Here is a 57671-nt window from a genome sequence, read left to right on the forward strand (position 1 = left end):
AGATAGACCTCTTTTCTTAAGGGCTATTCTATCTTATTTGCTGCAATTTTTTGGTCTAGTTTTCGGGGAGTATTATACATTGCCATTGAAACAGTTACCACAAGGTTTAAGATATTTTGTTGTTCACGGGTTAACAGATGCTGGGCGGTCGCCACGCTAAACAGTACAAACGCAAATTCCCCGCCTTGCGCTAGCGTCACCCCAAGACGGATACTGCTTTCGTTTTTGTTGCCCATGAGCCGCGCAATGATTGTCAGCACCACAAACTTAATGAGCATCAGCAATACTGCCAAACCAATGATGAGAAAGGGCTTGGCGACAATTAATTTTACGTTGGTGAGCATGCCAACTGACATAAAAAACAGCCCAAGCAGCAACCCCTTAAATGGCTCAATACTTGCCTCTAACTCGTGGCGGTATTCGGAGTCAGCCAGTAGCACCCCGGTTAAAAATGCCCCAAGTGCCATTGACAAGCCTATATAATTCATCAATAGCGACACACCCAGTACGATAAACAACGCCGTGGCGGTGAGCAGCTCGGTGGCGTTACTAGAGGCCACGAACTTAAAGAAAGGACGTACCACAAACCGACTGACAAATATCATGCCAGCAAAAATACTGATGACTTTGGCAAAATAAATCCAATCGTAATTTTGCTCTTGCGCGCCCGACAAAAATGGCAATGCGGCAAGTAAAGGAATAACCGCGATATCTTGAAACAATAAAATAGTAAAGGCTTGTTGACCATGCGTGGTGGCAAGCTGCTTCTTTTCACCCAATAACTGCAACACAAACGCCGTTGATGACAGCGCCAAGCCAAAACCGATGACAAAGCTATTTGATAGCCGAATATCTAAAAAATACCACGATAGCAGCATCAGCACCACGCCCGTGACAATCACCTGCAGCCCGCCTAACACAAAAATCTGTTGCCTAAGTGCCCAAAGCCGAGAGGGCTGTAGCTCTAAGCCAATAATAAATAATAGCAGCACGACCCCAAATTCAGAAAAATGCAGCAAGTCATCGGGGTTACCCGCAACTTTTAAAAAACTTGGACCCAGTAGCAAACCGGTAAACAAATAACCCAATACCGTGGCGATACCAAAACGCTTTGCAAGCGGTATCAAAATCACTGCCGCACCCAAAAAGATAGTTGCGTCAAGCATCATAGAACTATCAGCACTGGCGGCAAGCACAAACATACAAAACCTCAATATTTTTAATTTTTGACAAAAATTTTCCAAATCCCGTTATCGGCAATCGCATTTTTATAGGCGTCATTGCGTTTCTTACGGGGAGTTTGCCGACTGTCCACCACTTTAAAGTCTGCTAACGTTTGAATCACCAAACCTGTGCGATAAAAACGAATCCGTTCAGGCTCTAGCAATTCACCTTTGGGATTGCGACAAAACACATAAGCACGTAAATCAATAAATTCACGATGCGCCACCAGCCGCACGTCTTCGCCTTTGGCTAAGGCATTTTCCATCGCCATCAACTGGGCATCCTCATACGGACCGCATTTTTCAACCAGTGCACCCACCGAGCCAAAATTTTTGGACTCTTTGGCTTTGGTACGGGTCAAATGTAGTTTTTGCACATGATAAATAAACTGCGGTATCTCAAGGCTTGCGGGTAATGGCAGATAATCAGGCGGCAATCCTGCCGAAGGATAAAACCCTTTGGCGCGGTCAATCAAAGCTTGCCAGGTTTGCTCATAGCTTTGCACCTCTGCCAAATTGCCTGCATAAATAGGCAAATCTTGAATTTGGGTGAGATAGGGCGGCGGAAAAAAATTGTCCCGAAACTGGGCAATATCGGCTTGCAAGGTGGAGAGCAATAACTTGACCTGTTTTTTATGCGCCTTTTCATCAACCAGCAATGCTGAGGGATTGCTATTATCTGAGTTGTCTGAGCCATCAGATTGGGTGAGATGCAAGTTGGGTGCCACAAAAGGTGCAGAACGGTGTGTCATACGCGTTTACCTCCAGTAAGCTAATGATTTTTATATAGATTTAATAGAAACTTAAATAGATATTAAATACAGATGTTTAATTGTTTGGCAAACGTTTAGCAAGCGTTTAGCAAACAACGCTTGCCACAGCATGGTGCTGATTCATCCTAACATATTTAGCCTAAGTAATGCGCACTATTACGCAATTAATCGTAAGAAAAGTTAAGCAAGCAAATAGCAAACCCCACAAAATAAAAACTAAAAACGCTCAGCGGCAACATCCATTTTTTGGCACCTTGGGTCAAAAAGTCGGTTAGTGCGCGTGCGCATGGACAGGAGGTGCGCTAGTAATATCACAATTAAACTGCGCGGAGTGCGCATGCAAATCACTTTCAAATTGAATGGTACTGTGCCCAATGCCTAAATGCTGTAACTCATGCTGTAAGTCTGATAATAGTGCATCAGTCTGCTGCAGGGTAAGCGAGCTTGGGACGATGATATGACAAGATAAGCTATGTAAGCCGCTGGTAATCGTCCAAACATGTAAATCATGAACCGATAAGACGTTTGGGTGGGCAGAGAGGGTTTTGATAATAACGCTTTGGTCAATATGATTGGGCGCGCCTTCCATCAAGATATGGGCGGCGTTTTTGACAACAGCATAACCACTACGAACAATCAGTAGCGCCACCAAAATACTTACTGCCGCATCTGCCCACACCCAGCCAAACAGCATAATCATAATAGCAGCAATAATTGCAGCCACCGAGCCTAGCAAGTCACTTAATACATGTAAATAAGCGCTTTTCATATTGAGATTATCAGTATCACCACCGTGCATCAGCTTCGCCACCACCAAATTGACGATAAGCCCAATAGTACTGATAATTAGCATACCCGTAGTGGCGATTTGTGGCGGCTGCTGAAAACGCAGTACGGCTTCATAGATAATACCTGCACTGATAATCAGTAGCGTCAGACCATTGATGAGTGCAATCAAAATCTCAAAACGGCGATAACCAAAAGTTTTATGGGAGGTAGCAGATTTTTTACCGATGATAAACGCAAACAAAGTCATGGCAAGTGACACCGCATCACTAAACATATGACCTGCATCTGATAACAACGCCAAACTGCCAGTAATATAACCGCCGATGACTTCAACAATCATATAGCTTGCAATGATAGCAAACGCTATCGTGATGATACGCTGATTATCCGTATGACTATGACTATGAATGTGGTCAGCGTCATCATGGCGGTGATTGTCGCCATGACAATGCGCATTAGGCTGCTCATGATGTGGCACATGAGGGTCGTCAAGGTGCGCGTCAGTAGGCGGCTTTGAATCTTGAAGCGGTTTTGGGGTCATTGTTATTTACTTACCCTAATTAATGGCAAAAATTAGCTAAATTGTAGCCCAATCAGCGACTTGAAAAAAGCCCATTTAAACATCAGCATGAAATAAGCGCTTTAGCAAAAGCAATGGTTTTACAAGTCAGGTTAAGACCAACTCATCGGATCAATGTCAATCGATAGTCTGGCATACTTTGCCGATGGCAAGGCAATTGTCTGTCGCCACCAGTCCGACAACAGCTGCTGGCGAACGTGGCGTGTTTTGGTCAAAATCAATAAATGCGAGTGATAGCGACTGTTTTTCTTTGCCATCGGCGCATCCATCGGGCCATTAATCGCAATACCCAAGGCTGTCATCTGTTGGCGTGATGGCAATAGCGCAATCGCTTGATGCAAAATTTGCTGATTGTTTTCTAACGATTTGCTTTCCACCCGTACCAAACAAGCGTAAGTAAATGGCGGCAATCCCAACATGCGCCGCTCAACCAATAATTGCTGGGCAAAACTCAGATATCCTTCACGTACCAAAGTCAGTAACGCAGGATTTTCAGGTTGTAGGGTTTGTATCAGTACCAGACCTGCTTTATCGGCACGACCTGCACGACCTGCCACTTGGATAATCAGCTGGGCGGTATGCTCAGGAGAGCGAAAATCTGACGATAAAAAACCACGGTCAGCATTGGGAATTGCCACCAACGTCACATTGGGGAAATGATGCCCTTTTGCCACCATTTGCGTGCCTACCAAAATGGCTTTGGGGTTATCAGCAATACGCTGATACACTTGCTCCCAACTGTTTTTTTTACGCGTGGTATCGCGGTCAATCTGAATCACAGGCACATCGGGGAAAAGCTCAGTTAACCCTTCAACCATCCGCGCCGTACCCATGCCCACAGGGTCAAGATTGCTACTACCACAGCTGGGGCAATGGTTCGGGATGGCTTGCTGCCAATCGCAGTGGTGGCATTTTAGCATTGCCACTGGCTGAAAATGCACTGTCAAATGCGCATCACAGCGCGGGCAGTCTGCTTGCCAGCCACAAGCATCACACAATAAGATGGGCGCGTAGCCACGACGGTTTAAAAATACCAATACTTGCTCATCTTTATCCAACGTTTGCCGAATGGCTTGAATTAAACTTTGCGCCAAACCGTTTTGCCATGCCTGTTGGCGCGCATCAATCAGCTGCATGATGGCAGGTTTGGCATCGCCTGCACGCTGGGTCAAAGTAAGCTCGGTAAGTTTACCTTGTTGTACCAGATACAGGCTTTCAAGTGATGGCGTCGCGGTGCCCAAAATTACCGGACAATTAAGCTGAAACCCCCGATAGAGCGCCACGTCACTGGCGTGATAGCGCAGTGAGTCTTGCTGTTTGTAAGATTGGTCATGCGACTCATCGACAATAATCAGCCCTAAATTGGCAAATGGGTATAACACTGACGAACGCGTACCGATAATAATTTGCGCATAGCCCAGTCGGCATTGTTGCCAGCCATCAAGCCGCACGGTGTCATTAAGTCCTGAATGTAGCATCAATACTTGGGCTTCAAATCGTTCGGCAAATCGCTGTCTGGTCTGTGGGGTCAGCCCAATTTCTGGCACTAAGATAAGCACTTGTTTGCCTTGTGCCAGTACCGTTTGCATCACCTGCAAATACACTTCGGTCTTGCCACTTCCCGTAATGCCATTGAGCAAAAAACCTTCATAGTGTGGCTGCTGGCAGGCATGGGTGATTTTTTGCACCGCTTGTTGTTGCTGTACATTTAAGGTGAGCGGCATGGTGGCAAGCTTAGCAAGCTTGGGTAAAGATGGCATTTGATAAACAGGCGCAATCAGACCTTTTTGCTCAAATTTTTTTAAATAAGCGGGTTCAACGCCATTGTCTATCAGCTCAAACTCAGTTACAAGCTTTGTGTCATTGCGATTCGAATTACCATGCGAGTTGATAACCAATTCACATAAAGCAAATTGTTGGCGTTGTTTTTTTGCACTGGCGGAAAAATCCGCGTCAGTGGCATCGCGTAATTGTCGCCAGCATAATTGTCGGTAGTCGAGCGTCATTCCTTGGCGAATTAACGTCGGCAGCATGACAGCGAACACATCGCCAAGCGGATAGCAGTAATAAGCAGATAGCCAATAAGCGAGTTTTAGCAAAGCCTTATCGACAATCGGCACTTCATCAAGTATGTCCAATACAGGTTTAATCGCATTTTGCGTAAGCTGACTGTGCTCAATATGCGCCACCACAATGCCGACCAATTTGCGCGCACCAAACGGTACTCGGACGCGGCAGCCAATCGCGGGCAACGCATCGCCCACAACGCGATAATCGAACACCGAATCAATGGGCACAGGTAAAGCAACTTGGATTAGCAAAACACACCTTTAAAAATTGTTGTAGGGATGAATTATAGCCCAATTCTAGGCATTAAACTGTGGTCAGATGGGCAAAAATTTGACATAAAAAAAGGCAAGTCTTGTAACTCACCTTCCATTTGAGCGGGTTAACATTATAAAACCAAAATCGCTTCAATTTCGACCACCGCACCTTTTGGCAAGGCAGCCACTTGCACCGCGGCACGGGCAGGGTAGGGGGCAGTTAGGCGCGTCGCAAAAATCTCATTTAAGGCCGTAAAATCTGCCAAATCGGTGAGCGAAACATTAAACTTCACCACATTGGCTAACGAACCACCTGCGGCTTGGCAGATAGCCTCGATGTTTGACATCACTTGGTTGGCCTGCGCCACAAAACCCTCGGCTAGGGTCATGGTGTTTGGGTCGAGTCCGATTTGACCTGAAATATAGACAGTCTTATCAACTTTCACGGCTTGTGAATAAGTGCCTACCGCAGCAGGCGCATTGTCAGTATGAATGATGTCACGGCTCATATTATTTCCTATTACAGTATGATGGGTTTATAAAATATCTTTATTTTTTGGCGCAGACGTGTTCTGGCTCTGAGAAAGTAGCACTTCGTCATTCCATTGATACAGTCTTACAATATTGGGGTAGCCCAAGAAGGTACGGAGGCGCTGAATTAAGCTTGCAATCTGGTCACGGCTTTGCACCACCACAAACAGTAAAGTATAGCCATTACGCTGTTCGATATATTCAAAACCTGCTTGAGTGTCACGCACAATAAAGATTAAATCACTGATTTGCTCATCGGTTAAGTTTTGATTAATTTTTAGCGCAGCATCAAAATAAATACGCTTGGATATCTCATCCTCACTGTTAGATACCCGCCAATGTAGGGGAATCACTTGGTATTCATTGACACGGCGAATTTCATCAATTGAAAAACATTTGTGTCGATGCACCACCAAGCCATTTTTCGAAATATGCCCGACAATCGGGTCGCCATACACAGGATGACAACAGCTTGAAAACGTCATTTCCATATTGGCGGCATCCGCAATCAAGCTTTGCGGTTGGTTAGCGGCATGGGCACTGGCTTGGTTTTTGGCAAGCTGCTCTTGGGTCAATAAGCGCGAAACGGCAATCTGCGGCAGCAATTTACCTGTGGTAAACTCCGTAAAGAACGCACTTTTATCCTGTAAGCCACGCCAATCAAGTAGCAATTGCCATTGTTCATCACTCACATCAGCGAGTGAAAGATTTTGCGTTTTAAGCGCGCGCTCAAAGGCGGTTTTACCTTCGTGCTCTTTTTGCTCAGGATTTAAACCTTTTAACCATTCAAACAACGCACGGCGCGCTTTATTGGTTGCCACAAAACCCAGCCACTCCGCTTTTGGAATCGCATTGGGGTCTGTATGAATTTTGACCCTATTGCCAGTTTTCAAAATCGTACCCAGTTTGGCTTCTACGCCATTTATTTCAGCGCCGGTTGCACGGTTACCGATATGAGTACTGATAGTATAGGCAAAATCAAGCGCTGTGGAGCCGCGCGGCAACTCATAGGCATCACCGTTTGGGGTATAGCAAATAATTTTACGTTCGTGAAGATAGTCAATCAGTTTATCGACCACCGTCACCGCATCGGATGGCTGCTCTTCGATATCGCTTTCATTGTCAGCAATCAAGTTTTGCAGATTGCGTAGAGACGCCTGAATCACTGACTGGCTAAGTGGCGATGCTGCTTCACCCATCAAAATCCCTAAACGGGTGGTTTTGAGCATGGTTTTAGTCAAAATGACGACTTTGATGGTGTCATGATCGTTTTTATAGGTAATGGTCAGTGATTGGTTGCCCCCCGCACGCGGATGGCGGATATTGTCTTCGATACACTCAGGCGCAATTTGGTATTTATTGATAAAATACTTGGCGATTTGGTCGCAGTCTTCCACTTTATCCATGACCAGCATAAATTCATAATGCCACAGCAAATCGGTGATTTCGCCGCGATTTTTAAAAAACTGGCGAAACAAGGTCACACGGTTATCGACATCTTTGACATAACCTTTAACATCCAGTCGGCTCAAAACGATATTTAAATAATTATGAATAGCTTCTTGTTGAAAGGTGCGCCCCAAGCCATGCTGCATAAGCTTATCGGATAACTTGTTATACATAGGCGCATTTAGGCTGCGATAACATAAAATCTCGATATAGTCGGCTAAATCATTAAGCCCCAGGGTACGAGCAAACGGCACATAAAAATCCAACGTTTCTTGTGCGGTTGCCTGTTGTTTTTTCTCAGGCACCGCTTCGATGGTGGTCATATTGTGCAAGCGGTCAGCCAATTTGACAATCAACACGCGCGGATCTTCTAGCGTTGCGGTAATAATGCGATAAAAAGTCGCGGCTTTATTGATGTGTTTTTCATTGGAGGATTTTAATTTGGTGACACCATTGACGATTTGGGCAACTGCCTTGCCAAACTCTCGGGTCAAATCTTCTTCAGTGGTAGGTGTATCTTCAACGGTATCATGCAAAATTGCCGCCACAATGGTATCGACATCCATGCGAAAACTACCCAAAATCTCCGCTACCGCCATAGGGTGGGTGATATAAGGCTCACCTGATTTGCGTTTGTCTTTGATATGGGCTTGGTCGCCAAAGGCACAGGCTTTGAGAACAATTTGCTGTTCGGCATCATCCAAATAATCCAATACACGCATTAGGTCAAACTGTGCAATATCCACATCAGGATGGCTTAATTTTGGTAAAGTTGATATATTCAAAAAATGTGCCCTCAACGTACGATCGATAGGTTTAACCTGCTAAAAAATTCATATTGTCCTGGTCAGCAGTTAACTCTATCATAAAAAACGGTTGGATAAAAATAGCTGGTATCAAACCAGCTAAAGTTAGTAAAAACGTATTATAAAGATATCTTAATTATTCGCAAAATTACCGCGAATTGTCAAGCTAAGTTACATATAATTCCACGTTTCATTCAATTAAAAAGTCACCTAAAAAAGGTGACTCTTTATAAAATAATAGTCGCTAATTATTAACAGTGGCTTAAGCTAGCGTTAGAATCCATGACCACTTGAAATACTTAAATCAACATGGTGAAATTTGTTAGGCAATTCGCGCTCAGGTTGGTTTAAGATTTCTTTAGTCACCAGTCCATCAGCGATTTCGCGCAGGGCAAGTACGGTTGGTTTATCATTTTCACGCTCAACCATAGGTTCTGATACACCGCGTGCGATTTGGCGCGCACGTTTACTGGCAACAAGAATTAAATCAAAACGGTTGTGGATATTTTCTAGACAATCTTCTACAGTGACACGTGCCATGACTATGGTTATCCTATTCAAAACTAAAAAAGTAATTGATTATTTTAACAAAATTAAACCCATATTGCCAGTAACAATGCACTAATCCAAGATTTTTAACCCTGCTTTGTTTTCACGTTTTGGACGTTGTGTATCGGTGGACTTGGCTGGTTGACTGGCGTTGATTTCAGATTGCGGGGCATTATCGTATTCCGTTGGGTCAAAGAACATGCCTTGTGAATTTTCTCTGGCATAAATCCCCATCACCGCTTGCATCGGTACCCATAATTCTTGCGAAACACCGCCAAATCGCGCATGAAAATTAATAAAATCATTATTAATGACCAAATTACCTGTGGCACGGCTGGCGATATTAAGTACGATACGACCATCTTGCACATATTCGACAGGCACGGTGACATTGGGCTGCGTCGTATCGACCATAATATGTGGAGTTAGGTTATTGTCTTCAAGCCATTCAAAAATAGCGCGTACCATATAAGGGCGAGTCGGGGTGAGTTGAAAGTCGTTTTCCATGATGATTCTCTTATTTTAATGATTACTATTTTAAACTAGTTTTAAAGGTTGGGCGATTAAACATCCGATCCATATATTGATACAACGGACGGCACAGATGCAGCGGCAATTCAATACCCATGGGTTTTAAGCGATATAAAATCGATGACAAAATGCAATCACATACACCCATAGTATCTGAAAGAAAAAAAGCTTTATGGGCAAACAGCGGCGCTATGGTAACAAGAGATTCAGTCAGTTGCTTTCTTGCAATCTTTGCTTGGTTGACATCTAAGGTATCCTTATGGGTCAATAGCGTATCTGCCAGTTTAATCCAGTCTTTCTCAATGCGCCACCATAATTGACGGTATTGTGCCTTTTCAATCGGATTTTCAGGTAGCAGTTTGTTCTGATGATAGCGCTCTTCAAGGTATTCAAAAATAATGCGATTGTTATATAAAATCAATTCACGATGAATAAATACCGGTAGCGTGTTGTAAGGATTGATATCAGGTAAATCTTCGGCAAAATCCTCATCATCACGAATGTTCGTCTCACTAAATTCTATTTTTTTCTCAAGTAAAACCAGTCTTAATTGGTGACTCAGGTAGCCATCATCGGCATAAATCAACGGGGTGTTCGAAGTAGGGGTCAACATAGTTAAAAATAATAAGCTGTATCAGCGTAAAGGATAAGCCTAGCTTAAAATGACTGAATTAGCAATAACTGTGAAAGTTATCGTATCAACCAAGCAATAAATGCGCATAAAAAAAGGCAGCCTAAGCTACCTTTTCTTATATGAACCCTTATTTAACGTCTTTCCAAAATTCTTTATTGAGTAAGTATACTGGAATTAATAACGCAAGTAAGAATAAGATGACCCAAAAACCATATACTTTACGTTGGTGCGCTTGCGGCTCTGCCATCCACGCCATAAAGTTGACGATATCACCAATATTACGACGATATTCTTCTTTTGAGGTGTTCATTTGCATATCATGAAGGACGAACGGCATGGCAACATTCGGCAGTACGATATTGTTGGCACCCCAAGGACGACTTGGATCTTCATAGAAGGCTAACAAGTACGTATAAACCCAATCATTACCACGTAGACGGGTTTCAAGTGACAAGTCAGGTGGCTGTGCACCAAACCAAGCCTTTTGAAGCTCTGGGTCTACGCCTGCATTGATATGGTCACCGACTTGGTCAGTGGTCAGCATCAAGTATTTTTCCACCAACTCTTTTGGAATGTCCAAGTCTTTATACATTTTTGAGTAGCGAACATACTGTGCTGAGTGACAGCCTGCACAGTAACTCATGAATAATGAGGCACCACGTTGAATAGACGCTTTATTAGTCAAATCCACAGGGGCGGTTTCACACGCCAAATGCGCTTCTTTACCATCAACTGTTTTATAAGTGCCACAGCCGCCTTCGCTAGCTTGTGCGGCTGTCGCGCCCAAACCTAATGCAACTGTCAAACCCAATCCAGCAACTAATTTTTTAACCGCTTTCATTAGTGACCTCCAGTTACACGTTCAGGTGGCTGTTTGCAAGTTTCAATCGATGTATAGATTGGCATTAGCAAGAAAAACAAGAAATACAAAATAGTACAAATACGTGCCACAATCGTTGCGGTATCACTTGATGGAATTACCCCTAAGTAGCCTAAGATCAAGAAACTAACAACAAAGATAGCAAGCGCAATTTTTGACAAAATACCTTTATAACGCATTGAACGCACAGGCGATTTGTCTAACCAAGGCAATACAAATAAAATAGCAATTGATGCTGCCATCACAATAACACCCGGCAGGGCTGAACCAAACATAGATGGGGTTGCACGTAACATCGCATAAAAAGGCGTATAGTACCAAACAGGGGCAATGTGAGCAGGTGTTTTAAGTGGGTTTGCTGCTTCAAAGTTTGGTGGCTCAAGGAAGAAACCGCCGCCTTCTGGGAAGAAGAATACCACGGTAAAGAAAACGATAAAGAATACCACGATACCAATCATATCATGTACGGTGTAGTATGGGTGGAAAGCCACACCATCAAGAGGTACACCATTTTTATCTTTAAGTTTTTTGATATCGATACCATCTGGGTTATTAGAACCAACATGGTGCAATGCTACCAAGTGAACAAATACCAGACCCACTAAAATCAAAGGAATCGCAACAACGTGCAAGGCGAAGAAACGGTTTAAGGTAATACCCGAGATGATATAGTCACCTTTTACCCATTCTCCCAATGCATCACCAATAAATGGAATCGCGGCTGGTAAATTTAAAATAACCTGCGCACCCCAGAAAGACATATTACCCCAAGGTAATAAGTAACCGAAGAAACCTTCTGCCATTAAGCACAGATAGATACCCATACCGATGAGCCAAACCAGTTCACGGGGTTTTTGGTATGAACCATACAACAAGCCACGGAACATATGCAGATACACGACCACGAAGAATGCCGAGGCACCAGTGGAGTGCATATAACGGATTAACCAACCACCTTGTACATCACGCATAATGTATTCTACAGAAGCAAATGCGCCTTCTGCACTTGGGTTAAACATCATGGTTAGCCAAATACCCGTCACTAACTGATTGACCAATACCACCATTGATAATACGCCAAAGAAGTACCAAAAGTTGAAATTCTTTGGTGCGTAATACTTTGACATATGGTATTCATAAGTTTCTGTCGCTGGAAAGCGCGCATCCACCCAATGCATAAATTTCTTTGCACTCATATTATGCCCCCACCGTTAAGATAGTACCGCTGATGCTATACTCAGGAACTGGCAAATTACGAGGCGCAGGTTGACCCTTAAAAACACGTCCAGCTAAGTCATACTTTGAGCCGTGACAGGGGCATAAAAATCCGCCAACCCAGCTGCTGCCACCCAAATCTGCTGCGCCGACATCAGGACGATAACCTGGTGCACAACCTAAGTGAGTACAAACCCCTTCACACACTAGAACTTCACTATTGTCTTTTGAGCGGCTATTATTTTTGCAGTAGTCAGGTTGTAATGAACCTTCTGATTTTGGATCGGCAAGTGATGATTCTACTTTTGATAAATTATCCATCATCTCTTTGGTACGTTTGACAAGAAAAATCGGTTTACCACGATATTTGATAACAATCATTTGTCCTGCTTCGAGTTTGCTTAGGTCTTGGCTAACAGGTGCGCCCGCAGCTTCTGCTTTTGCACTTGGATACCATGAACGCACAAACGGCGTAGCAATAGCAGCGACACCGACTGCGCCCATAGCGGCAGTGGATGCGATTAAAACTCTTCGACGCTTAACGTCGACGCCTTCGGCATGGCTCATTAAGAACTCCTCCAGATTAATGAAGTGGGTAACCATATTCCCACACTGGGTTTGTGGCTATTGTAAATCAGTTGTTACAGAATTGCCACCTTAGCTGTGCCTAAATTACGCTAATTTTGCTATTTTATGCTATTTTTGCAATAAAATAAATTACCTAAGGTAAATAAAAAAGACCCTTGCAGTAAACAAGAGTCTTTTTTGTAAACGCCAAAAAACGCGGTCGATACGAGAATTTCGACCACGAAAAATATTAACGTTTTGAGAATTGGGGACGTTTACGTGCTTTACGTAAGCCCAATTTTTTACGTTCAACTTCACGCGCGTCACGAGTCACAAAGCCCGCTTCTTTAAGCGCTGGTTTTAAGGTTTCGTCTGACTCGATCAATGCACGGGTAATACCGTGGCGAATCGCGCCCGCTTGACCATTGATACCGCCACCTTTTACAGTCACATAGATATCATATTTGCTAGCAGCATCTAGTAATTCTAAAGGTTGACGAACAACCATTACTGATGTTTCACGACCAAAGTATTGATCAAGTGGTTTACCGTTGACGACGATGTTACCTGTACCCGCAGATAAGAACACACGAGCTGTTGAAGTTTTACGACGACCTGTACCGTAATTGCGTTCCATGTGTTACTCCTTAGATATCTAATACTTGAGGTTGTTGAGCAGTATGAGGATGCTCAGTACCTGAGTAAACTTTTAACTTTTTAATCATCGCATAGCCCAATGGACCTTTTGGCAACATACCTTTAACCGCTTTGTTAAGTACATCAGCGGGTTTGTGTGCGATAAGTTTAGTAAAGTTAGTCTCTCTGATACCACCTGGGTAACCGGTGTGACGGTAGTATTTTTTGTCTTGCGCTTTTTTACCAGTCACGGCAACTTTCTCAGCATTAATCACAACGATATAATCGCCTGTGTCAACGTGAGGGGTGTAAGAAGGCTTATGCTTGCCACGTAAGCGTGATGCGATTTCGCTCGCCAAGCGACCTAATGTTTTACCTTCAGCGTCGACGATGTACCAATCGTGTGTCACTTCATGTGGTTTAGCACTGATAGTTTTCATGTTTAAAAACCTTTTTGAGTTAATAGTTGAGAGTGAGTGTCTGGGAAACGAGGGCTCTCAAAATTACGAACGCATATTATAGGGATTAAGATAGTGACTTGCAATACAAGTCAAGCATTTTTAAAAAATAAACTTGCAAAAAATAGGCAACTAAAATTGCCTATTTATATCAATCGGCGTATGCGTGCACAATCAGACATTAAATCTAAAGTGCATGACATCGCCATCTTGCACGATGTAGGTTTTACCTTCAAGGCGAGATTTACCGGCCGCTGCCGCGCCTTTTTCACCGTTATATTCAATAAAATCATCAAACGCAATCACTTCGGCACGGATAAAACCACGCTCAAAGTCGGTATGAATCACGCCTGCTGCTTCTGGTGCGGTGGCACCGACTTTGACCGTCCAAGCGCGCACTTCTTTAACCCCTGCGGTAAAATACGTTTGCATATTAAGCAGCTCATAACCTGCGCGAATCACACGGTCAAGCCCTGCCTCAGTCATACCCATACTTTCTAAAAACTCTTGTTTTTCATCGTCATCCAGCTGGGCGATTTCAGATTCGATTTGGTTGCATAGCGCGACCACCAACGCATCATCTTTTGCCGCAAATTCCCGTACTTGGTCAAGATAAGGATTGTTGTCAAAGCCATCCTCGCTCACGTTGGCAATATACATGGTCGGTTTTAGGGTGATTAAACCATAACTGCGGATGATTTTTTTCTCATCCTCGTCCAGATTTGCCATGCGCGCAGGCTTACCATCGGCTAAAAATGGCTCAATTTTGTTAAACACATCGAGCATAGCTTTGGCGTCTTTATCACCGCCTTTGGCTTTTTTACCGACATTGATAAGCGCACGGCTCACTGCTTCAAGGTCAGCTAGCGCAAGTTCGGTATTGATAGTTTCGATATCGGATAATGGGTTGACGCGTCCATCGACGTGAATCACGTTGTCATCATCAAAGCAGCGTACCACATGGGCAATCGCATCGGTTTCACGGATATTGGCTAAGAACTGATTACCCATGCCTTCGCCTTTGGATGCGCCTGCCACTAGACCGGCAATATCCACAAATTCCATTGAGGTGGGCACAACGCGCTCAGGTTTGACGATATCGGCAAGTTGTTTGAGACGTGGGTCGGGTACAGGTACAATCCCAGTATTGGGATCTTTGGTACAAAACGGGAAGTTTTCTGCCGCAATTCCAGCTTTGGTCAATGCGTTAAACAGGGTTGATTTACCAACATTTGGCAGTCCGACGATACCACAATTAAAGCCCATACAATGCTCACTAAATAAAGGGTTAGTTAAATTTGTTGCATTATAACAACTTAGTCATCAGAATTCGACAGGCGATTGACGCATCAAAAAATTGAACCATCAAAAATTTAACCCATCAAAAATTTGTAGCATGATATAAACTACAAAAATTTAAATTGAGCGATGGCGCAAATTGCTGTCATACTCTTGCCATGCTATTGCGATAGTCTCCAGTTGTCATGAAATTGTCATAATGGCGCGTCAAGCTATGCTATAATTATCAGCTTGATAGTGATTTGTGTCTGATTGCGGTGAGGGTTATCGTAGACTGCACAACATTGATAATTATTTCATTTTTATAGGAATGTTTTGAGTGACAGTCTCTGCTTTTTTATCACATCAGCCTAGAAAACGTTTTGGGCAAAATTTTTTACATGATCAGGTGATTATTGGGAGAATTATTGACAGTATTCATGCAGGTCGCGATGATTTGATGGTTGAAATTGGTCCAGGCATGGGCGCGATTACTGAGCCGCTACTCAAGGAAGTCAATCGCTTGACCGTTATCGAGCTTGATACCGATTTGGCAGACAGCTTGCGCATTCGTATTGGCGCCAATAGCAATGATGGCTTAACCATTGTCAAAGCCAACGCCATGGAAGTGGATTACCGTGCGCTGTACCAGCAAATCATTGGCGATAACCCTAATGCTGCGCCTGACAAAAAAATGCGCATTGTCGGTAATTTGCCATACAATATTTCTACGCCGTTATTGTTTCATTTATTAAGTTTTGCCGATGTCATTGAAGACATGCATTTTATGCTACAAAAGGAAGTGGTTGATCGCATCACCGCAGCGGTAGATAGCCGAGAATACGGTCGTTTATCCGTCATGATACAGTATTATTGTGAAACTGATTATTTACTGACGGTGCCAAATGGGGCATTTAATCCCCCACCCAAAGTGACGAGTGCGGTATTTCGACTCAGACCTTATCAACAAAAACCGATTGTAGCTGACGATGAAAAGCTGTTTGCCCTTGTGGTGCGTGAGGCATTTAATCATCGCCGTAAGACACTGCGCGCGATTTTTAAAAAATCGCCGATTTTGCCTGCGGTCACAGAACACCAGCTTGTGGCGTGGGGACTTAATCCCCTGGCGCGTCCCGAAACGTTATCAGTGCAGGATTTTGTGACTTTAGCAAACGGTATCGCGGCAAACGGCATCGCGGCAAACGGTATCGCAGCAAATGGTTAATTTTTTTGTAGCTGTTTAAAATTTTACTTTCAAGATGTTATGAGGTGTTATGGGTTTTCGACATCAATTTGTCATTGGCGATATTCAAGGCTGTTATGCCGATTTGCAGGCACTGCTCAAGCAGATTGGGTTCGATGAAAAGCAAGATAAATTATGGTTTGTCGGCGATATCGTGGCACGCGGTGAAGACTCGCTGAGCGCGCTGCGTCTGGTAAAACGTCTTTGTGAAGCCGGTGCTGCCGAAATGGTGTTGGGTAATCATGATATTAACTTAATCGCGGTTTGGCGTGGTGTCATAAAGATCAAAAAAAAGGATAGAACCCAAGCGATTTTTGACGCCCCAGATTGTGATGAACTACTCAACTGGCTTCGTCGCCAGCCGCTGCTTGTTTATCCCAATGATAAAACCGTGATGGTGCATGCAGGCATCCCGCCAAACTGGAGTATTACCCAAGCAGCCATGCATGCGTCAGAATTGCAAACTCAGCTGCAAAGTAGCTTATGGCAACTCGATAGACTGCTGCCAAACCTGTATAGCGATACCGCTGTTCCTTGGTCAAATATGCTGACAGGCTACGCACGCATGCGGGCGATTTGCAATTATTTTACCCGTATGCGCCTGTGTCAAAGGGACGGCACGCTAGAGTTTAGCTTTAAATCCAGTCTAGATGATAAAATGCCAGAGGGTTTTCGTCCGTGGTTTGAATGGCAAGTGCCGCGCGAACGTAAAATCTTATTTGGTCACTGGGCGGCGCTAAAAGCCAAAGTGGATTTGGCAAATGCCAGAGCCACGGATGCAGGCTGTGTTTGGGGCGGCAGTATGATGGCATACCGCCTAGAAGATGAGCAGGTTATCTGTCAAACTTGTAAAGCAAAATAACCTTTGTAAAGCAAAACGACGCTAGAGTTACTGAGCGAGCTGCAGCAGCTGTACAAATGCTTCGGGCAAACGGGTAGGGCGAACTTGGGTTTGCCCTTTTTCATCTTTGCTAGTAGCCACGCATACAATACTTATCTGGGCTTGGCTTAACAGCTGCTGATGGCTATCATAAATCCGCTGTTCAAGCTGTAATGACGCAGATTTGCAGTCTGCCGCCTCAATCACAACAGTGACTTCGCTATCAAGCAGAATCGGACGCAAATAGCGGATGTTGGCTTGGCTCACGACAAATTGGATATCAGCTTTGCCACTATCGCTATGGTGAGTAACGTGACTTGCAGCCTCGGCTGAATGCGCTTGATAAAAATAACTGGTCATCCCCAATGCACGTAACCAATCACGGCGACAACGCTCAAACAGCTTTAAATGATTGGCGTGATACACAATCCCGCCTGCATCGGTATCTTCCAAATAAATACGGTATTGGTTGGCATAAACAGGCTGATTGCTTGACTGAGTGTGGGGCTGATTCTGGAGCTGGGTCACGTACTATCCTTAGGTTAATAATGTTAACAATAAGTCAGTAATTTTTAAAAACCACAAAGTGATAGCATAAAAAAAAGAATGGCGTTAAACCATTCTTTTTTGAAAATGTGCCGTTTTTTATATCCATACTCGTCAAGTCAATTGACGATGATTGACTTTGTCTAATTTTAACGCTTCCAAATAACTGCGGATATGGGTGACGTAATCTAAGCACTGCAGGTAACGGCTATTGCTTTGACTATTGACTTTTAAATACTGATACACGGCTGCCCAATTATTGCCATCAATACCGCGCTTTTGCAAAATCTGCTGGATATCTTTAATCGCTTGTGGACCCATATTGTAAGCCGCTAGGGTAAACCATACCCGATCCGATGCTGGCACTTGGGCAAATTCATGTTGCAGCTGACTTAGATACTTAGCGCCCCCTTGGATGCTCTGCGTCGGGTCAGTCCGATTATCAACGCCCATCGCATTAGCAGTGGCATTGGTCAACATCATGATACCGCGCACACCCGTTGGCGAAATGGCTTCTGCATCTAGATGCGATTCTTGGTACCCCATTGCCACAAGCAGTTCCCAATCAAGCTGGTATTTGTTTGCGGTCTGCTTAAAAGATGGCTCATAGGTGGGCAACACGCGTGTCATGGTATCGGCAAAATGTTGTTGATTAAACGGCTCTGCCAATGGTGTTTGACTATAAAACGCGGCTAAATGTTGGTTACGGGTGAGCGATTGACCGCCACACAGGAAGTTTTTTACATCGTCGTTGAGTTTGATATCATTGGGGTTTAGCTGTATGGCAACATGTTCGTTGAGACCCTGCTTTGATAAATAATCTTTGTCACAGCTTAGACTCAGCGATGATAACGCAGTCGCGTTTTGATAATCTGACACATTGGTTAAGGCGATATCGGCTTTGCCCGTTTTGACAGCCGCCATTGCGTCCGCATCCGTGGCAAACACTTGTGTGCTCATGGTAACATCCAATCGCTTGGCATAATGGCGCATGACATCATAGCCAAAGCCGTGCTCAAAACCATCTTGAGCAAAATAGGTGGTATTACCATTGACGATGGCAATACGTAGCTGCTTTTGAGATAGGATACTATCAAAGGTCGCCATTTTCGGTGCTGCAACCACGCTAGTAGGTGAGGCAAGGGTATTAGGATTGCCGACTTTGTCAGTAATACCCACCTGGGTGGCAACATAAGCTAAGGGCAAACCAATCCCCATCACAGCTGCCAGCTTTTTACTGGCGCCCAACCATTTTAACGGCTTGATAAAGCGATTAATAAGACTAGCAGACGGATTAGCCAGTTGCGCCAAATCTTGCACATGGCTAGGCACCGCTGGCACACGAGACTGGGCAATTTTTGGCGACATCTCCCCACCCAAACAAGGTTTGAATTGAATAGGGAAGAATTGCAAGCGTTTAAATTGGGTCGCGTATTTACTAAAGCGTAATAAAGGATGTTGAAACGGGTATAAAGTTAAAGGGCTTAAAAATGCTTTGACCGACATCGAAATCGACGCAGGATAGGTCAAAGCCAAATCATCACAATACTCAAATGATGAGTTTAGCGGCATGTGTCACTCCACGGTGCACATACGTTAGATACGTTAAATTAATAAAAAACAACTATGCCAAATGAAAACATTTTATGAAACTAAGAACCGAATCGATAGTTAAACCTAGTACCCGTTAAACCAAGCACCAGTTAACTAAGTACTAATTCACTAAGTACTAATCAGCCAAGCCAAATAAGTACATGGCTTCCAATTATCTAACTCTATCCTAAATCTCACCAAAAAAGCTTCCATCCAAAATAGGTCGTTATTAACTTAACGCTAAAAAAAGAGCCAAACAGGTTGGCTCCCCTTATACCTAGGACGGTGATAACTCCCTATCCATTGTAGAGAACTATCGAAATAAATAATAATCAAGTACAACCCGTAAAAGGGTTAAAATTTTTGTAAGTACTGGCAAATTAAAAATTGTTTAATAAGCCCAAGCACTTATAGACAGAATTTAACGTAGGGTAACGTATGGCACGCATAAAATAAATAAACAATAACAATATTTACTGCATGGCAATACAGTTAGTTATATGAAACAATGGGGGTATTGTAGTGAAATTAAAGTTACGCGTCATGTTTTTGAACGTAACGAATGGCAAATTTATGATAAAAAGCGTAAAAAACCCGCTAAAATGCAACTAACGGGTAATAATTAGTCAATAAACTGCCCAATTTTAGGCGGGATTATCGATATCGACAAAATCAACGGTCAAAGCAAGATTTTCTTTGACATAATTCCCCAATGCAAGCACACCACCTCGCTCAGTGGCATGATGTCCACAGGCAAAATAATCAATACCCAGCTCACGGGCTATGTGAGTGGTTCGCTCTGATACTTCACCGGAGATATAGGCTTGACAACCCATTTGTGCCGCTTGCTCAATCATATCCTGTGCGCCACCCGTACACAGACCAATGCGCGAAATTGTTTGATTACCCCCGGATAAATGTAGGGGCGGACGGGTTAAGGTAGTCGATAGTTTGTTGGTGAGAGCTGCAATCGACAACGGCGCTGCTAAATCCACGATATTACCAATCGGATGTTTTTCATTAGGGTATAGCGGCGACAAATCACTCCAGCCCAGCGCTCGCGCTAATTGGGCGTTATTGCCCAATTGGGGATGAGCGTCTAACGGTAAATGATAAGCCAGTAAGGAAATGCCGTGTTGCATCAACAAACGAATACGCTTGCCTTTCATGCCAATTAAAGGCGCAGGTTCCCCTTTCCAAAAATAGCCATGATGCACCAAAATCGCTTGGGCATTGTGCGCAATCGCTTGTTCAATCAATGCCTCAGAGGCTGTGACACCGGTGAGGATGTGCTGTATCGGCTGCCCACCATCCACTTGCAGACCATTGGGACAATAATCTTGGAATTCATTAATTTTTAATAGCTCATTTAACCGATGCGCCAATTGAGTCGGACTCATTGATGTCGGGGGTTGGTTCATTGTATTTTTCAAACTTGTATCTTTCAAAATTCTGTCTTCCAAACTTGTATCTCTTAAAAAATGCATCATGTTTTTACAGTGGTGCGTATTTTTACAGTCGTTCTGTGTTTCTAACGTCTGGAGTGTTTAACATACAGTATTTAATCGGTTATTTGGGTAGCTTGCTTGCCGTGTCATTTGGGGTGATATTGTTGACCGCCTTTTGCACCACTTTTTCTTTAATTGCCTGTTTTTTCTCTGCAATTTCTTCATCAGTCAATTTTTCCGTATGACTGATATTGTCGATATGGGGCGTAGTAGCATGCGGATGTTCTTCTGGCTGTGATGTCAGGGCAGTTTTATGTCCCTTGTTATTTTTACCATCGTTTGCAATCGGTTTATCATCATAGATAATATTACCATCGCTATCGATGAGTGCATACTTCATCGGCTGTTTACGCGGGATGAAAAAGTCAGAGGGTTGGGTCATCAAATGCGAGGCGACCAATTCAAATAAGAATTTCCACTCAAAGACTTTCACATCACGCGCGCGTAGGGCGGTTATTAACGCGAGTGAAAAACTCACCAACAAGTTAATCATACCGATGACCATCACCCCAAATAGACTGACCAAAATAATACCGATTTCTGGAAACTCGCCCGTGTTGGCATAAATGTTAAAAATCCCATGAATAAAGTTGGCAGATGCAAAGGCAATGTGGCGAATATCGAGCGGTAAGCCAAAAATATAGCCAATTGTCGCCGTACTACCCAAAAAGCAACCGAATAAAAAGTTACTCATAATCGCACCCAGATTGCGCTCAATAAAATCGCTAAAACGCAATAACGTTATAGGTGTCATCATCTGTTTGAGGGTAGGCTGGTTGCGGATACGCTCGCCAATTTTGTTGTGTACCGCAAGATTATCATAATAGCCTGCAATCAACCCTGAAATATACAAATACACCCCAGCAATCGCGGCATGAAAGATAGCCAGCGAGGTAAACGGGTTGAGATCATGCAGCAAGTGCTCGGCGGTAGCTGTCGATGTTAACGGATGACCCAACCCATACAACCACAGGGATGAAATCAGTAGCGCAATGGGCATTGCAATTGAAATATTACCCATAATGGCAATAAACTGGGTGCGCATGATATCAACGACCAATTCTGTCAATTTGGTAAATCGTGCCGCTTTGCGTCCTTTTACCTCTGAGATGGTTGAAGCAATCGCGGCAGCCGTCATGGCAGGCTGTTTGGTCGCCACTGTGCCGCCAATGATATGAATCGCCACAAAGCCAAGACCGTAAATCATACTGTTTAAAAAAGCCACGCCAAAGGGTGCCAGCGGTAAGGATTTCCCTAGGATTTTAAGGGTTGCCATAAAGCCGATGAGTAGACCACCCAATGCTGCTTTTTTATACATACGGCGATAGCCCGCTTTATCGGTACTGATATAATGCTCGCCGACCTTACTGGCAGTCTCAGTCACACGGCGCGACAAGAGCGCGGTATTGATGCCAAATAAATATCTAAAACTACTGCGGTGGTATGAATCTTCATACAACGTGTTAATGAGCTCTATGATGGTTTTTTTCTTGATATGATCGTTGTCAGATAGCAGTGACACCAACAATTCAAGACGCTGCAGGCTCTGCTCAAGGCGCACCAACATATTGGTGGTACGCACAGTAATACCCGTTCGATGTATACGGCGACGGATGTTTTGCATCATAGTGCGGGCCTGGTCGGTCAACACTAAAATTTGACTGCTATCCACCTCAGGCTGTGGCATCGCTTGCTCATCCCCTGGCTGCATGCTGAGCTGGTATTGACTGACAAATTCAGCGACTTCGCGGTTCAGTGCAATGAAAGTATCTTGATTGTCAATCGGATTGGGAAACGCCTTTATTAAATCGGCATTGAGCCCGATGCCGTTGATACGCGCCGTTAAAATAGTAATGGCTTTGAGCACATTGGCTTCAAGCGCTTGCACCAATGCTTCTTTGCCTGGGGGTACTTTAAGAATAAGTATCAGTTCAATCCACCAGCGCTCATGGATTAAGCGCACCCAGTAGCGGGTTTTTGGAGTGGCAAAAAACGCATTAAATAACCCAATCAAATCGCGGTCATCGGGTACAGAGGGTAATAGCTTTTCACCGACCAAGTCAAAAAATTGCGAAGTAAAGCCAGCGTCTGACAAGATACCCAAATCCGTGTATAGCGACACCTGACGATAACGACTAATCAAGGTAAGCATAAACACACAAAACCCTTCTGCCCACACACGATTGCCGCGCAATAGTCGAACGAATAGTGCCATCTGTTCATTGGCGGTCGTAGCATCATTTGCACGGTTACGCAGGGTATCTAGCAGTTGTTTAAATAGCGCAACTTGCGGAAAATCACGCAGCGCATTAATTTCGTTTAAAATAGTAGTTAAACGCGCTTCTAAGGTTGGCATCACCTTTAATTGGTCTGCCATATCCGCCGCATCATAATGATGTTGGGCATTGGGTAACGTATCTTGATTATTAGGTTGCGATAAATTCGTCAAACTAACCTCGAAGTAAACAGAAAATTGAATCGTTTTTTTAAATAGGGTGAATCACAACTATAAGAAAAAATACGAAAATAGATATCTTAAGATGAAAATTTAATCGACTCATCAGAAAAAATCCATCATTTATTTGCAACAAAAATCTTATGGGCCAAGGTTTAAAGACAGTAAGAGATAAAATAACGCTACGTGTTACCGCATTTATGTATTCAAGAAAACAACCTAACGGATTATCCTAATTGATTATCTAGCCGCAGCGATTATACTATGGTTACTCTGTTGACTGATTTTTTTCTATGGCATCGACTATAACCACCCAATCAAAAAGCCCCAAACAATCCAATATCGAATCAACACACAATGAGGTAACCCAATACTACTATCCAGATCCCGTTAACCATCAGGTGATACAGCAGTGGCTATTTATGGATTTACTGCCGTGGCAACAGGCAACTTGGCAGTATTTGACCACCCATCTAGATGCCTTGCCGCATGCGATGTTGTTTGCAGGCAATGCAGGGACTGGTAAACGTGCTTTCGTGTATCGATTTGTCGCATGGGCATTGTGTGAGAATCAGCGGGTCAATGCACAAGGTGTCACAACTGCCTGTGGGCAATGCCAAAGTTGCCAATGGCTGATTGCCAATACCCACCCCGATCTTTATCAAATTCCCACACCCACCGTGGCGCGTGACGCGTCGCCTAAATCTAAAGCAAATAATACCCTGATGGCGCAAGCTCCAACCCATCAGTCAAGTTATAGCATCAAGATTGACGAAATTCGGGAATTACAGCCGTTTGTCACCCAGTCGAGTGGCGGATTAAGAATCGTGGTTATTCACCAAGCTGATGCGATGACCCTAGCAGCCAGTAACGCGCTTCTTAAGACATTAGAAGAGCCTGCCGAAAATGTGTTGATGCTGTTAATTAGCGATAGCCCTTCGCAGCTACTGCCAACGATTCGCTCTCGGCTACAGTCATTTTCGGTGAGCCATAGCACCCCCGCTCAATCAATGCAAGTGATGCAGCAATTAATGCCCAATACCGATGCCGTGACTTTACAACAAGTCAATGGATGGTCTGGTTATGCGCCCTTTTTGGCATTGCAAATGTTAAACAGCGAATGGTATCAACACCGCCAGACTTGGATAAACAGCTTTCAAGCTGTTCGTAGTGGGCAACGTACGCCTGTACAAGCCAGCAATTATTGGCAAAAAACGCTGACACTGACGGACTTTTTATACCTGTCGCAAGCCTTGTTAGTGCCATTGGGGCAATTTGCCTTTGGTATCTCAGCGTCCTCCAATGACTTGGATTTTGGCAAGCTGCAGCCAGCACCGACATTAAAGCAAATTAGCCATTTACAGTGGGTTATCGATCAAATCTGGCAAGATAGACAGCAACATATCCAAGATAAGTTATGCTATGATAAAATTTTTAGCACCATGCTTGATTGCTAATTTACTCAATTATCTATATTACTCAATTATCTATATTACTTATCATTCATCATGCGTTGGTAACCCCATGCGTTAGTAAAAGGAATAGTGATTATGGCAATGCCATCTCGTGGCGGTATCACCACCATTAACTATGATACGATCGAAAAATTGTATGCTAGCTATCTGCCTTTTATTGAAAACGGTGCGTTATTTATTCCTACAAACCAGCAGCAACAACTAGGCAGTCAAACCTTTGTGGCAATTACTTTGCCAAATTCGAGTGAGAGAATGCCGCTACATGGTAAAGTGGTGTGGGTCAACCACCGCGCACAAGCCCAGCGCCCCGCAGGCTATGCGTTACAGCTTGGCAAAGATGAAGCAGGTTTACGCATCAAAAACGAAGTCGACCGCCTGTTAGCAGGTCATATCAGCTCAGATAAACCCACCTTCACGCTATAAATTATTGAAACTCCGGAAGCTCTGGCAGTTTTAGCCGGTGATTGTTAAAAGCCAGCGATTGCTAAAGGTGAGCGGATGCTTAATCCGGTAAGTCGCTAGCTTTTTTTCTTCTATCGCGCAATGGTTAATCATCACTCTGCGTATCGGTGCATTGTGTATTTTTTGCGTATTTTTTCATGGGCAAAAATAATACGCAATGTAGTCAATCCTTGTGTCAAATTACTTGTATAAAATAGCTTTCAGGCGTAAAATATACGACTATTTTTGCTTTGTTCCTAAGAATGGCATGTCACAAACGTTAACGCAACCGTCTTTTGATCTAACCGCAAGCCTGCCCGTCATCACCATTGATGGCTCAAGTGGTGCAGGTAAAGGTACATTGACGGCAAGACTGGCAAAGCTGCTGGATTATCAAATTTTGGATTCAGGAGCGCTGTATCGGATTGTGGGGCTTGCAGCCCACCAAGCGGGTTTGTTAACGAACAGCATTGACGAAACTGCGCTAGCTGATTTAACCCAATCGTTAAAAATTGAGTTTGCAGCCGCAAAAGCGGGTTCTGAGCATGTGACAGTGTTGGTGAATACCAACGATGTGAGCGAAGTGATTCGCACCGAAGAAGTGGGTAACTTTGCATCAAAAGTCGCGGTATTCCCGAAGGTGCGTCAAGCGCTATTAGAGTTACAAAAAAATATGGCAACGTCGCAAGGCAACCCAAAAAAGGGTTTGATTGCAGACGGGCGTGATATGGGAACAGTAGTATTTCCCGATGCAACGCTGAAAGTTTATCTGGTCGCATCCTCTGAGGCACGAGCCGAGCGCCGTGTCAATCAGTTAACCAACGCTGGCAAACAGGCAGATTTTGACGAAATTTTGGCACAAATTATTGCCCGTGATGAGCGTGATAGTACACGCAGTGCCTCACCGGCTAAGCCTGCCGATGATGCGATAGTGATTGATAGCTCAGCCATCGATGCTGAGCAAGTGTTTAACCAAGTTTGGCAGCTATGTGTTGAGCGTGGGTTGACAATTAACTAACTGTTTTTAAAAGTTTTATCGATTTTTTATAGGCACTAAAACCAGCCTTATGTTTATAAAAAATCTTAATTTGAACCGTACTGTGCTGGACAGGCTACGGCTATACAAAGGTAAATTTTATGATGGAATCATTTGCTGAACTGTTTGAAGCAAGCCAAGCACTTGACGTAGAGCGCGGTGCAGTTATCGCAGGTACCGTAGTTGCGATTGATAGCGACTGGATTACCGTAGATACGGGTCTAAAATCAGAGGGTATTGTTGCGCGTTCAGAATTTTTGAATGAACAAGGCGAGCTTGAAGTAGCAGTTGGCGACCAAGTTCAAGTCGTTGTAGATACGGTTGACAATGGCATGGGTCAAACCCAATTGTCACGTGAAAAAGCAAAACGTGCTGAAACTTGGAACGTACTTGAAAAACTTTATGAGAACAATGAGATCGTAACCGGTCTTATCTCTGGTAAAGTTAAAGGTGGTTTCACGGTTGATATCGGTTCAGTACGTGCGTTCTTACCAGGTTCATTGGTGGACACTCGCCCAGTACGCGACACGGCGCACTTAGAAGGCAAAGAGCTAGAATTTAAAGTCATCAAACTGGATCAAAAACGCAACAACGTCGTTGTTAGCCGCCGCGCTGTGATGGAATCTGAAAACTCAGCAGAGCGCGAAGCACTACTATCTAACCTTGAAGAAGGTCAAGAAGTGGTCGGCGTGGTGAAAAACTTAACGGATTACGGTGCATTCGTAGACCTAGGTGGTATCGATGGTCTATTACACATCACAGATATGGCATGGCGCCGTATCAAGCACCCATCAGAAGTGGTTGAAGTGGGTCAAGAATTAAAGGTTAAAGTATTAAAATTTGACCGTGAACGTAACCGTGTCAGCTTAGGTCTAAAACAACTAGGCACTGACCCATGGCAAGACGTTCTTAACAACTATCCAAAAGGTACTAACGTTAAAGCACGTGTAACTAACCTGACTGATTATGGCTGTTTTGCTGAAATCGCTGATGGTATCGAAGGCTTGGTACACGTTTCTGAAATGGATCATACCAACAAAAACATCCATCCTTCAAAAGTGGTACAAATCGGTGACGAAATCATGGTTCAAATCCTTGATATCGATGAAGACCGTCGTCGTATCAGCCTAGGTATCAAACAAACCATGCCAAACCCATGGGAAGAGTTTGATAAGAACCACCAAAAAGGCGACAAAGTATCTGGTACTATCAAATCAATCACTGACTTCGGTATCTTTATCGGCCTAGAAGGTGGTATTGATGGTCTAGTTCACTTATCAGACCTTTCTTGGACTGAAAGTGGTGAAGAAGCGATTCGTAACTACAATAAAGGTGACACTGTTGAAGCGGTCATCTTGTCTGTAGATGCAGAAGCTAACCGTATCAGCTTGGGTATCAAACAACTTAACAGCGACCCATTCAACGAATACCTAGTATCAAATGATCGTGGTGCGGTAGTAAAAGGGGTGGTAACTGACGTTGATGCCAAAGGCGCTAAAGTAAAACTAGCTGATGATGTAGAAGGCTACTTACGTGCTTCAGAAATCCAACAAGATAAAGTAGATGATGCGACCACTGTACTTAATGTCGGTGATGAAGTTGAAGCGAAAATTGTCAGCGTGGATCGCAAAACTCGCGGTATCAATCTATCAGTTCGTGCAAAAGACGAAGCAGAGCAACGTGATGCTATCAAAGCATTAAGTTCAAATGCAGCAGCTGATACACAACCAAAAACCATTGGTGACTTAATCAAAGAGCAACAACAAAACCAATAATCGGTTTTGTGAGCAATAAAAAAAGCGACTAATTTAGTCGCTTTTTTTATTTTCACCTTTTAGGTAACAAAATGAAAGATTTAGTCTAAAAAAAGACGACGAATTTAAGGTGGGTTTGTTATAATATGCGAAGAAAAGTAATGAAATGTAATTTTTCATTATTAAAATTGTTGATAGATTGCTTGATGAAATTGGACTGTAACGAAGTTTTTAAAACAATCATTCTGTAATTTAGACTATGACAGTTACGTTTAGCGTGTTAGGGGTAGTATGGAAAAAGTGTTAAACAAATCTGATTTGATCACTAGATTATCAAGTGAATGTGAGAATATACCAGAAAAAACCATTGAGGATGCCACCAAGCAAATCATTGATTTGATGGTCGATACCTTATCTCAAAACGGACGTGTCGAAGTACGCGGTTTTGGTAGTTTTAGTTTGCATCATCGTGAGCCACGTGTGGCGCGCAACCCTAAAACAGGCGAGAAAGTTACCGTAAAAGCAACGGCGATACCCCATTTTAAACCTGGCAAAGCATTGCGAGAGGCGGTTAATCATCATCGTTAGTTGCGGTTTTGAGTCATTTAACGTTGTTGAACTTACGCTATGGTTTAATATATGATTGATCAAAAAAGAGTGGACAAAAAATCCACTCTTTTTTTTGAATTATCTGTAATAATAGTGGCATTCAAAAATTTAGATTGATTAAAATAACCAAGGAGAAAAATATGCGTTATCTGTTAGCGATTTTGTTGTTCGTGGTCGTTGGTTATTCATTGATGTTGGTATTGGTGAATAACAACCAAGTCGAAGTAAATTTACTGTTTAGCCAAGTACCACAAATGAGTTTGGGACTACTGTTGATTATTAGCATTGTTTTAGGGGTCATCGCGGGATTATTGATGGGGTTGATTTTATTTCGCGTGTTACAGATGAAACTGGAAAATCAGCGCTTATCTAAAGAGTTAAAGCAAACCCAAGAAAAATTGATGCAAACGCAGCATAATTATGAACAGCATTTAGCGCAAACTAGCAATGCAACGATTGCACCTACCGTAGCCAACCCTAATTTACCACCCGTACGATAAGCGATCCATACTATCAAGTTAAAAAAAAGAGTCAGTTTGTTATGAATCAAGTGGCAGTACCGCAAGCAACATCACGCATCAAATCAGCTATCAAATCACCCATTATTGTGGCATTGGATAACATGAATGACCGTCAAGCACTAAGCTTGGCAGATAAATTGGATCCTACATTGTGCCGATTAAAAGTTGGCAAAGAGCTGTTTACCAAATATGGTAATAGCTTGGTGACATCCTTACATCAGCGTGATTTTGAAGTGTTTTTGGATTTAAAATTTCATGATATCCCCAACACCACCGCACAAGCAGTATTAGCGGCGGCTGATTTGGGGGTGTGGATGGTCAATGTCCATGCCAGTGCGGGGCGTACCGCCATGCAAACGGTGAAAGCGCGTTTATCAGCGCAACACTACCAAACCTTAGTGATTGCGGTGACGGTGCTAACTTCTATGTCACAGCAAGATTTGGCTGAAGTGGGCATCACCGACTCGGTAGAAAATCATGTCAAGCGACTAGCATTATTGACTCAGCAATCTGGGCTTGATGGGGTGGTTTGCTCTGCACAAGAAGCCAATATGCTTAAACAGCTTTGCGGCAAGGATTTTCTTTTAGTCACCCCAGGTATCAGACTACCAGAAGACGCCAGTAATGACCAAACCCGCATTTGCACGCCCAAAGATGCTATAGCAAATGGGTCTGATTATTTAGTGATTGGGCGGTCAATCACGGCGGCAGCGGATCCCACCGCCAAACTGCAATATATCTTGGATACGTTAAAATAACCCATTTCGAGTCATGTATGCCAGTACGTTTTCAAGTGTTAAGTGATTTACATATTGATAGCTATGCAAGAAGGGATTTGCCCATTGGTGAAATCCCTTACACAAATGCCGATGCTATTTTAGTAGCGGGCGACACGTCCAATGGGCTTTTGGGCATCGAATGGCTCATCGGCGAATCAAAGCGACTTGAGAAACCAATTTTTGTGATTGTGGGCAATCATGAGTATTTTGGTCATAATATTCTTGAGTTAGATGCCCAAATAAAGGCATTGACGCAAGATACGCAAGTGCATTTTTTACAATGCGCGAGCTTTGAATTTATGGGTGTCAGAATTATTGGTACAACGCTTTGGACGGATTATCAATATCAACCACAAGATAATACGTTGGAGATTGCTCAGCAGTTTATGCGCGATTATCGCGAGATTTATTATGATAACCGACTGTTAACGCCCCAAGATACCGTAGCTATTCATCAGCGGCAGAGGGCATGGTTGCAAAACGCCTTAAAACAAAGCCAAAAAGATGCTATGCCCACTGTGGTCATGACACATCACAGCATTAGCCCATTATCTATCGCGCCAAAATATGCCAATTTTCCCAGTAATGCGGGATTTGTCGTTGATTTGAGTGAATGGTTACAGCGCGATTTTGCGCCTGATATTTGGCTGCATGGACATACCCATGAAGCGTTTGATTATCAGCAAGGTCATACACGGGTTATTGTCAATCCCAGAGCCTACCCCAATGAAATCAGTAGTACGGGGGTAGTTTTTGACTGGCATAAAGTCATTGAAGTCATGGTATGATTGGCGCGTTTGCCGCAGTAACATCCCATTTAATCGCTTAAATTTTTGACCTCATCAATTTATAGTATCAATTTGTGGTGCAAAGATAAAAAGATATAAGGAATGCGTATTTAAATGTCTAGTTCAATCAACACCATGCCTGCTCATTTACCGCCCAGTATGATTGACTCGGTCAAGCTACTGCCGAAACATGAGCGATTAATCCTATTTACTCGCCATTCATTACGCGAGATGTCAGATAAGAATGGCTTTGCCAGTTATGCTCTGCCACTAACACCAAAAGGCAGAGTGTTGGCGGAGTCTTGGGGACGTTGGTTGGCTGCTAACTTAGATTACTCAATGGATGTAGACAGCATCAGTAGTCCGATACAGCGCTGCATTGATACCGCGATTTTAATGCAAGCAGGTGCTGGCATCTCTAGAAATGTGTCGCACCAATCGCTGCTAGTAGAGCCAGGTAGTTTGGTGGTTGACCATGAAGAAGTGAGTAAGGTATTCAAACAAATTGGTGCGCTAAACTTTATCAATCGTTTTTTGGCGGGCGACATGGCAGGGATTAAAGCACCACATAAAGGCGGTTTGGATTTATTAGCGCTTTTTTTTCAGCACCAGCCAAAGCACGGACATTTATTACTGGCGGTTAGTCATGATACGCTGTTGTCAGCATTTTTAGCGGTGATGATGGGCGTGGGTGAAATTAGCTGGGATGACTGGCCAAAAATGATGGAAGGGGTGTTTTTGTGGTTTGATGATAAACCCTTTAGTGATGCAAAAGTACATTTTATTTGGCGCGGGCAGTGCTATGAACGCCGGTTGATTGAATTGTTAGACCCATTTTCACCCTCTTATCCGTTAAAAGACTAATCGATACCCAACAAAACCACAAAAATAAAGGTAGGACTTTATCCTACCTTTTTTTACACAGTCAACCTTTAAACATGTTTATGGTTTAATCAAACATGTTTGCCTTTTAAATGATTAACCAAATTTTCAATTTGCTGCGCATGATTGCGAAGTTTATCCTCAATGCCACTAAACTGGTCTTTTAGCTTATCATCGACTTCATGAATACGCTGGGCAAACTCATTTTTTTTCATCTCAATGGCTTGCGTTTTTAACGCTTGCCATTCTGCAATCGTTTGTTTGAAGGCTTGTTGTTCACTGTTTAAACGATCTTTTATCACTTGGAAATCGCTGGTTAAATTCCCTGAAAAAGTCGCAACTTTTTTCTCAGCACGTTTGAATGCCATTTCTGTTTGCGCATGCTGAATGGTGACGTCTGGGACACGTTTTAAATCCCAAGTCAAACCGATTTTTGACAACCCATAAATAATCCATTTGCTAGGATCATATTGCCACCATTTTACCCCATTGCGATAGTCGTATTGGAAAAAGTGATGGTAGTTATGATAGCCTTCGCCCCAAGTGAAAATGGCCAGAATCGGATTATCACGCGCGGTGTTGGTATCGGTATAAGGACGGGTACCAAACATATGGCAAAGCGAGTTGATAAAGAAAGTAAAATGATGGCTTAACACCAAACGCAGTAGGCCTGCGAGTACTAAGGTACCTGCAATATCACCCACCATCCAACCAAACAGCGCTGGCAGCCCAATATTGGCCAATAAAATCCACAGGGCATAATATTTATCTTGCGCCACTAACACAGGATCAGCTTTTAAATCTGGGATGTTTTTGTAATCATAGTGGCCGCTTGGGTAGTTTTTGAGCATCCACCCGATATGTGAGAACCAAAAGCCACGCTTGGCAGAGTAGGGGTCTTGATAGATATCATCGACGTGGCGGTGGTGTAAACGGTGTCCTGCACACCAGTCAAATACTGAGCCCTGAACAGCTAACGTGCCGCCAATCAGAAAGAACCATTTGACAATCGGATGCGCTTGGTAAGTACGATGTGACCATAAACGGTGATAACCGACGGTAATACTTAACCCATTCCAAGCCATAAAGAATGCGAAAATTGCCCAAACTTGCCAACTGACGCTATGTGTCCACAAGTAATAAGGTACAATCAATAAAGCCGCCAAAGGCGTGCTAATTAAGACAAACGCAGGAATCCAATTGATGGGTGCGTTTTCAAAAGATTGAGGTTGTGCCATAGAGATAAATGTCCTGAGGATGATCAAAATACGACATGTATTTTTTTAATCATTGACGCTATATTGTACCGAAAAAATGGAAAAAAGTGAACACATATACACTCAAATTCCCGACAATTTTGCTAAATTGATATCGATAAACTTACTGTAATATGAATGCTTTAGCCAAAAAATTCAATTAAAAATTTTAGCTACAAAGATATTTTAGACGGACGGTAAAGTTTTGGTTTGACAAATCATCCGAAAGCAAGTTTGCCCCTCACTTCGTACATATTCTAGATTGGCATAGTTTGCCTGACAAAAGGCCTGCGACAAATAAAGCCCCAGACCCGTGCCCTGACTATCGGTGGTAAAAAACGGATTAAATAAATACTGAATATTTTCTTTGGCAACGCCGTGACCGGTATCTATCACATCAATATGAATAGATTTGCCAGATTCATACACTTCAAGGGTGACAAAGCCGTGGGGCTCGGTTTTGCTACTAAAACGCAGCCCGTTATTGATGAGGTTGACCAAAATCTGTGCTAGCTGATAGTTATCAAACATAAAGCCTTTATCAGTATGGCAGTGCAGAAAAATATCATGGCCGCTAAAGTTTTCTTGTATAAAATCGTTTAGCCAAGTTTTGGGTTCAATATAAACAAAATTAGGGCGCTGCTGACGAGATAATTTAAGCACATCTTCGATGATTTTATTGACCCGAATGGTTTGGTGATAAATCATCTCATATAGCAGGATATTATCATCGGATAAACCGCTGTCAGCCTCATTAACTTCCTCCATTAATAATTGACTGGCTTGGCTAATGGTTGCCAGCGGGTTACGAATCTCATGGGCAATACTGGCGGATAATTGCCCCAGCGACGCAAGTTTTAACTGCTGCGCGCGGCTAAACTCATCACGTAAATCTTCAATAAAAATAATGGCATATTGCTGTCTTAATTGGGTGATACGAAGTCGCAAGTCATTAAAGCTTTGGTGATTGGGCTCAATGCCAACGGCCAAAGGTGTGCTAGCAGTCGCTGCGCCGAGCCGCACTATTAAAGTTTCTTCAGGCTCTTGGATGATGGGTGCAAGTCTTGCGGCTAATAGGGGAGAGATATCTAGCAAATTAAAATTATCAAGGGCCTTGGGCAGATGTAGTTGTTCGAGTGCGGTATCATTGGCGATAAAAATTTCTAAATCGTGGGATAATACCACCACCCCTTGGTCAATGATTTGCACGATTTTATTGTTGATGGCATTTAGCGCATTGACTTCATTGACTTGGCGCTCAGAGAGCAGCTCAATTTGTTTAAGCCGTTTGGATAGCGTATAACTTAAATAAGCAACCCCGATAAAGCTAATCGCCATCGAAGCCACGTTGTTAACCAGCGCGTAGTTCACATCGTTTTTTAGGGTCTGATAAAACTGCTGATAAATAACCAACGTGATGGCAAAAATAGTCAGCAAAATAGCTTGGTTGGAGCGCACCAACATAAAGGCCGCCGCAACTTGCACCAAAAACAGCAAAATCACTTGTAAATCATTACCACCGCTAAAATACAACATGGTAGTGAGTACCAGCGCATCGACAGTTAGCCCGACCATCAACAGCGGATTTTTGGGATAAAAATAATACAAAATAAATAAAGCAATACTAAACAAAAAATAGAAAAAAGTGGGAAAAAGATTAATCAATACCCAATAGTCATGCTGGGCATTTTTTAATGCCAACATAAAACTAAAGGAAAAAAAGATAGCAATAATAATACGGTAACCATTGTAGACGTTACCGATTTTTTTGGTTTTATCGTGGGTGTTTGGCTTGTCAAATAGCGATGAAAACGCAGGATTGGTAATCATGGTTTAGGGTTGAACTAAACCATGACGCATAGCCAAATGGGTAAGTTTGACATCACTGTCGATATTAAGCTTTTCAAAAATACGATAGCGGTAGGTATTGACTGTTTTGACACTCACAAACAACTGATCGGCGATTTGCTGTGGACTTTTGCAATTGACCACCATCATCGCCACCTGCATTTCTCGCTCACTTAGCGCATCAAATGGCGACTCTGAATTGTCAGTGAATAAAATATCAGCAAGCTGCTCGGCAACATCGGCACTAAAATAACGCCCGCCTTGGTGGACTTTTTTGATGCCTTTAATCATCTCATCAAGCGGTGTCCCTTTGGTGATATAGCCACTCACTCCTGCTTTGATGAGCATGGATGGGTAGGGCTGCTGAACCAAAGAGCTGACCGCCAAAATTTTGGTGTTTTTATCGGTTTGCAGCAAGCGCTTGGTGACTTCTAACCCGCCAATGGTAGGCATATTGACATCAAGTAATACCACATCGGGTTTTAATTGTTTGGTTTTGATAATCGCGGTTTCACCATCGGCAGCTTCACCAATCACATCAATATCAGGGCTATCTGACAGCATCCGTACGATGCCCATCCGGACTAAATCATGATCGTCAACGACCAATACTCTAATCATCATTTTTTATCTCCACCGCGCTTATCTTTGCTTATCTTTATGCCAACAAAGTTTTGTATCAACAAGACTTTATATAAAAAAGAGTCAGCTAAAAAAACTCATTTTTTAACAATGACTGTCTATCCCCAAGTTTTTATATTAGCACAGTTAGCGATTTAAGACGTGAGTTACTGTCCTAAATGTGACGAGATTTTTTGTTGATGTTATGGGTAAATTTAGGTAGGCAAATTTGGGCACATGACTAAAATTCGCTTAACTTGCCCAATAGCTTTATAATAGTCAGCATTCAAACCTTTATTACTGCTAAAAAAATGCGAATCCCATTATGAGAATTAGAAAGCTGTTTAAATTTGAAAATGCCCATATCGTGCGCAATTGTAGCTCCGATCGCTGCAAGTACTCGATTCATGGGCATAGTTACCAAATCGAGCTGATTTTAGAAGCGCACCGCCTAGATCACGGGCAAATGGTGTACGATTTTGGGCTGTTAAAATCATCGATCAAAGACATCATTGATAGTTTTGATCATGCTATTTGTTTTTGGGATAAAGATGACCCCGACTATATTGACGCCTGTAAAAAATTTAGCGCGCGCTGGATTAGTTTGCCTGTTTCGCCCTCGGCAGAGCAGTTTAGCCGCGTGGTGTTTTTTTGGGCAAGAGAAATCTTAAAACAAACCCAAATGCAAAACGGCGAAACCGATGTCAAAGTGTATTCCGTCATCGCCCACGAAACAGCGACAGGCTATGCCCAATGCTTTGAAGACGATGTCGATAATGCCCAAATGGGCGCGTTGACGCTGGGTGATTTTGAATTTAGCGAGCAAGTAAAAGCCGAATGGCATGACCCAAACATGTATGACAAATTAAAAAAAGGCGAGAAATTTGTCAATCCGACAGTGGTTTTACAAGTTGACTAAGCTGTTGGTATCTGACGGGGTTGTTGTAACGATTTTTGATTCAGGACAAACATGGGGCAAGCTGGAAAAATCGACATGAATAAAACTATCCTCCTAAAATCCGAAACCGCCACCCAAGCCTTCGCCAAAGAGCTTGCCGAGATGAATTTAACCGGTAGCGTGTGGCTGTCGGGTGATTTGGGTGCGGGCAAGACCACGCTTACCCGCTATTGGCTACAGGCAATGGGGCATACAGGCGCGGTAAAAAGTCCGACTTTTACCCTGGTTGAACCTTATCGTATTACGCAGGACGATGGTACAATTAAGCCGGTTTACCATGCCGATTTATACCGTCTCAATGATCCTGAAGAATTGGAATTTATCGGTTTTTATGAATATCAAGATGAGCAAAATAGTTTGGTGATTATTGAGTGGGCGAGTCGTGCAGCAGGCTATTTGACGCCGCCCAATGCCACCCTTGATATCAAACGCCTGGATGACCAACAACGAGAAGTGACGATTAGTTTTGCCTGACAACCGTATTCATAAATTATCCCCACTGCTTATCAACCAAATCGCCGCTGGCGAGGTAGTGACGCGCCCTGCTTCTGTGGTCAAAGAACTGATTGAAAATGCTATCGATGCCAACGCTACGCATATTCGAATCGATATTGAGCAAGGCGGGCTTGGGTTGATTCAAATTAGTGACAACGGCATGGGAATTCATCCTGATGACATGACGCTTGCAGTCACTCGCCATGCCACCAGTAAACTTGCTAATGTCAACGAGTTGGTTGGTATTCAGAGTTTAGGTTTTCGCGGCGAGGCACTAGCGAGCATTGCGGCGATATCGCATCTGACATTAACCAGTAGTCACAATGACAGCGGTGTAGGGCAGCAGCTGAGCGTGAGCGGTAGCGAGGTAAGCCAAGCTACTATTCGTCCTATCGTAAAACATCGCGGCACGTGTGTCAGCGTTCGCGATTTGTACTTCAATGTGCCAGGCAGACGCTCGCACCTAAAAAGTATTGCCACAGAATTTGCCCATATAGAACAAGTCGTGCAGCGATTAGCGATTAGTTTTGCCGATGTGCAGATTGAATTATATCATCAAGACAAATTGCGTTTTAGCTTAACGCAGTCAGCCCAAGCCCCTCACCAAAATTTAGAGGGTGCTGCATTGCCTTTTTTGCCGGCGTTTAGTTTGGCGCGGCTTGAACAAGCGTTAAATTTGCCCTTGACTGAGATTGCACAGCCATTTTATTTATCGCTGCAAGGTTTACAAGCACAGACAGAGGATTTAAGTGCCCAAGTCACCGGCTGGTTTTTTATCGCCCATAAAAATAATCTGCCAAAACTGATTTATATCAATCATCGTTTGGTCAGTGATTTGGCGATTAGTCAAGCCATACAAAAAGTGGGTCGCAAGCTGGGTATTGGCATCGACAATTCGCTACAAATGGGCTATGCGTTGTCTTTTGAGCTGCCTGCCGAGTGGATAAATGTCAATATTCACCCAAGTAAACAACAAGTCAAAATCCAGCCATTGACCAATATATTAGCTTGGTTGTCTCAGCATATGCTAGAGCAATTGCAGCCTAAAATGATGGAGCTAAACACCCTGCAACGAAAAGCTTGCATGACAAATACTGATAACAGTAACGTCGATAAATTTCAAAACTTGCCTGCGGGTAAAGCTACGCCCATTCACTATATAAAGCCTAATGATAAACCCACTAATCACATAACTCACGTTGCCGAAAATCAGTCGATTTATCAGGGGGCGACCCAGATGGGAAATCAGATGGCGACAAAGGGTGCGGTTGATAGGTTAACGGATAGCGACTCGATACAGCTAGTAACCTTATTTGAAAACAAGCATGAATTTAAAAACCAGCATCAAACTTTTGCTTTAATTTTTTGGCAGCGATATTTTTATCTGATTGATTTACAATACCATCATATAGACAGTGATGATAAAGCGTATGTTCAATCTTATTTGAATCAAGCTGATTTTACCCAAATTGCTGACAATGCCATACAAGTCAGTGAAACTGACATGCTACAATGGCTGCTGTCGCATTTACCTAATCCCCAGTCATCCCAACAATCCCCAGAATAAGCTATGATAACAGCCGATAAACAAGACGTGATTTGCCTTATAGCACCTACTGCCAGCGGTAAAACAGCGTTGGCGTACGAACTCTACGAAACAGGCAAATACCATCTTATTTCGGTAGATTCTGCCTTGATTTATCGGGATATGAATATTGGGACTGCCAAACCGACGCGTGAAGAATTGGCAAACTATCCGCATGCGCTTGTTGACATCATTAGTCCTGAGCAAAGCTACAGCGTTGCCCAGTTTGTAAGCGATGTGGACTATCATATCAATCTTGCGCATCAGCAAAATAAAACCCCTGTGCTGGTGGGTGGAACGATGATGTACTATATGGCACTGATTCAAGGTATCAATGATATCCCAGCCACCTTGCCAGAGACTCGCCAACAAGTCACCCAACTGATTGCCGAGCAGGGGATTGAACAGCTGCATGCTTATTTAACCCAAGTAGATCCCATCCTTGGTAAGCAACTCAAAACCACAGACACACAAAGAATTGGCAGAGCGGTGGAAATCTATCTACAAACAGGCAAGCCATTAAGCGCTTGGCAGAATCAGCCCGCTAGGGCGTTAGCCGACAATCCACATCAGCGTTGGCAAATTTTAGCCGTGATGCCAGATCGTGATTGGTTACACAAGCGTATTGCACTTCGGCTAGATATCATGTGGCAACAAGGCTTTTTGCAGGAAGTGATTGCCCTGCGACAACAGTATCGCCTCACGGCTGATCTACCATCCATGCGCTGCGTTGGCTATCGGCAAGCTTGGGATTTTTTAGAAAAAATACAAAATACAACATTGTTTACATATGATAATAATGAAGAAAATTTTCATGATGATGTGGCGCGTTTTTTACTAAACACGCACAGCTCCCCAATTCAAGATTATAGACAAACTATGCAAAATGAGGCATTATATGCTACAAGACAGTTAGCAAAACGCCAATATACATGGATGCGTAAGCTGGTTAGCACACAACAATTGGTTGAGCGTTTTGATATCAGACCCTTGGCAACTATTGATCAAGCAAGAAATTTGCTAATAAAAACAAGTTAACAGCAGTGACATGCTTGGGTGATACTATTTGAGTGCTTATCTAATATGGTGATTCGACAATCCATATTAAGCTAATAAGGTATAATTAAAAATTCGTTTAAAAATATAATAATTTAACCAACTTTCTGTTTATTTCTGGGAGAAACCTATGTCAAAAGGTCAAACACTACAAGACCCTTTCTTAAACTCTTTACGCAAAGACCGTATTCCAGTGTCTATTTTTTTAGTCAATGGCATCAAACTTCAAGGTCAAATCGAATCTTTCGATCAATATGTGGTATTACTCAAAAACACCGTCAGTCAAATGGTCTATAAACACGCCATTTCAACGGTAGTACCAGCCCGCAATCCACGTTCAGCTACGCCAATGCCAGGGGCAAGTGGCTACGGTCAATCTAGCCAAATGGGCTTTGGTCAAGCAGGCGGTTTTGAGCCACAAGGCTATGGCGCAAATCGCACAGGGTTTGCTAATCGTGGTGGTTTTGGTGACCGCGGTTTTGATGGCGGCGGTTATGACAATGACCCACGTGGCTATTCGCACGAGCGTCCAGGGTTTGCGCAAGCACCGTATGATCGTAGTGGTTTTGCTGACCGTGGTTTTGATAGCGGCTATGACACTATGAATTTTGAGCCTGCCAAAGATGATACTAATTTTGACGATGATGCCAACGGCAATGGTGAAGACAAGTTTTAATTTTTAAATTCTAAACATGATATTACGTGGCGAACATTATCAGTGTTCGCCATTTTTTATAGCTTATCTTCTATAGTGTATTTGAGGCTGATTGAGCAATGCATAGATTGTTAATATAAACTCGATGAAATGTTGTCAAAATATGTATTTTCGGACTTATCCCGTGAATATTGGCTGAAATTACGCTATGATAATCAGACTTTAAAAAATTTTAAATTTTTAGCTTTAAATATTGTTTATGCTAACTATTAAACGCCCGAATAAGCGTAGAGCAATAAGCGCATAAAGATAAGTGCCCGAAAAAAGCGCACCAATAGCCATCTTGAAAAATTAGTGAGGAATTATCTTGGATGCATCGGTTGATTATTTAAAGCATGCCAAAGACGCTATCAAAACAGAACAACATGCTTTAGATTTGCTGATTGAACAGCTAGATGAACGATTTGTGACCGCTTGCCATTTGATCGAAAACTGTCAGGGGCGTGTGGTGGTGACAGGTATGGGTAAGTCAGGGCTTATTGGTCGCAAAATTGCAGCGACTTTTGCCTCAACGGGAACGCCATCTTTTTTTATGCATCCTGGTGAAGCAGGTCATGGCGACCTTGGCATGTTGGTCAAAGGCGATGTGTTAATTGGCATCTCGAACTCAGGTGAGTCAGATGAAATCCGCACGTTACTGCCTGTGGTAAAAAAACTGGGCATTCCGCTCATTAGTATCAGCCGTGACAAACGCGGTATTTTGCCAAAATCTGCCGATGTGGCTTTGACTTTAGGGGCGTCTGAAGAAGCTTGCCCCCTTGGATTGGCACCGACATCAAGTACCACAGCTACTTTGGCGTTAGGAGATGCGTTAGCGGTGGCGTTGGTGCATAGTAAGCATTTTACCTCAGAAGATTTTGCTTTATCACACCCTGCAGGGGCATTGGGTCGCAAATTATTGACCCAAGTAAAAGACTTGATGCATGTAAATAACCTGCCAACCATTGATGAGCATTCGACGCTTAACGAAGCCTTGTTTAGTATGACGGGTGGCAGACTGGGGATGACGGTAATTACCAATGCAAACAATCAAGTCGTGGGTGTATTCACCGATGGCGACTTGCGCCGTGGCTTAGCGCGCCAATTGGGGCTTGATACGCCGATTAGTCAGGTGATGTCAACCAATCCAAAGTCCGTCAATCCTGATATGCGTGCGTCTGATGCGCTCACCTTAATGAATGAACAAAAGATAAATCAGCTATTAATCATTAATGATGATAAGACTTTAGCGGGTATTTTGACCTTGCATGAGCTACTACATGCGGGTGTGAATTAATAGGCTTAAAATAACTACTTTTAAAGTAACTAGGCTTAAAATAATAAGGATAAGGTCATGCAAAGTCTGCTCACTAAAGCAAAAAACGTTAAACTATTGGTCATGGATGTGGATGGTGTACTGTCTGATGGAAAAATTATCTATGATGCCAACAGTGTTGAAACCAAAGGCTTTAATGTTCAAGATGGCTTTGGTATTCAGCGTATTCACCAAGCAGGTATTCAAACTGCCATTATAACGGGTCGCACTAGCGCCATTGTCACGCATCGCGCCAAAGAATTAAAAATTACCCATCTAGTGCAAGGGCGGGAAGACAAATTGACGGCGCTCAATGAATTGTTAGCTAAGATTGGTATCTCGCTAGCAGAATGTGCTTATATCGGTGATGATTGGCCAGATATCAAAGCCTTGCAATCCGTCGGATTTGCTGTAGCCGTGGCAAATGCTAATGGCGAAGTCATCAAACGGGTCGACATGGTTACCACGCGCTCAGGCGGAGAAGGGGCAGTTCGTGAGTTATGTGATTTGATTTTAAAAGCAACGGGTCATTACGATGATATTTTGGCCAGTTATGTGGTTTAGGTCATATAACTTGGTTTAAGGGATTTATGCTAAGGGATTTGTTCTAAGTGATTTTTTTTGAAAGTGGTTTAGTTTAAGTGATTTGTTTTAAGTGATTTGGCGTATGCGGCTTAGTGTGGTAACGTCCTTTTTTATCAAATTTTTTGGCAATGTTAGGTGGCAATCGTGTCAACAAAAACGCTATTTATTTTAGGCTTATTATTTATTATTGTATCGGCCTATTTTTATGCGCAAAACGATGCTCGCTTGACCCAAGTATCACTCAAACCAACCGATATTGATTACCAAGCAGAGCGAGTCAAAGCACTACAAACGACCGAAACAGGTAGTGTGGGCTATCAGTTAACAGCGGCGCAGGTGACCCATTACCAAAATGCCAATACCGCCGTGATGTCTAAACCGCAGATTGTTATCCGTCCAAAAAATGAGCGCGAGGTAACCTTGGTGGCTGACCAAGCGCAATTGGATGAAAATAAGCAGATTGCCAAACTGATAGGTAACGTGACCTTAACCAGTGTTCCGCTGCTTACCCAAAATACCAGTATGTCGAATTTGCCTGTTAAGATGATAGGTAAAAACTTTGTCGGTGATTTGGTCAATAATACAGTAATGACTAATGAACCGCTTACCTTTATCCATGGGAATAATCGGTTTGATGCCAAACAATTTAGTGGTGACTTGGCAACGGGTGAGTACGGTTTTGGACAAGTGAGTGTGATGATTCAACCTGCACAGTAGCTAACCCTAGCCTTTAGTACAGCGGCTACTGTTAAGACAGCAACTCAGTTGTGATGTTGACGGGATTCAAGTGAGTATCAAGAATATTTAACTTCGGTGCTAATTTAATCTATATTGTTGATTTTAAAATTTTTATATAAAAGGTTTAACATGATTGTGGTGAAGACTCGACAATTAATAATGGCTGGTGGTGTGTTGGTTGCTGGCATCCTTGCGGCATCGAACGTCGCAAACGCCTTGCCATCAGACGCCAATGAGCCGATTCGGTTGTTGGCAGACAAAGCGACGTACAGCGAGCGCTCTGGGGTGACAAGCTATACAGGCAACGTTACCATTAGCCAAGGCACACTCAAAATGGCGGCGGATAATTTAACCGTCAATTTGACGCCAACCCGCGCCATCGAAAGTGCAGTCGCAACCGGGCGTCCTGCCACTATCCAACAAATTGTGACACAAGAGAAGGGCTTGGCTAAAGGTCAGGCGAATCGAATTGATTACAATGTCAAAACAGGGCTTGTCACCCTCACGGGTAATGCGCGCTTGACCCAAAATGGCGGTAGTTTTTCTGGCAATGTCATCCATTACAGTCTAAAAGTGGGTGATATTGAGGCAAAAGCAGGGAATAACCAACGTGTTGAACTGGTGTTTCCGCCACAAGCGAGCAACCGTGTGGGCGTTCGTAATCGCTAGTATTGTTTAACTTGCTTTCGCTCTGTTCATTGCCATTGTTTAGTTCTAGGATTTATTATGTCGCAACCGCAAGCTAACCAGACTCTAATCATGCAGCACCTTGCCAAACGCTATGGCAAGCGTTGGGTGGTTAAAGACGTGTCTTTTTCGGTAGAACAAGGACAAGTGGTTGGGTTACTCGGTCCAAATGGGGCGGGTAAAACTACCAGCTTTTATATGGTCGTCGGTCTGGTTAATATGGACAAAGGGCAAATACAGCTCGGTAATCGGGATTTGTCGGCATTGTCTATGCACGAGCGCGCCGCATCAGGCATTGGCTACTTACCGCAGGAAGCGTCAATTTTTCGCAAATTGACCGTTGAAGAAAATATTTTATCGATTTTGCAGACTCGCACAGATTTGGATAAAGCGGGGCAGCAGCAGCAACTTGAGCAGCTGATTGGGGAATTTAATTTGGGTCATGTGCGTCACTCATTAGGGATGAGCGTGTCAGGCGGTGAGCGCAGACGCTGTGAGATTGCGCGCAGCCTTGCCTCAAATCCCAAGTTTATTTTGCTTGACGAGCCTTTTGCGGGAGTCGACCCGATTTCGGTAGGCGATATCAAAGAGGTGATTATTAAGCTTAAGCAGCGCGGCATCGGCGTGTTGATTACCGATCACAACGTGCGTGAGACTTTGGCTATCTGTGAGCACGCCTATATTGTCAGTGAAGGACAAATTATTGCGGCAGGTACACCAGAGCATATTTTGGATAATGAGTTGGTACGTAAGGTCTACTTGGGTGAAAATTTCGTGGTCTAGTAAGATGGTTAGAAGCAAAACGTGATGACCACCAAAGCACGCATCTGGCAGGCGATTTTATTTGAGACAATCGCCATACTAGTATCATTAGGCTGGGTAAAATTACTCAGCTTTTTTGGCTTTACGAGTAGTGAATCGCAGCATAACTCAATTATATTAGCGCTGCTAATTGGCATTTCGCTTATCGCCATGATTTGGACTTTTATTTATAACTTATTGTTTGATAAATTTTTTACCGGTGAAAAACTGGCTCGACCGCTATGGCTACGGGTACTGCATATAGTGGGGTTTGAAGGTGGCTTGTTGGGCTTTACCTTACCATTAGTCATGTGGGTGATGAATATTGGACTGTGGCAAGCGTTTATGCTCGATATTTCGTTGACCTTACTTATTTTGGTATATGGGTTTATTTTTTACTGGATTTATGACCTAGTTGCCCATAAATATAGTCGCAAATAACAGCAATCTTGCGTGTCAAAACTTGTGTGTCAAACATAGCTCGCTATCCCTAATTTCATTGCATTAATGTCATCGTATTAATTTCATTGCATAGTTTATCCCTCTCACCACCACCCATACTCTTTAAGTTTTTTTATTTTTAAATTTTTCTTTGCAAATTGGACTCTATGGCAAAATCAAAATCATCCTACGTGTGCCAACAATGTGGCGCAAACTTCGGTAAATGGTCGGGGCAGTGTGCCGAATGTGGCGCATGGAATAGCCTTGTCGAAGCCCCGACGGTCAGCATGCCACATCACAAACCTGTCACCAAAAAAGCTAGTAACTACGCAGGCGAGCAATCGAGCGTCATGCCACTTAATGCCGTGCCTATGTCGCTCGATACTAGGCTACCAACGGGTGTTGGTGAGTTTGATCGGGTGTTAGGCGGTGGCTTGGTGGCAGGTTCTGTGGTGCTGATTGGGGGTGATCCGGGTATTGGCAAATCAACTATCTTGCTACAGACGGCGATTCACATGGCAGAAAATCAAAGTCTCGCCGGAAGTGCACTGTATATTACGGGTGAAGAATCGTTGTCACAGGTGGCGATGCGGGCTAGTCGTTTGGGGCTACCCAATAACAACTTAAAAGTATTGGCAGAAACCAATGTTGAAATGATTTGCCAGGCCTTGACCCAAGAGCAACCAGCCGTCGCCATCATTGACTCAATTCAGACTTTGTTTACCGAAGCCATCCAATCCGCGCCAGGCGGAGTCAGTCAAATCCGTGAATCAGCGGCGATTCTGACGCGCTATGCCAAGCAAACGGGTACAGCGTTATTTTTGGTCGGGCATGTGACCAAAGAAGGGGCGCTAGCAGGCCCTCGCGTGCTAGAACATATGGTGGATGCGGTACTGTATTTTGAAGGACAGTCGGACAGCCGTTTTCGAATGATTCGTGCGGTGAAAAATCGTTTTGGTGCCGTCAACGAGCTGGGCATTTTTGCCATGACGGATGCAGGACTCAAAGAAGTGGCAAATCCATCGGCGATATTTTTAAGTCGCTATGATAAACCGATTGCAGGCTCAGTGGTCATGGTTAGCCGTGAAGGTACCAGACCGCTACTGGTTGAAGTACAAGCGCTGGTGGATGAATCGCAAGGACAACCTAGGCGCATGGCATTAGGTTTAGATTATCAGCGCTTAGCTATGTTGCTGGCAGTCATGCACCGTCATGGCGGTATCCAAACCAATGGGCAAGATGTGTATGTCAATGTGGTAGGCGGGGTTAAGGTGCTTGAAACAGGTTCAGATTTGGCGGTTTTATTGGCCTGTGCGTCTAGCATCAAGGAAAAGCCTTTACCTTATACCCTAGCGGTATTTGGTGAGGTAGGCCTATCGGGTGAAATCAGACCTGTGCCCAATGGTCAAGAGCGTCTAAAAGAAGCGGTAAAACATGGCTTTACCCATGCGATTGTACCCAAAGCCAATGCCCCCAAAACGCAATTAGAGCAATATCAAGGTCTCAAAATCATCGCGGTTGAGCGATTAGATGATGCGATTGATAGCGCCTTTAATTCTCTATAAATAAAGGAATCATCTATAAATAAAAGACATAAAAAAAGCTGAAAAGTAATGTTTCAGCTTTTTTATAATTGACTTTTTTATTCTGCATCAGCCGCAAAATTAAAGTATTTGGATTGACTGCCAATGATTTTTTCAACCGCTTCAATCACTTCATCCACCACATCATCATATACCCCATAGTGAAGTTCATTGCGAAACGAGGTAAACGGACTTTTACGTAGACCTGAACGCACTTCGGTAATACCACTTTTATGGTAAATAAAATCAACTTTACCATTGGTGTTTAGTACACAGCTTAACCGTCCATCTTTTACCATCATATCGACGCGCTCTGGCATAAAGATGTATTCATTGACATTTAACGTTTTGTCTTCGACAGCTTTCGTAACAAGTGATTTTAAATCAAACATAGTGACCTCAAAGGATATTGTTTTTTATAATTAAAATTGAGAAAAATAGCAGTATTGGCACTGCTTGCTTATCCAGTGTTATTATGAAGAATTAATTTATCACTGTGTGTAAAAAAATGGATAACTTATGTTATCCATCTTCATCATGTTAAGTGCTAGGGTTTATTTAACTTATTCTATTTAACCCATCTTATTTAACCCATCTTATTTGATTGGGCCCAGTTAATTTAGCTCAAAATTAAGCTGTCATCTTCTACCACTTCGCCGCGGGTGCGTTCAAACATATTGAGTAAATCATGGACAGTCATGCCTTTGCGTTCATCGCCTGATACGTCTAGTACCACTTGCCCTTGGTGTAGCATGATGGTGCGCGTGCCGTGATTGAGCGCTTGCTGCATGGAGTGAGTGACCATCATGGTGGTGAGATTGTTTTCTTGGACGATTTTATCGGTCAGTTCCAAGACGAAAGCGGCGGTTTTTGGGTCAAGGGCAGCCGTGTGTTCATCGAGTAGTAAAATTTTCGACGGCTGCAGGGATGCCATTAATAGGCTAACGGCTTGGCGTTGCCCGCCTGATAATAAACCCATACGGTCAGTGAGTCTATTCTCTAACCCTAATTTTAAAATCGCCAGTTTTTCACGGAAAATTTCACGGTTTTTGTGATTCAATGCGCCTTTTAAAAAACGCGATTCGCCACGCTTGTAAGCAAGTGCCATGTTTTCTTCAATGGTTAAGGCTTCACAAGTACCTGCCATTGGGTCTTGGAAAACGCGCGCTACCCAGTGTGCCCGTTGGTGGGCAGATTTTTTGGTCACGTCAATATTGTTTAAGGTAATTTTGCCGCTATCGACCCGAATAGTGCCAGCGACGGCATTTAAAAACGTCGACTTACCTGCGCCGTTGGTACCAATGACCGTGACAAATTCACCTGCTTCAATACGCAGGCTGATGCCACGTAAGGCAGGGTTCTCAATCGGTGTACCAGGATTGAAGGTCAATCGTAAGTTGTCTGCGTTCATCATAAGGCATTGTCCTTTTACTTTACTTTTACTTTATAAGTTGTTAAGTGCCAAAGTTAAAATCAACTATTTGATACCAAGTTAAGCGGCATGCTTATGGCGATTGCTCAAAATTTTTGATTTGATTTTTGGCAGGATTAAAGCAATCACAACCAGTAGTGCGGTGACTAAGTTAACATCTTGAGGACCAAAACCAATCGCACGTAAGGTATCATTTGACAACGCAATTTGGATAAAGAATTTATAAAGAATCGCCCCGACAATAGCAGATAGGGTAATCCACAGCATTTTTTTGGCAGGAATGATGGTTTCACCAATGATAACGGCAGCAAGACCAATCACAATGGTGCCAACACCAATAGAAATATCGGCACCGCCTTGGGTTTGCACAAAAATCGCACCAGCAAGCGCAATCAGCCCGTTAGAAATCGCCATACCTAACAAAATGCTACGAGAGGTAGCAATTCCTTGAGCTTGTGACATTTTAAGGTTAGAGCCAGTTGCCCGCATCGCCAAGCCCATCTCAGTACTAAAAAACCAGTCTAGGAATAATTTGGCAGCAATCACCACACCACCAATCACCACACAGCGCATCCAATAGCCGTTACTATCAGTCACCAGTTCGCCAAATATTGTTGGCTCACCGAGCAATGCCAAGTTTGGCGCTTGCATAATACGTAGATTGACGGCATACAGCGCGACCATGACTAAAATACTGGAGAGCAACTGTAAAATACCAAGTTTGACATGTAGCCAAGCCGTTACCAAACCTGCAACACCCCCAGCAAGCATACCAAAGATACACGCCAGCCAAGGGTTGACATCCGCGATGATTGCCACACCTGCGACAGCACCGCCTAAGGGAAAACTACCATCCGCGGTCAAATCTGGAAAATCTAACACCCGAAATGAAATGTATACGCCCAAAGCCACTAACGCATAGATTAGACCACTTTCTAGGGCACCAAATAAAGCAAGTAACGACATAACTGTTCACACAAAAAAGTAAAGACCGCTTGTTAATTCAACAAGCAGTCAGGTGTTAAGGTAAACCAAGTGGCATTAAGCGTAATGCGACTAAAGTACAAATACGCGCTTTGAAACTTTAGTTGCCACTGGGAAATTAAATTTACAATCACATTAAAACAGCTAAAACTAACAAAAGATTTATTGTTTAGCTTTTGGTGCAGGCTCTACTTGGGCTGCCTGACTAATTAACTCTTGTGGCAGCGTAATACCGACTTCTTGCGCGTGTTTTGGGCTAAGGTATAAGTCAAGCTTATTCATCGTGATAGGCTTGATGGTACCTGGTTTTTCGCCTTTTAGGACGCGTCCAACGATTTTACCTGTTTCGATGCCTAAGTCTTTGTAGTTGATACCCATTGCCGCGACTGCACCACGGGCAACGGAGTCCGTATCGGATGCCACTAGAGGGACTTTGATTTCTTTAGCTGCTTGGTAAAGCGACTCATAGGCGGATACCACGTTGTTGTCAAGTGAGGTATAGATGAGCTGAACTTTACCTTGTAGACCACGAGTTGCTTGGGGAATATCGGTAGTGCGCTGTGCAGGTGCCGCAACGATGTTGATACCCATCGGTTTAAATTTTGTTTCAAGCGCTTTCAGTACCACGGTTGAGTTAACTTCCCCTGGGCTGTATACATAGCCGACTGATTTAAGATTTGGTACGACTTTTTTCATCAGCTCAATCTGTGGCTCAAGTGGCAACATGTCTGATGCGCCTGTCACGTTGGTGCCAGAGGCTTCCCAAGATTTTATCAGTTTTGCTTCGACAGGGTCGGTAACTGCAGAGAAGATAACAGGAATTGAGTTGGTCGCTGCAATGACGGATTGCGCCGATGGGGTAGCAATGGCAACGATGGCATCGGGCTTATCCGCGGCAAATTGTTTGGCAATCTGACCGGCAGTCGCCGTATTGCCTTGGGCGGATTGGAAATTTACTTTAAGGTTTTGACCTTCCTTAAAGCCTTCGTTGCCAAGCTCTTCAATCACACCTTGACGAACGGCATCTAATGCTGGGTGCTCAACGATTGCCGTGATAGCAACAGACTTGGTATCGCCTGACGCAGCTGTCGTTGCACTTGCTGTGCTTGCAGTATTGGCATCAGCTGTTTTATTGTTAGATTGACTGCAACCCATCAGGCTTGCCATACAAATTCCACCTAGTATCATTGCTGTGGTCAAACGAGAAACACCAAATGTAGCGTTCAACATATATCACTCCAAAAATCCATCCATAGGTTAACAATTAAAAAGGTAAATCTTACACTTCAATAACAATATCATACAGCATTGTTAAACATTATTTACATTTTATCAGCTAATTTTGCAGCCGCATAGCGTTATATGTATTAGGCAAGTTTGCCAACTATGATTAAAGCTTTGGGTAACTGATTAAAAAGGCATTATCTGATAAATTCCTATAACATAACAATCTGCCTCATTTCGCTAATGTATCATTTTTCAATAATAATTCGCTAAGTCATCAGCTAACTAATAAGTCATAGCGCATTGTTTTTAAGTAGAAAGAAAATTACCACAGCATTGTCATATTAAGTTACATTTTAATTTCATAATAATATAGCTTCATACAAAATTACTTATACAAGGTACAGATAAAGGTGTATGACAATGAAAAAATCGACATTATTAACTAGCTTACTTTTAGCGGGCTCGTTCGTGGCTTCACCCGTTGTTTTGGCAGACCCCGGTCATGGTAAAGCTCAATATAAACAAGAAAAAAACTGGAAACAGCAACAAAAACACTATAAAGATGACCGCAAAGAAAACCAACGCTACAACACGAACCATGATAGAGAGCACGACAGAGGCGATAATCGGTACTACGATAGTCGCAGTGGTCGCTACCTAACCCACGAGCAGTATCGCCAATTGCCCCCAGGTCTGCAAAAAAATGTTGCACATGGTAAAGCGGTACCACCAGGCTGGGCAAAAAAACTAGACAATCGCTATTACACAGTCAAGCGATATAATGACCGTAATGTCTATGTGTTAAATAACAATGCTTATCGCCAGGCAAAGATTATCAGTCGCCCGCGCCCAGGTGAAGTTCGCCTACGTGTTGACAACCGCGTACTTGATGTCATTGAAGCGACACGTGTTATTTTAAATGTGCTTTAAATAACGCATCATTTCACTGCCCAGTTTGAAGAACCCGTCTATTTAGTTAGGCGGGTTTTTTCTTATTTACCCATAGCAATTATTTGTCAATTTTTTGCTCGGGTGTGGTATCAACGTTAATCGCACCTTTTAATAGTTCAGGATTTAGTGTTACGCCTTGTGCTTGGGCGTGTTTTGGGCTCACGTATAAAGTTAATTGGTTCATCACTTCGGGTTTAACTTGAGTGACAGGTGTACCATCCAAAATTTTGCCTACCATTTTGCCTGTGGTACGTCCAAAGTCATAATCATTGACACCGAGTGCTGCCGTAGCACCGCGGCGGACGCTAAACTCATCGGAGGCGATGATGGGAAGTTTTAACGCATTGGCTGATTGCACCATCGATTCAAATGCCGATGCCACATTATTGTCCATTGAGGTATAAATCAACTGGGCTTTGCCGCCAAGACTGCTAGTTGCCATGGCAATATCAGTCGGACGGTTGGCTGGGATATCCACTAAGTTCATGCCACGCTCTGGCAGCGCAATGTTGAGTTTATCTCGCAGCGCCACTGAATTCATTTCACCTGCGCTAAACACATAGCCAATGGATTTGGCTGACGGCATGATTTTTTGTATAAAGTCAAGCTGCGGTGCTAGCGGTAATTGGCTGGATAAACCTGTGATGTTGGGCTGAGTCGGGGTGTTTTGTTGAGTAATGAGTTTGGCGGCAACAGGATCTGACACCGCTGTATAAACAATCGGTATCTCTTTGCTAGCGGCAGCCAACGACTGAGCGGTAGGGGTGGAGATTGCCACGATAGCATCAGGTTTGTCAGCAACAAATTGTTTGGATATTTGTCCTGCCGTTGCCGTATTGCCTTGTGCAGATTGAAAATTTACCGTCAGATTTTGCCCTTTGATATACCCTTCAGCAGCCAATTCATCAAGGATACCTTGGCGAATGGCGTCGAGCGATGGGTGCGCCACAATCGCAGAAATGGCGATGGTTTTATTGGGTTTTTGGCTGGCAGTGGCTGAGGGTTTGCTAGACGTGTCTGCAGCTTGCGCGGGTGGTTTCTGAGGTGAGCAGGCGGCTAAAGATAAACCAAGAAGGGCGCAGATAGCGGATAATTGACCGCGTGTGAATGACAACATAGTATTCCCCAATCATCAAAATTGTTTTGTGAGCAGAGTATATCATTTCAATGTACTAGTTTGCTATAACATAAATGAAAGTTTGCTATCCTCTATACATATCATACATAAGTTTTTTTATTGTTTAGCGGTTTTTATGAATATTGGTCTATTAAAAAAATGTTGTAAATATTGCTGTCTGAGTAGGTTTAATTACATAAAGCGCTTAGTGGAAACAAAAAGACCTTAATTGAAACATAAAGTATCAAAATAATTGGATATTTCATGAAACTGTCATAATAAAATGGTATGAAAATCTTTCGATATCTTTTAGAATACAACTTCTACTCGCAGCATTATTTATCTTTTTTAAACGATTCGTTGCAGCGTTGATTAAGTTAAACATGTCTGTGCTTAGTAAAGGTAAATGATTCATAGATGGAATCATCGTACACTAACTCAACAAGGAGGCTATATGAACTCATCAAACTTGATGGCAGGCGTATTAGTAGTTGGTGCTATTCTACCTTCGGCTGAAGCACCCCATTATTGCCAATACAATAAGTCAGCTAATCCGGTTAGAGCCAATCGAAAATCTATACCTGTTCGCATTAGCGTTAGCAAAAGCGACCGTTAATCGGACTACATTATCGATTTTTTGATATTTAGGATAGCTTAATAAAAAAACCGCTGGTAATTATCAGCGGTTTTTTGTTGTGATCAAAAAAATGATTAAGAATGTGTCAAAATGTTTCAGCTCATCGCAATCAATCACAGTTAAGCCCATTAAGCAAGGGTCGCACCCGCAGGGATATGGTCATCTAGCGTAACCACGGTCAATTGACCGGCTTTTTCAGCCGATAAAATCATACCTTCAGAAATACCAAACTTCATTTTTCGTGGCGCAAGGTTAGTGACGCAGACCACAGTCTTGCCCACTAATTGTTCAGGGTTATAAAATTTGGCGATACCGCTAAACACATTGCGCGTTTTCACATTGCCCTGCGCATCTGTCTCACCCACATCTAGGGTAAATTGCAGCAATTTATCTGCACCTTCCACGTTATTGCAGGCTAGCACTTTTGCTACGGTCATCGTGACTTTGGCGAAGTCATCGATACCAATCAATGCTGTATCGCCAGTGGATTGTTCGCTAGCGGCGGCTTTGGTTTTGCTCGCGCCCGCTTGCCCAGTTGCGGCTTGATTGGCGATAGCAGGCTGCTTGTTTAAATCTTCTTTTGAAGCGTCCACCATCGCAGCAACTTTATCTTTGTCAACCCGCTGCATCAATGGGGTAAAGGCGTTGATGGTATGCCCGACCAATAACGCATGACGGCTATCAAAATCTAGGCTGTCAACATTGAGAAAAATTCGTGCTTTCTCACACATCAATGGCAATACAGGGGCAAGATAAACCACCAATTGACGGAAGATATTAAGCGCGACGGTACACACCGCTTGTACTTCAGCTTGTTGACCTTCGACTTTGTTGAGTGACCACGGTTTTTTGTCATCGATGTACTCATTGGCTTTGTCTGCGCACGCCATAATCAGACGCATGGCTTTGCTAAATTCGCGCGCTTCATAAGCGGCAGCGATGTCTTCGCCCGCATTAATGATTTGTTGCACCAAAGCAGGCTCGCTGATTGTCAGTGCCAGTTTACTACCATGATTTTTATGGATAAATCCTGCACAGCGGCTAGCGATATTGACGACTTTACCCACCAAGTCTGAATTGACTTTTTGCATGAAGTCTTCAAGATCCAGATTGATATCTTCGACACTGGCTGATAATTTGCTAGCAAAGTAGTAACGCAAGTATTCAGGGTCAAGGTTTTGTAAGTAGGTATCGGCTTTGATAAAGGTGCCGCGAGATTTACTCATTTTCTCGCCATTGACGGTCAAGAAGCCATGCGCGTTGATGGCAGTTGGGGTTCTAAATCCTGCGCCTTCAAGCATCGCTGGCCAAAACAGCGCGTGGAAATACACAATATCTTTACCGATAAAGTGATAAACTTCGGTGTTGTTATGATTTTCTTTTGACCAATAGTCATCAAAATTTAAGCCTAAATGCGCACCTTGTTGGTCACACAAGTTTTTGAAACTTGCCATATAACCGACAGGCGCATCGAGCCACACATAAAAATACTTGTCGGGTTCACTGGCTGGGGTATTTGGGATTTTAAAGCCAAAATACGGTGCATCGCGGCTAATATCCCAGTTGGCAAGACCTGCATCAAACCATTCTTGTAATTTGTTGGCGATAGAGGTTTGCAGGCGACCTTCTTTACGCGTCCAATTTTGCAAAAATTCGCTAAAGTTTGGCAGATTAAAGAAATAATGGATTGATGATTTTAAAACAGGCATTGCACCTGAAAGCGTTGAGTAAGGATTTTTGAGTTCGGTGGCATTGTAGGTCGTGCCGCAGACTTCGCAGTTGTCGCCGTATTGGTCTTTTGCGCCGCATTTTGGGCATTCGCCTTTGACAAAACGGTCTGCCAAAAACAAGCCTTTTTCTGGGTCATACAGCTGTTCAACTGCTTTGTGCGAGATATGGCCGTTTTCATACAAGCGATTATAAATCAGCTGAGAGTAATGCTCATTTTCAGGGCTATGGGTTGAGTAGTAGTTGTCAAAATCAACCAAAAAGCCCGCAAAATCTTTTTCATGGGAGGCTTTGACATCGGCAATTTGCTCTTCAGGGGTGACACCGTTGGCTTCTGCTTTGAGCATAATCGCTGTACCATGGGCATCATCGGCACATACATACGTCACTTGATGACCCAATGATTTCATGGCGCGTACCCAAATATCGGTCTGGATATACTCAACCAAATGACCCAAATGAATCGGACCATTGGCATAGGGTAGGGCGCTAGTAACTAAAATTTTTCTCACAATACACCTGTTATTGATTTGTTTAAAAAAATGTCATTATTGCTGTATGATAGCTTAAATCGCATCATTTCCCAACCAATGGGCATCAATCAAACAAGAAAAATTACTTTTCACACAGATATGTTCAATCTGTCTCTGTGAAAATTGGTAATAAACCCCACTTAACAGTGGTTAAAATCGTTAAAATAACAACATTGGGGTAAGCAACTATCATGTTCAACTTTATCAAACCAAAAACCGTGGCAACAGTGGATGAGTCCACGCTTAATCAGTTATTTGATGAATATCACGTCAATAACCAACCAATTCGTCAGTATGTCAAAGGGGCTAAACAGCAAGGTAATAGTCTGACATTGGATTTGCGCTTGCCCGATGACTGCAATCCTGAACAAATCCATCATGATTTGAGCCAAAAGCTGCATATTCATGGGGTCAGTGAAGTGAATATGAACATTACCTTGTTTGACAGCGCTACTGCGCCAAGACCTACGACCAAAGGCAGTGGCTCAACCCTACCCAAAACCACCAATGCCATGCCACCCGTCACTCAGGCCGCGCCACAAAGTGACAAATTAGTCACAGAGACCCCTGAACCTGCGATTGCCAAAAAAGTCACTACCCAAGCAGAATTAACACCGCATCCACGTATCGAGCATATTATTGTGGTAGCTTCGGGCAAAGGCGGCGTTGGCAAATCGACGACGACGGTGAATATCGCCTTAGCGCTGCAAAAACTGGGCAAACGCGTGGGCGTGTTGGATGCCGATATCTATGGCCCCAGTATTCCAAGTATGCTTGGCGTGGCAGGTCAGCAGCCGCAGCTGGAGCATGAGCAATTTGTACCGATTGCAGCGCAAGGTATGCCGATGCTATCCATCGGTAGCTTATTGAGCGATGACACTACCCCGGTTGCTTGGCGCGGTGCCAAAGCGACAGGCGCACTGATGCAACTTTACAACCAAACCAACTGGCCAAATCTTGATTATTTGGTGATTGATATGCCACCTGGGACGGGGGATATTCAGTTGACGCTCGCCCAGCGTATTCCTGTGACCGGTGCGGTGATTGTGACCACACCGCAGCATATCGCCTTGCTAGATGCGCAAAAAGGCATTGAGATGTTCCGCAAAACCCATATCCCTGTGTTGGGCGTGGTAGAAAATATGGCGCTGCATACTTGTAGTAGCTGTGGGCATACCGAAGCAATTTTTGGCGAAGGTGGCGGGGATAAAATGGCAGCACAGTATCAAGTGCCACTACTGGGGCAATTACCATTGGCGAAAGGCATCCGCGAGCAAGCCGATAAAGGAGAGCCGTCCGTCATTGCCAATCAAGGCGCAGGCGATGAATTTGCCGACTATTATCTCAATATCGCTAAAAATATCGAAGCCAATATCGCCAAATTTGCCAAAACGCATGATAACAATCGGATTTTTTAGCGCGATTTGACAGTCAAAGAATATGTGTTAAATAAACCTGTTTGGGCAGCATACAAACAGGTTTTAACTAACATACATAAGACCCCGCTAGACCAATGATACTTTAGATCAATAATACGTTAGACGAATAATTTAGTTAAGTCCAAATTGCCAAAGTTTGCATCGGTTTTAAGATGATAAAACTGGTTAAAAGTTACTTGATAGCCACTACCGACATTGTCAAGCGTGACAGGAACGCCTAACGGAAAATTAATGCGTCTTGCCACATGCCCGAAGGGAAAATCGGTGTAGATAGGTCGCCCTGTCGCTTGTTGGATAGTACGGATGACGGTATCAAAGGTGTAATCGCCATTGTAAGCATCACTGATACCGCTAAAATTAAATTTGCCCAGCACAATCGCTTGCTGTTTTGCCACAATGCCTGATAACACCAAGGTTTGTAGCATACGCTCGATACGGTACGGCTGCTCACCGGTATCTTCCAAAAATAAAATCCCGTTGTCGATAGTTGGCATATACGGCGTGCCCACCATTGCAGATAACACACTAAGATTACCGCCCCATAAGATGCCTTTTATCGGCTTAGCCAAAGGACGCGCAGTGTCACGATAAAGTTGAGCTTCTGGCACTTGGATACGTAGCTGGTTTTGGGTACAAAGGTTGATAAAACTTTGGATGGTATCGGTATTCACATCTGTTTTGCCAAAGTCACTACTGAGCATTGCCCCTGCTACATAAGGGAGATGACCTTTGGCGTACATGGCAAGCTGCAACGCAGTAAAATCACTAAATCCCATCAGCAGTGTACCGCGATCTTTGAGTTTTTGCGTCAGCGTTCGCCACTGCTGATCACTTAGTTTGTTGAGCAAACGCATCGCGCCATAGCCGCCACGCACGCCGAGTAATATCTTAGGCAGCTCATGTACAGGTCGATTAAGTAATGCGGTAATATCGCCCAAGCGCTCACTGTCTGAACCTGCAAAGCGCAAATAACGTCGGCTAATCACTTCTGGATTGTCGATATAAAATCCGGCTTGGGTGAGTCGGTGAATCGCCAGTAAGTTACGCTGTTCATCACTGCCAAATCCCGATGGTGCTACCAGATGGAGGTGGACGCCGCGACCTTTGAGTGCTTCACAATTGGCTTTGATGGTCGCAAAGTCCCATTGGGGCCATTGGGGCCATTGGGGATCGATGGGCATTGTTTCCATGGGCGTATTGCCATTGGGCATAGCGCCGGGCTCGCCA

The 57671-nt window shown here is 43.4% G+C and carries 54 protein-coding genes and 1 pseudogene (1 of these 55 running past the window's edge); 26 read left to right on the plus strand and 29 right to left on the minus strand.

Features of this window, described 5'->3' with window-relative positions; genetic code table 11:
• Positions 1–77 precede the first annotated feature (77 nt).
• The 15 genes and pseudogenes from ACH0AB_RS07715 to ychF all read right to left on the minus strand — a co-directional run.
• Positions 78–1202 (minus strand): annotated as a pseudogene (locus tag ACH0AB_RS07715) (monovalent cation:proton antiporter-2 (CPA2) family protein); the annotation flags it as partial.
• A 17-nt stretch (positions 1203–1219) separates the two neighbouring features.
• Positions 1220–1975, minus strand: coding sequence for a hypothetical protein (locus ACH0AB_RS07720; RefSeq protein ID WP_204156341.1), 756 nt, complete (start codon positions 1973–1975; stop codon positions 1220–1222).
• A 292-nt stretch (positions 1976–2267) separates the two neighbouring features.
• Positions 2268–3326, minus strand: a complete 1059-nt coding sequence (locus tag ACH0AB_RS07725) for a cation diffusion facilitator family transporter (protein ID WP_406877810.1) — start codon at positions 3324–3326, stop codon at positions 2268–2270.
• A 131-nt stretch (positions 3327–3457) separates the two neighbouring features.
• The gene (locus ACH0AB_RS07730) at positions 3458–5686 is read right to left on the minus strand and encodes a primosomal protein N' (RefSeq protein ID WP_406877811.1); all 2229 of its coding nucleotides are present in this window, start codon (positions 5684–5686) and stop codon (positions 3458–3460) included.
• 134 nt (positions 5687–5820) lie between these two features.
• A complete protein-coding gene (locus ACH0AB_RS07735; RefSeq protein ID WP_406877812.1) occupies positions 5821–6198 on the minus strand; it encodes a RidA family protein in 378 nt (125 codons plus the stop codon).
• Positions 6199–6225: 27 nt separating this feature from the next.
• Positions 6226–8391, minus strand: coding sequence for an HD domain-containing protein (locus ACH0AB_RS07740; protein WP_406877840.1), 2166 nt, complete (start codon positions 8389–8391; stop codon positions 6226–6228).
• Between the two features lie 357 nt (positions 8392–8748).
• The gene (gene rpoZ / locus ACH0AB_RS07745) at positions 8749–9015 is read right to left on the minus strand and encodes a DNA-directed RNA polymerase subunit omega (protein ID WP_050324096.1); all 267 of its coding nucleotides are present in this window, start codon (positions 9013–9015) and stop codon (positions 8749–8751) included.
• A gap of 81 nt (positions 9016–9096) precedes the next feature.
• Positions 9097–9534, minus strand: coding sequence for a ClpXP protease specificity-enhancing factor (locus tag ACH0AB_RS07750; RefSeq protein WP_472797693.1), 438 nt, complete (start codon positions 9532–9534; stop codon positions 9097–9099).
• Positions 9535–9556: 22 nt separating this feature from the next.
• Positions 9557–10168, minus strand: a complete 612-nt coding sequence (locus tag ACH0AB_RS07755; protein WP_312384386.1) for a glutathione S-transferase N-terminal domain-containing protein — start codon at positions 10166–10168, stop codon at positions 9557–9559.
• 148 nt (positions 10169–10316) lie between these two features.
• Positions 10317–11030, minus strand: a complete 714-nt coding sequence (locus ACH0AB_RS07760) for a cytochrome c1 (RefSeq protein WP_007116514.1) — start codon at positions 11028–11030, stop codon at positions 10317–10319.
• Positions 11030–12247 carry a cytochrome b gene (locus tag ACH0AB_RS07765; protein ID WP_239743629.1) on the minus strand — a complete coding sequence of 406 codons (1218 nt, stop codon included), beginning with the start codon at positions 12245–12247 and terminating at the stop codon, positions 11030–11032. Before ACH0AB_RS07765 ends, ACH0AB_RS07760 begins: the two co-directional genes overlap by 1 nt.
• 19 nt (positions 12248–12266) lie before the next feature.
• Positions 12267–12851 (minus strand): ubiquinol-cytochrome c reductase iron-sulfur subunit, encoded by a 585-nt coding sequence (gene petA, locus ACH0AB_RS07770; protein ID WP_144917352.1) that lies wholly within the window; start codon positions 12849–12851, stop codon positions 12267–12269.
• 250 nt (positions 12852–13101) lie between these two features.
• On the minus strand, positions 13102–13488 hold the full coding sequence (gene rpsI, locus ACH0AB_RS07775) for a 30S ribosomal protein S9 (RefSeq protein WP_007116510.1): 387 nt from the start codon (positions 13486–13488) through the stop codon (positions 13102–13104).
• Between the two features lie 10 nt (positions 13489–13498).
• Positions 13499–13927, minus strand: coding sequence for a 50S ribosomal protein L13 (rplM, locus tag ACH0AB_RS07780; RefSeq protein ID WP_007116509.1), 429 nt, complete (start codon positions 13925–13927; stop codon positions 13499–13501).
• A gap of 192 nt (positions 13928–14119) precedes the next feature.
• Positions 14120–15211 carry a redox-regulated ATPase YchF gene (gene ychF, locus ACH0AB_RS07785; RefSeq protein WP_007116508.1) on the minus strand — a complete coding sequence of 364 codons (1092 nt, stop codon included), beginning with the start codon at positions 15209–15211 and terminating at the stop codon, positions 14120–14122.
• A gap of 352 nt (positions 15212–15563) precedes the next feature.
• On the opposite strand from ychF, the gene rsmA reads away from it, so the two are divergent.
• Both rsmA and ACH0AB_RS07795 read left to right on the plus strand, forming a co-directional pair.
• The gene (gene rsmA, locus ACH0AB_RS07790) at positions 15564–16448 is read left to right on the plus strand and encodes a 16S rRNA (adenine(1518)-N(6)/adenine(1519)-N(6))-dimethyltransferase RsmA (protein WP_406877814.1); all 885 of its coding nucleotides are present in this window, start codon (positions 15564–15566) and stop codon (positions 16446–16448) included.
• Positions 16449–16497: 49 nt separating this feature from the next.
• Positions 16498–17328, plus strand: a complete 831-nt coding sequence (locus ACH0AB_RS07795; protein WP_160002253.1) for a symmetrical bis(5'-nucleosyl)-tetraphosphatase — start codon at positions 16498–16500, stop codon at positions 17326–17328.
• A gap of 27 nt (positions 17329–17355) precedes the next feature.
• Here the strand turns inward: ACH0AB_RS07795 and ACH0AB_RS07800 are convergent, their stop codons facing one another.
• From ACH0AB_RS07800 to ACH0AB_RS07815, 4 genes are all read right to left on the minus strand, one after another.
• Positions 17356–17874 carry a thioesterase family protein gene (locus tag ACH0AB_RS07800; RefSeq protein ID WP_406877815.1) on the minus strand — a complete coding sequence of 173 codons (519 nt, stop codon included), beginning with the start codon at positions 17872–17874 and terminating at the stop codon, positions 17356–17358.
• Positions 17875–18006: 132 nt separating this feature from the next.
• A complete protein-coding gene (locus tag ACH0AB_RS07805) occupies positions 18007–19464 on the minus strand; it encodes a transglycosylase SLT domain-containing protein (protein ID WP_406877816.1) in 1458 nt (485 codons plus the stop codon).
• 665 nt (positions 19465–20129) lie between these two features.
• Positions 20130–20906, minus strand: a complete 777-nt coding sequence (locus tag ACH0AB_RS07810; RefSeq protein WP_406877817.1) for a Nif3-like dinuclear metal center hexameric protein — start codon at positions 20904–20906, stop codon at positions 20130–20132.
• Between the two features lie 148 nt (positions 20907–21054).
• On the minus strand, positions 21055–23442 hold the full coding sequence (locus ACH0AB_RS07815; protein ID WP_406877818.1) for a site-specific recombinase: 2388 nt from the start codon (positions 23440–23442) through the stop codon (positions 21055–21057).
• Positions 23443–23741: 299 nt separating this feature from the next.
• Here ACH0AB_RS07815 and ACH0AB_RS07820 point away from each other — a divergent pair, with 299 nt between their 5' ends.
• The 9 genes from ACH0AB_RS07820 (at position 23742) to ACH0AB_RS07860 (ending at position 31715) form a co-directional block, all read left to right on the plus strand.
• Positions 23742–24905, plus strand: a complete 1164-nt coding sequence (locus ACH0AB_RS07820) for a DNA-directed DNA polymerase (RefSeq protein ID WP_406877819.1) — start codon at positions 23742–23744, stop codon at positions 24903–24905.
• Positions 24906–24998: 93 nt separating this feature from the next.
• Positions 24999–25346 carry a PilZ domain-containing protein gene (locus ACH0AB_RS07825; RefSeq protein WP_007116499.1) on the plus strand — a complete coding sequence of 116 codons (348 nt, stop codon included), beginning with the start codon at positions 24999–25001 and terminating at the stop codon, positions 25344–25346.
• Between the two features lie 286 nt (positions 25347–25632).
• A complete protein-coding gene (cmk, locus tag ACH0AB_RS07830) occupies positions 25633–26382 on the plus strand; it encodes a (d)CMP kinase (RefSeq protein WP_406877821.1) in 750 nt (249 codons plus the stop codon).
• A gap of 122 nt (positions 26383–26504) precedes the next feature.
• Complete coding sequence (gene rpsA, locus ACH0AB_RS07835; protein ID WP_406877841.1) at positions 26505–28175, plus strand: 30S ribosomal protein S1; 1671 nt, start codon at positions 26505–26507, stop codon at positions 28173–28175.
• A 270-nt stretch (positions 28176–28445) separates the two neighbouring features.
• Positions 28446–28742 (plus strand): integration host factor subunit beta, encoded by a 297-nt coding sequence (locus tag ACH0AB_RS07840; RefSeq protein WP_036603685.1) that lies wholly within the window; start codon positions 28446–28448, stop codon positions 28740–28742.
• A gap of 161 nt (positions 28743–28903) precedes the next feature.
• Positions 28904–29263: a lipopolysaccharide assembly protein LapA domain-containing protein gene (locus ACH0AB_RS07845; RefSeq protein WP_219330980.1), complete on the plus strand. Its 360-nt coding sequence runs from the start codon at positions 28904–28906 to the stop codon at positions 29261–29263.
• Between the two features lie 77 nt (positions 29264–29340).
• Positions 29341–30042, plus strand: coding sequence for an orotidine-5'-phosphate decarboxylase (gene pyrF, locus ACH0AB_RS07850; protein ID WP_406877842.1), 702 nt, complete (start codon positions 29341–29343; stop codon positions 30040–30042).
• 17 nt (positions 30043–30059) lie between these two features.
• Positions 30060–30851: a metallophosphoesterase gene (locus tag ACH0AB_RS07855; protein ID WP_406877822.1), complete on the plus strand. Its 792-nt coding sequence runs from the start codon at positions 30060–30062 to the stop codon at positions 30849–30851.
• Positions 30852–30965: 114 nt separating this feature from the next.
• The gene (locus ACH0AB_RS07860) at positions 30966–31715 is read left to right on the plus strand and encodes a histidine phosphatase family protein (protein WP_353552089.1); all 750 of its coding nucleotides are present in this window, start codon (positions 30966–30968) and stop codon (positions 31713–31715) included.
• Positions 31716–31804: 89 nt separating this feature from the next.
• On the opposite strand, the gene ACH0AB_RS07865 is transcribed toward ACH0AB_RS07860, so the two are convergent.
• The 3 genes from ACH0AB_RS07865 to ACH0AB_RS07875 form a co-directional block, all read right to left on the minus strand.
• Entirely contained in the window at positions 31805–32971 is a 1167-nt protein-coding gene (locus ACH0AB_RS07865) for an acyl-CoA desaturase (RefSeq protein ID WP_178097411.1), read from the minus strand.
• Between the two features lie 204 nt (positions 32972–33175).
• Positions 33176–34819, minus strand: coding sequence for a sensor histidine kinase (locus tag ACH0AB_RS07870; protein WP_406877824.1), 1644 nt, complete (start codon positions 34817–34819; stop codon positions 33176–33178).
• 3 nt (positions 34820–34822) lie between these two features.
• Positions 34823–35458: a response regulator gene (locus ACH0AB_RS07875; protein WP_040403691.1), complete on the minus strand. Its 636-nt coding sequence runs from the start codon at positions 35456–35458 to the stop codon at positions 34823–34825.
• Between the two features lie 325 nt (positions 35459–35783).
• Between ACH0AB_RS07875 and ACH0AB_RS07880 the strand changes: the two genes are divergently transcribed.
• The 12 genes from ACH0AB_RS07880 to radA all read left to right on the plus strand — a co-directional run bounded on the left by ACH0AB_RS07880 (position 35784) and on the right by radA (position 46378).
• A complete protein-coding gene (locus ACH0AB_RS07880) occupies positions 35784–36377 on the plus strand; it encodes a 6-pyruvoyl trahydropterin synthase family protein (protein WP_007116356.1) in 594 nt (197 codons plus the stop codon).
• Positions 36378–36452: 75 nt separating this feature from the next.
• A complete protein-coding gene (gene tsaE / locus ACH0AB_RS07885) occupies positions 36453–36890 on the plus strand; it encodes a tRNA (adenosine(37)-N6)-threonylcarbamoyltransferase complex ATPase subunit type 1 TsaE (protein ID WP_406877825.1) in 438 nt (145 codons plus the stop codon).
• The gene (mutL, locus tag ACH0AB_RS07890) at positions 36883–38478 is read left to right on the plus strand and encodes a DNA mismatch repair endonuclease MutL (protein WP_406877827.1); all 1596 of its coding nucleotides are present in this window, start codon (positions 36883–36885) and stop codon (positions 38476–38478) included. Before tsaE ends, mutL begins: the two co-directional genes overlap by 8 nt.
• A gap of 3 nt (positions 38479–38481) precedes the next feature.
• Positions 38482–39534, plus strand: a complete 1053-nt coding sequence (miaA, locus tag ACH0AB_RS07895) for a tRNA (adenosine(37)-N6)-dimethylallyltransferase MiaA (protein ID WP_406877828.1) — start codon at positions 38482–38484, stop codon at positions 39532–39534.
• 148 nt (positions 39535–39682) lie between these two features.
• A complete protein-coding gene (gene hfq, locus ACH0AB_RS07900; protein ID WP_065252404.1) occupies positions 39683–40228 on the plus strand; it encodes an RNA chaperone Hfq in 546 nt (181 codons plus the stop codon).
• A 346-nt stretch (positions 40229–40574) separates the two neighbouring features.
• On the plus strand, positions 40575–41543 hold the full coding sequence (locus tag ACH0AB_RS07905; protein ID WP_353479083.1) for a KpsF/GutQ family sugar-phosphate isomerase: 969 nt from the start codon (positions 40575–40577) through the stop codon (positions 41541–41543).
• Positions 41544–41600: 57 nt separating this feature from the next.
• Positions 41601–42125, plus strand: a complete 525-nt coding sequence (locus ACH0AB_RS07910) for a KdsC family phosphatase (protein ID WP_062334430.1) — start codon at positions 41601–41603, stop codon at positions 42123–42125.
• Between the two features lie 165 nt (positions 42126–42290).
• The gene (gene lptC / locus ACH0AB_RS07915) at positions 42291–42863 is read left to right on the plus strand and encodes an LPS export ABC transporter periplasmic protein LptC (protein ID WP_406877830.1); all 573 of its coding nucleotides are present in this window, start codon (positions 42291–42293) and stop codon (positions 42861–42863) included.
• Between the two features lie 180 nt (positions 42864–43043).
• Entirely contained in the window at positions 43044–43553 is a 510-nt protein-coding gene (gene lptA, locus ACH0AB_RS07920) for a lipopolysaccharide transport periplasmic protein LptA (protein WP_309577334.1), read from the plus strand.
• 57 nt (positions 43554–43610) lie between these two features.
• Positions 43611–44354, plus strand: coding sequence for an LPS export ABC transporter ATP-binding protein (gene lptB, locus ACH0AB_RS07925; RefSeq protein ID WP_219298867.1), 744 nt, complete (start codon positions 43611–43613; stop codon positions 44352–44354).
• A 24-nt stretch (positions 44355–44378) separates the two neighbouring features.
• Complete coding sequence (locus tag ACH0AB_RS07930) at positions 44379–44813, plus strand: PACE efflux transporter (protein WP_144917378.1); 435 nt, start codon at positions 44379–44381, stop codon at positions 44811–44813.
• Positions 44814–44980: 167 nt separating this feature from the next.
• A complete protein-coding gene (radA, locus tag ACH0AB_RS07935; protein WP_138019017.1) occupies positions 44981–46378 on the plus strand; it encodes a DNA repair protein RadA in 1398 nt (465 codons plus the stop codon).
• A gap of 77 nt (positions 46379–46455) precedes the next feature.
• Here the strand turns inward: radA and ACH0AB_RS07940 are convergent, their stop codons facing one another.
• The 4 genes from ACH0AB_RS07940 to ACH0AB_RS07955 all read right to left on the minus strand — a co-directional run bounded on the left by ACH0AB_RS07940 (position 46456) and on the right by ACH0AB_RS07955 (position 49967).
• Positions 46456–46788, minus strand: a complete 333-nt coding sequence (locus ACH0AB_RS07940) for a hypothetical protein (protein WP_007116343.1) — start codon at positions 46786–46788, stop codon at positions 46456–46458.
• 227 nt (positions 46789–47015) lie between these two features.
• The gene (locus ACH0AB_RS07945; protein WP_312535465.1) at positions 47016–47810 is read right to left on the minus strand and encodes an ABC transporter ATP-binding protein; all 795 of its coding nucleotides are present in this window, start codon (positions 47808–47810) and stop codon (positions 47016–47018) included.
• A gap of 78 nt (positions 47811–47888) precedes the next feature.
• On the minus strand, positions 47889–48794 hold the full coding sequence (locus tag ACH0AB_RS07950; RefSeq protein WP_309592855.1) for an ABC transporter permease: 906 nt from the start codon (positions 48792–48794) through the stop codon (positions 47889–47891).
• A 180-nt stretch (positions 48795–48974) separates the two neighbouring features.
• The gene (locus ACH0AB_RS07955; RefSeq protein ID WP_406877843.1) at positions 48975–49967 is read right to left on the minus strand and encodes an ABC transporter substrate-binding protein; all 993 of its coding nucleotides are present in this window, start codon (positions 49965–49967) and stop codon (positions 48975–48977) included.
• A 492-nt stretch (positions 49968–50459) separates the two neighbouring features.
• Here ACH0AB_RS07955 and ACH0AB_RS07960 point away from each other — a divergent pair, with 492 nt between their 5' ends.
• Positions 50460–50969 (plus strand): hypothetical protein, encoded by a 510-nt coding sequence (locus tag ACH0AB_RS07960; RefSeq protein ID WP_406877831.1) that lies wholly within the window; start codon positions 50460–50462, stop codon positions 50967–50969.
• A gap of 79 nt (positions 50970–51048) precedes the next feature.
• Here ACH0AB_RS07960 and ACH0AB_RS07965 read toward each other — a convergent pair whose 3' ends face one another.
• A complete protein-coding gene (locus ACH0AB_RS07965) occupies positions 51049–52107 on the minus strand; it encodes an ABC transporter substrate-binding protein (RefSeq protein ID WP_406877832.1) in 1059 nt (352 codons plus the stop codon).
• Positions 52108–52561: 454 nt separating this feature from the next.
• Here ACH0AB_RS07965 and ACH0AB_RS07970 point away from each other — a divergent pair, with 454 nt between their 5' ends.
• Positions 52562–52723 carry a hypothetical protein gene (locus ACH0AB_RS07970; RefSeq protein ID WP_007116336.1) on the plus strand — a complete coding sequence of 54 codons (162 nt, stop codon included), beginning with the start codon at positions 52562–52564 and terminating at the stop codon, positions 52721–52723.
• 149 nt (positions 52724–52872) lie between these two features.
• Here the strand turns inward: ACH0AB_RS07970 and metG are convergent, their stop codons facing one another.
• On the minus strand, positions 52873–54984 hold the full coding sequence (metG, locus tag ACH0AB_RS07975; RefSeq protein ID WP_406877833.1) for a methionine--tRNA ligase: 2112 nt from the start codon (positions 54982–54984) through the stop codon (positions 52873–52875).
• A gap of 212 nt (positions 54985–55196) precedes the next feature.
• On the opposite strand from metG, the gene apbC reads away from it, so the two are divergent.
• Complete coding sequence (apbC, locus tag ACH0AB_RS07980) at positions 55197–56423, plus strand: iron-sulfur cluster carrier protein ApbC (RefSeq protein WP_406877834.1); 1227 nt, start codon at positions 55197–55199, stop codon at positions 56421–56423.
• 119 nt (positions 56424–56542) lie between these two features.
• On the opposite strand, the gene ACH0AB_RS07985 is transcribed toward apbC, so the two are convergent.
• Positions 56543–57671: the 3' portion of an LD-carboxypeptidase gene (locus tag ACH0AB_RS07985; protein ID WP_406877835.1), read on the minus strand. Its footprint extends 206 nt past the window's final position; only the last 1129 of its 1335 coding nucleotides appear in the window; its start codon lies off the right edge, out of view; its stop codon occupies positions 56543–56545.

This window comes from Moraxella sp. 179-F 1C4 NHS (genome assembly GCF_045370505.1).
Taxonomy (GTDB): Bacteria; Pseudomonadota; Gammaproteobacteria; order Pseudomonadales; family Moraxellaceae; genus Faucicola; species Faucicola tetraodonis.

Bases quoted from the DNA above. Each gene is read 5' to 3' on its own strand.
- ACH0AB_RS07735 (WP_406877812.1), bottom strand. From the start codon at position 6,198: ATGAGCCGTGACATCATTCATACTGACAATGCGCCTGCTGCGGTAGGC.
- ACH0AB_RS07875 (WP_040403691.1), bottom strand. From the start codon at position 35,458: ATGATTAGAGTATTGGTCGTTGACGATCATGATTTAGTCCGGATGGGC.
- ACH0AB_RS07795 (WP_160002253.1), top strand. From the start codon at position 16,498: ATGGGTTTTCGACATCAATTTGTCATTGGCGATATTCAAGGCTGTTAT.
- ACH0AB_RS07840 (WP_036603685.1), top strand. From the start codon at position 28,446: ATGGAAAAAGTGTTAAACAAATCTGATTTGATCACTAGATTATCAAGT.
- ACH0AB_RS07825 (WP_007116499.1), top strand. From the start codon at position 24,999: ATGGCAATGCCATCTCGTGGCGGTATCACCACCATTAACTATGATACG.
- ACH0AB_RS07725 (WP_406877810.1), bottom strand. From the start codon at position 3,326: ATGACCCCAAAACCGCTTCAAGATTCAAAGCCGCCTACTGACGCGCAC.
- tsaE (WP_406877825.1), top strand. From the start codon at position 36,453: ATGAATAAAACTATCCTCCTAAAATCCGAAACCGCCACCCAAGCCTTC.
- ACH0AB_RS07740 (WP_406877840.1), bottom strand. From the start codon at position 8,391: ATGCGTGTATTGGATTATTTGGATGATGCCGAACAGCAAATTGTTCTC.
- ACH0AB_RS07950 (WP_309592855.1), bottom strand. From the start codon at position 48,794: ATGTCGTTACTTGCTTTATTTGGTGCCCTAGAAAGTGGTCTAATCTAT.
- ACH0AB_RS07765 (WP_239743629.1), bottom strand. From the start codon at position 12,247: ATGCATTGGGTGGATGCGCGCTTTCCAGCGACAGAAACTTATGAATAC.
- rpoZ (WP_050324096.1), bottom strand. From the start codon at position 9,015: ATGGCACGTGTCACTGTAGAAGATTGTCTAGAAAATATCCACAACCGT.
- ACH0AB_RS07955 (WP_406877843.1), bottom strand. From the start codon at position 49,967: ATGGGTTGCAGTCAATCTAACAATAAAACAGCTGATGCCAATACTGCA.
- ACH0AB_RS07760 (WP_007116514.1), bottom strand. From the start codon at position 11,030: ATGAAAGCGGTTAAAAAATTAGTTGCTGGATTGGGTTTGACAGTTGCA.
- apbC (WP_406877834.1), top strand. From the start codon at position 55,197: ATGTTCAACTTTATCAAACCAAAAACCGTGGCAACAGTGGATGAGTCC.
- lptA (WP_309577334.1), top strand. From the start codon at position 43,044: ATGGCTGGTGGTGTGTTGGTTGCTGGCATCCTTGCGGCATCGAACGTC.
- hfq (WP_065252404.1), top strand. From the start codon at position 39,683: ATGTCAAAAGGTCAAACACTACAAGACCCTTTCTTAAACTCTTTACGC.
- ACH0AB_RS07870 (WP_406877824.1), bottom strand. From the start codon at position 34,819: ATGATTACCAATCCTGCGTTTTCATCGCTATTTGACAAGCCAAACACC.
- ychF (WP_007116508.1), bottom strand. From the start codon at position 15,211: ATGGGCTTTAATTGTGGTATCGTCGGACTGCCAAATGTTGGTAAATCA.
- ACH0AB_RS07880 (WP_007116356.1), top strand. From the start codon at position 35,784: ATGAGAATTAGAAAGCTGTTTAAATTTGAAAATGCCCATATCGTGCGC.
- ACH0AB_RS07810 (WP_406877817.1), bottom strand. From the start codon at position 20,906: ATGAACCAACCCCCGACATCAATGAGTCCGACTCAATTGGCGCATCGG.
- rpsI (WP_007116510.1), bottom strand. From the start codon at position 13,488: ATGGAACGCAATTACGGTACAGGTCGTCGTAAAACTTCAACAGCTCGT.
- cmk (WP_406877821.1), top strand. From the start codon at position 25,633: ATGTCACAAACGTTAACGCAACCGTCTTTTGATCTAACCGCAAGCCTG.
- ACH0AB_RS07845 (WP_219330980.1), top strand. From the start codon at position 28,904: ATGCGTTATCTGTTAGCGATTTTGTTGTTCGTGGTCGTTGGTTATTCA.
- ACH0AB_RS07860 (WP_353552089.1), top strand. From the start codon at position 30,966: ATGTCTAGTTCAATCAACACCATGCCTGCTCATTTACCGCCCAGTATG.
- ACH0AB_RS07855 (WP_406877822.1), top strand. From the start codon at position 30,060: ATGCCAGTACGTTTTCAAGTGTTAAGTGATTTACATATTGATAGCTAT.
- ACH0AB_RS07940 (WP_007116343.1), bottom strand. From the start codon at position 46,788: ATGTTTGATTTAAAATCACTTGTTACGAAAGCTGTCGAAGACAAAACG.
- ACH0AB_RS07970 (WP_007116336.1), top strand. From the start codon at position 52,562: ATGAACTCATCAAACTTGATGGCAGGCGTATTAGTAGTTGGTGCTATT.
- miaA (WP_406877828.1), top strand. From the start codon at position 38,482: ATGATAACAGCCGATAAACAAGACGTGATTTGCCTTATAGCACCTACT.
- ACH0AB_RS07720 (WP_204156341.1), bottom strand. From the start codon at position 1,975: ATGACACACCGTTCTGCACCTTTTGTGGCACCCAACTTGCATCTCACC.
- ACH0AB_RS07805 (WP_406877816.1), bottom strand. From the start codon at position 19,464: ATGCCGCTAAACTCATCATTTGAGTATTGTGATGATTTGGCTTTGACC.
- ACH0AB_RS07945 (WP_312535465.1), bottom strand. From the start codon at position 47,810: ATGATGAACGCAGACAACTTACGATTGACCTTCAATCCTGGTACACCG.
- rplM (WP_007116509.1), bottom strand. From the start codon at position 13,927: ATGAAAACTATCAGTGCTAAACCACATGAAGTGACACACGATTGGTAC.
- radA (WP_138019017.1), top strand. From the start codon at position 44,981: ATGGCAAAATCAAAATCATCCTACGTGTGCCAACAATGTGGCGCAAAC.
- ACH0AB_RS07930 (WP_144917378.1), top strand. From the start codon at position 44,379: ATGACCACCAAAGCACGCATCTGGCAGGCGATTTTATTTGAGACAATC.
- ACH0AB_RS07865 (WP_178097411.1), bottom strand. From the start codon at position 32,971: ATGGCACAACCTCAATCTTTTGAAAACGCACCCATCAATTGGATTCCT.
- ACH0AB_RS07820 (WP_406877819.1), top strand. From the start codon at position 23,742: ATGGCATCGACTATAACCACCCAATCAAAAAGCCCCAAACAATCCAAT.
- petA (WP_144917352.1), bottom strand. From the start codon at position 12,851: ATGAGCCATGCCGAAGGCGTCGACGTTAAGCGTCGAAGAGTTTTAATC.
- ACH0AB_RS07960 (WP_406877831.1), top strand. From the start codon at position 50,460: ATGAAAAAATCGACATTATTAACTAGCTTACTTTTAGCGGGCTCGTTC.
- ACH0AB_RS07755 (WP_312384386.1), bottom strand. From the start codon at position 10,168: ATGTTGACCCCTACTTCGAACACCCCGTTGATTTATGCCGATGATGGC.
- rpsA (WP_406877841.1), top strand. From the start codon at position 26,505: ATGGAATCATTTGCTGAACTGTTTGAAGCAAGCCAAGCACTTGACGTA.
- ACH0AB_RS07965 (WP_406877832.1), bottom strand. From the start codon at position 52,107: ATGTTGTCATTCACACGCGGTCAATTATCCGCTATCTGCGCCCTTCTT.
- ACH0AB_RS07910 (WP_062334430.1), top strand. From the start codon at position 41,601: ATGCAAAGTCTGCTCACTAAAGCAAAAAACGTTAAACTATTGGTCATG.
- lptB (WP_219298867.1), top strand. From the start codon at position 43,611: ATGTCGCAACCGCAAGCTAACCAGACTCTAATCATGCAGCACCTTGCC.